Annotated in this window: 29 protein-coding genes; 16 read left to right on the top strand and 13 right to left on the bottom strand. The window is 48.1% G+C overall.

Annotated features, from left to right (window positions below; all coding sequences use genetic code 11):
* The 3 genes from GF401_16115 to GF401_16105 all read left to right on the top strand — a co-directional run.
* Nucleotides 1-1972, top strand: a 1972-nt coding sequence (locus GF401_16115; protein ID MBD3346581.1) for a hypothetical protein, incomplete at its 5' end; no start/stop codon positions are given.
* Nucleotides 1973-2340: 368 nt separating this feature from the next.
* Nucleotides 2341-2781, top strand: a complete 441-nt coding sequence (locus GF401_16110; protein ID MBD3346580.1) for a hypothetical protein — start codon at nt 2341-2343, stop codon at nt 2779-2781.
* A 2-nt stretch (nt 2782-2783) separates the two neighbouring features.
* Nucleotides 2784-2990, top strand: a complete 207-nt coding sequence (locus GF401_16105; GenBank protein MBD3346579.1) for a hypothetical protein — start codon at nt 2784-2786, stop codon at nt 2988-2990.
* A gap of 16 nt (nt 2991-3006) precedes the next feature.
* Here the strand turns inward: GF401_16105 and GF401_16100 are convergent, their stop codons facing one another.
* The 12 genes from GF401_16100 to GF401_16045 all read right to left on the bottom strand — a co-directional run bounded on the left by GF401_16100 (nt 3007) and on the right by GF401_16045 (nt 23273).
* Nucleotides 3007-5442, bottom strand: a complete 2436-nt coding sequence (locus GF401_16100) for a glycosyl transferase (GenBank protein MBD3346578.1) — start codon at nt 5440-5442, stop codon at nt 3007-3009.
* Nucleotides 5443-5766: 324 nt separating this feature from the next.
* Entirely contained in the window at nt 5767-8940 is a 3174-nt protein-coding gene (locus GF401_16095) for a carbohydrate-binding protein (protein ID MBD3346577.1), read from the bottom strand.
* 191 nt (nt 8941-9131) lie between these two features.
* Nucleotides 9132-11093: a hypothetical protein gene (locus GF401_16090; GenBank protein ID MBD3346576.1), complete on the bottom strand. Its 1962-nt coding sequence runs from the start codon at nt 11091-11093 to the stop codon at nt 9132-9134.
* A 23-nt stretch (nt 11094-11116) separates the two neighbouring features.
* Nucleotides 11117-13456, bottom strand: a complete 2340-nt coding sequence (locus GF401_16085) for a hypothetical protein (protein ID MBD3346575.1) — start codon at nt 13454-13456, stop codon at nt 11117-11119.
* Between the two features lie 60 nt (nt 13457-13516).
* A complete protein-coding gene (locus GF401_16080; protein ID MBD3346574.1) occupies nt 13517-14296 on the bottom strand; it encodes an ATP-binding cassette domain-containing protein in 780 nt (259 codons plus the stop codon).
* Complete coding sequence (locus GF401_16075; GenBank protein ID MBD3346573.1) at nt 14286-15257, bottom strand: ATP-binding cassette domain-containing protein; 972 nt, start codon at nt 15255-15257, stop codon at nt 14286-14288. Before GF401_16075 ends, GF401_16080 begins: the two co-directional genes overlap by 11 nt.
* A gap of 4 nt (nt 15258-15261) precedes the next feature.
* Nucleotides 15262-16095 (bottom strand): ABC transporter permease subunit, encoded by an 834-nt coding sequence (locus tag GF401_16070; GenBank protein ID MBD3346572.1) that lies wholly within the window; start codon nt 16093-16095, stop codon nt 15262-15264.
* Nucleotides 16092-17111, bottom strand: coding sequence for an ABC transporter permease subunit (locus tag GF401_16065; GenBank protein ID MBD3346571.1), 1020 nt, complete (start codon nt 17109-17111; stop codon nt 16092-16094). The genes GF401_16070 and GF401_16065 overlap by 4 nt, the downstream gene beginning before the upstream one ends.
* An 8-nt stretch (nt 17112-17119) precedes the next feature.
* Complete coding sequence (locus GF401_16060; protein MBD3346570.1) at nt 17120-18901, bottom strand: ABC transporter substrate-binding protein; 1782 nt, start codon at nt 18899-18901, stop codon at nt 17120-17122.
* 620 nt (nt 18902-19521) lie between these two features.
* Nucleotides 19522-21528: a PEGA domain-containing protein gene (locus GF401_16055; GenBank protein ID MBD3346569.1), complete on the bottom strand. Its 2007-nt coding sequence runs from the start codon at nt 21526-21528 to the stop codon at nt 19522-19524.
* Nucleotides 21528-22094, bottom strand: a complete 567-nt coding sequence (locus tag GF401_16050; protein ID MBD3346568.1) for a sigma-70 family RNA polymerase sigma factor — start codon at nt 22092-22094, stop codon at nt 21528-21530. Before GF401_16050 ends, GF401_16055 begins: the two co-directional genes overlap by 1 nt.
* A 198-nt stretch (nt 22095-22292) precedes the next feature.
* Complete coding sequence (locus tag GF401_16045; GenBank protein ID MBD3346567.1) at nt 22293-23273, bottom strand: PEGA domain-containing protein; 981 nt, start codon at nt 23271-23273, stop codon at nt 22293-22295.
* A 90-nt stretch (nt 23274-23363) separates the two neighbouring features.
* On the opposite strand from GF401_16045, the gene GF401_16040 reads away from it, so the two are divergent.
* The 12 genes from GF401_16040 to GF401_15985 all read left to right on the top strand — a co-directional run bounded on the left by GF401_16040 (nt 23364) and on the right by GF401_15985 (nt 41609).
* Nucleotides 23364-24953, top strand: coding sequence for a hypothetical protein (locus GF401_16040; protein ID MBD3346566.1), 1590 nt, complete (start codon nt 23364-23366; stop codon nt 24951-24953).
* Between the two features lie 128 nt (nt 24954-25081).
* Nucleotides 25082-27565, top strand: a complete 2484-nt coding sequence (locus tag GF401_16035; protein ID MBD3346565.1) for a hypothetical protein — start codon at nt 25082-25084, stop codon at nt 27563-27565.
* Between the two features lie 14 nt (nt 27566-27579).
* Nucleotides 27580-29616 (top strand): hypothetical protein, encoded by a 2037-nt coding sequence (locus GF401_16030; protein MBD3346564.1) that lies wholly within the window; start codon nt 27580-27582, stop codon nt 29614-29616.
* 164 nt (nt 29617-29780) lie between these two features.
* Nucleotides 29781-30464, top strand: a complete 684-nt coding sequence (locus GF401_16025; GenBank protein MBD3346563.1) for a hypothetical protein — start codon at nt 29781-29783, stop codon at nt 30462-30464.
* A 657-nt stretch (nt 30465-31121) separates the two neighbouring features.
* Nucleotides 31122-32099 (top strand): aldo/keto reductase, encoded by a 978-nt coding sequence (locus GF401_16020; protein ID MBD3346562.1) that lies wholly within the window; start codon nt 31122-31124, stop codon nt 32097-32099.
* Between the two features lie 79 nt (nt 32100-32178).
* Nucleotides 32179-32484: a nucleotidyltransferase gene (locus GF401_16015; GenBank protein ID MBD3346561.1), complete on the top strand. Its 306-nt coding sequence runs from the start codon at nt 32179-32181 to the stop codon at nt 32482-32484.
* The gene (locus GF401_16010; protein ID MBD3346560.1) at nt 32474-32809 is read left to right on the top strand and encodes a DUF86 domain-containing protein; all 336 of its coding nucleotides are present in this window, start codon (nt 32474-32476) and stop codon (nt 32807-32809) included. Before GF401_16015 ends, GF401_16010 begins: the two co-directional genes overlap by 11 nt.
* A gap of 234 nt (nt 32810-33043) precedes the next feature.
* Nucleotides 33044-33895: a carbohydrate-binding protein gene (locus GF401_16005; protein ID MBD3346559.1), complete on the top strand. Its 852-nt coding sequence runs from the start codon at nt 33044-33046 to the stop codon at nt 33893-33895.
* 110 nt (nt 33896-34005) lie between these two features.
* Nucleotides 34006-34245 carry a hypothetical protein gene (locus GF401_16000; GenBank protein ID MBD3346558.1) on the top strand — a complete coding sequence of 80 codons (240 nt, stop codon included), beginning with the start codon at nt 34006-34008 and terminating at the stop codon, nt 34243-34245.
* Nucleotides 34246-34706: 461 nt separating this feature from the next.
* Nucleotides 34707-40373, top strand: coding sequence for a T9SS type A sorting domain-containing protein (locus GF401_15995; protein MBD3346557.1), 5667 nt, complete (start codon nt 34707-34709; stop codon nt 40371-40373).
* Between the two features lie 174 nt (nt 40374-40547).
* Nucleotides 40548-41081, top strand: a complete 534-nt coding sequence (locus GF401_15990) for a DUF4143 domain-containing protein (protein ID MBD3346556.1) — start codon at nt 40548-40550, stop codon at nt 41079-41081.
* 6 nt (nt 41082-41087) lie between these two features.
* Nucleotides 41088-41609 carry a hypothetical protein gene (locus GF401_15985; GenBank protein MBD3346555.1) on the top strand — a complete coding sequence of 174 codons (522 nt, stop codon included), beginning with the start codon at nt 41088-41090 and terminating at the stop codon, nt 41607-41609.
* 362 nt (nt 41610-41971) lie between these two features.
* Here the strand turns inward: GF401_15985 and GF401_15980 are convergent, their stop codons facing one another.
* Nucleotides 41972-42439 carry a hypothetical protein gene (locus tag GF401_15980; GenBank protein ID MBD3346554.1) on the bottom strand — a complete coding sequence of 156 codons (468 nt, stop codon included), beginning with the start codon at nt 42437-42439 and terminating at the stop codon, nt 41972-41974.
* A gap of 337 nt (nt 42440-42776) precedes the next feature.
* Between GF401_15980 and GF401_15975 the strand changes: the two genes are divergently transcribed.
* Complete coding sequence (locus GF401_15975; protein ID MBD3346553.1) at nt 42777-43358, top strand: hypothetical protein; 582 nt, start codon at nt 42777-42779, stop codon at nt 43356-43358.
* Nucleotides 43359-43972: the final 614 nt, after the last annotated feature.

Below are 43972 nucleotides of genomic sequence, written 5' to 3'. Positions count from 1 at the left end.
TTATGATATCGGCTCGGGCGATACTCACGAGGTGGGCGATGTTGCTTTCTGGAAAAGGAGCGGTCAGGATGTCGGCTGGTATAACCTTACCCGCTCCGATGTCTGGAATGCCGATATTGCAGATTTTTCAACGTCCGGAACCTACCGTCTTGCGGTTGAGGGTATCGGATGCAGCCCGGATTTCGAAATCCGCCCCGATATCTATTTCGAACCTTTTCGTGTTTCGGTACTCGGTTTTTTCTACATGCGTATCGGGCAGGACAGTACCGGCGGCATCAGCCCGGTGCCCCGTCGCCCCCTGTACATTCCCGGGACCGATCCGACCAATACAAAAGTTTACCTGACAACAATGCACCCGTGGCACAATGAATGGAGCAGCTTTTCGAGCGGCGATGTCTGGGATAGGCCTGATGACTGGAAACGGTTCCGCAAAACAGGGGAGCCCACCAATCCTGATGCCTGGGGCGGTCACTCCGATGCCCTCGACTGGGACCGTCATTTGGGACATATCAGCATTATCTATGATATGCTGCTGCCATTTATTCTGACCGATGGCGCTCTCGATAACGATGACCTGGGTATTGCCGAGAGCGGCAATGGTGTCCCCGATATTTTAGATGAAGCCCGTAATGAGGTCGATTTCTGGTTGCGGTTGCGTGATGGTCAGGGATATTCTCACGGCTTGACCAACCCCAACAATCAAAACGAGCTGTTTCAGGCGGCGCCAACAGCAATCGCGGCCTGGGCAAATGCGACCAATGCAGCCATGCTTGCCGACTGCTTTAAACGAGCAGGACTCCAGGAACTTATGGAGCAGTACCGGGACAGCGCTGTTGCGGCATACAACCATGCAAACAATCTTTCCGATCCGATGCTCGATCAGAAGCAGAATACCGGTGAATCACAGGTCCGGGGCCGGGATCTCAAAATGACCGCTGCCGCGTATCTGTACAATGTTACCGGCGATTCGCACTACGAACAGGTTGTCAATGAAGAAAGTGTCTGTACCGGACCGCAGGCGGTGCTGGATGACTACGGCTCCGGGAAAACCCGCAATCAGGTATGGGCCACTGCTGGCTATCTCACAACTCCGCAAACGGTCAATTTCCCCGACCTTGCCGCGAACATGAAAGCATCGATACTATACCAGGCAATACAAAAGGAAGCCGGATTGATCAATGAGCGGCCGAGCCGGCGGGCCACCGATTTCAGCAGCGGCTATTTCCGGACAACCCAGAATGTACACCGGACACTTATCGCCCATGCGGTAACCGGTGATGCCGCCGAAAAGGAGCTGTTCCGAAAGGCAATGGTTATGGAGGCCGACTATGGTCTTGGACGGAACCCGCTCAACATGATTCAGATGACTACCGCGACCACAGCCCTTGCCGATAAACGAAGCGTTCAGGGAGCATATACATCGGGACGCAACGACGGCTCTCCCGGGCTTCACCCTGGACACACGCCCTATATGAATCTCGATGACTGGAGTTGCGCCATGACCATGGGGTGTCCTTCACGGCTCCACGACAAAAGCTATCCGTTGGGTTTTAAAACTACCTGGCCGATTGGTGAAGGCTATTTCAATACCCGGTATGTGTGGGCCCATGTGGAATTCACCCCCCAGCAGACCATGCGGGGGAAGATGGCGTTGTATGGCTATCTGTACGGTATCGGTGAAAAGAGTTCGAGCGGTCCGCTTAAAGCAATTAAAAAAGGAGACGCCTGTCGTGAGGCGAAAAATCGGATACGCTTGAACGGACGGCGCATCTCGGTGCCCACTGAAGGCAGATATGAAATCAAAATCATGGACCTTGCAGGCCGTCTTCTTTGGACCCAAAAGCTGCAAATCGGAGCCGAGGGATTTGTGCTGAGGCCTTCTATGCAATCGATGGGGAATTCTTCACTTGCTCTTGTTCAAATAAAAGGGCAGGGAATAGAGGTGGCTTTTCGGGTTTTGCACATGGATTAAAATTCATTTGTCCGTTTCCCATGCCACTCGCCGCTTCAGAACCCATTTCCATTCCAGAATATTTCTATAATGGAAATATAATGAAGTGAAAAAATTGCAAATATATCGATGTAATCGTATTATTTTATGAGAATAGTAATCGATGCATTACGACAAACACTTTTATAAAAGTGATATTTAAATTGCAGGAAGTTCGATACCAAAATGCTTAAGGATACTAAATATCTTAATGAAAATGAAAAGGCTGCTTTCAATGAAATAAAGCAACGTGTTTCGACTTTATTTGATATCAGAACGTAATTTCCGAAGGAATACCCTTGTGACCGAACAATGTCGGCAATAATCTATATTTCTATTAAGAGTGGATAATGGTATTACCGGAATTTAATGAAAACGGCGATTTACCACAGGGGATTTATTGCGCAACAATAAAAGAAATCGTAGATAGATTTGGGCATTTTCCTTCTGGAAGAAAAGCATTAGCAATTCGTTTGAAGAGAATCTATAAAATTGCTGCTGAAACAGATCATCTCTTAAGATTTATTATTTTTGGTTCGTTTGTGACCAGTAAAATGTATCCAAATGATATTGATGTTTTTCTTTTAATGGATGATGAATTTGCTTACAGCAAAGTGACAGAAGAAGAAAAATTGCTTTTTGATCATAATTTAGCTCAATCTCATTTTGGCTGCAGCGTTTTTTGGATCAGAAAATGTGCGGCCTTCGAAGGAGTGGAAAAAACTATTGGCTATTGGCAAATAAAAAGAGATGGAGATTTCAGAGGTATCATCGAAGTTACAGGAGAATAACCATGATTAAAAATGATAAGGAATTGCAAGCAACTCTTGCACGTATTGAGCATTTCCAGAAGCAAGTAGCACATCTTCGGCATGCTGAAAAGAATCCTGAGAATTATCACGCTTCTGCCTCAGGCTTTATAGCTGAAATAGATCGAATGCAGCTTGAAGTAAGAGAATATTTATGCTTGCATCCAGATGAACTTAAGAGTGCAGCTTAATTTATCTCTATATTTTTCATCCCATCTCAACATCCACCCGATGCCGGGTTCCGGGCTCATAGCAGGGGAGCAGGTTCCGCTCTATCGGTTTGCCGTCGACAGTAATTCGTTTCACCCCTTTTGAAACGTGCTCTGGATTTGTAATCCGGATCTCGTACCAGGCATCCCTGAACTTCCGGGTTACCGAAAAATTGTCCCAGCCGGCAGGTATACACGGATCGACAAGTAAGCCATCGTAGGCAGGACGGATCCCCAGGATCCATTGACTGATTGTAGCAAAGGTCCAGGCTGCGGTGCCGGTGAGCCACGAATTTTTGGCTTCACCATGCCGCCCGGCATCCTTGCCCGCGATCATCTGGGAATAGACATAAGGTTCCATCCGGTAATGATCGCTGGTTTCTTCGTGAAAAGACGGGGTGATTTTTTGATAATATTCCACTGCACGGTCACCTCGTCCGAGCGTTGTTTCGGCAATAATGATCCAGGGGTTGTTGTGACAGAAAATTCCGGCGTTTTCCTTGTATCCGGGCGGATAGGTGGATATTTCGCCGAGGTTCAAATGATATGAGCGATAGGGGGGATTATGAAGGACTATTCCATGGTCGGTATCGAGATGTTTTTTGACAGAATCGAGCGCCTTGCGGGGCATCTCTTTATCATTACCGATACCCGCCATGGAGCAGAAGCCCTGGGACTCGATAAAAATTTTGCCTTCCCTGTTTTTCCTGCTTCCGATCGCTGTTCCGCTGTCATCATATGCACGCAGAAACCATTCACCATCCCACCCGTGCTCCTTGACAGCCTCGATCATGGCATTGATATGTGATTGAGCATCATGAGCATCTTCCTGATGACCCTGTCGCCGGCAGATTTCCATATATTCCCGTCCGATAAACACAAACATGCCGCCGATAAACACCGATTCGGCGGTCCGTCCGTTTTTATTTTCACAGGTCTGGAAAGATTCATCGGGATTAGTTGAAAAGCAGTTCAGGTTAAGGCAATCGTTCCAGTCGGCCCTGCCGATAAGAGGGAGGCCGTGGGGGCCGAGGTTGTTGACAACATGGTTAAACGACCGTTTGAGATGCTCAAACAACGAAGCACTTCGTGACAAATCGTTGTCAAAAGGGACTTCTTCATCGAGAATGCTCCAATCCCCGGTCTCTTTCAGATAGGCCGACACGGCAAGAATCAGCCACAGGGGATCATCGTTGAAATTACCCCCAAGTTCGTGGTTGCCCTGTTTGGTAAGGGGCTGGTACTGATGATACGCACCGCCGTCTTCGAATTGTGTGGCGGCAATATCCAGTATCCGCTGTCGTGCTTTGTCCGGAAGCATGTGGACATAACCTAATATATCCTGGCTCGAATCCCTGAATCCCATGCCCCGTCCGATTCCGGATTCAAAATAGGAGGCACTTCGAGACATATTGTACGTTGCCATACATTGATAGGGATTCCATATGTTGGCCATGGCATTCAGTGGTTCGAGATGAGTCGCAGCGGTAAACCGGCATAGAAGGTCATCCCAGTATTCCCGTAAATTGTTAAACGAATCCATAACCGCTCTGTCGTTTGAGAAGCGCTTGATAATCGCCCGCGCCGGTTTTGTATTCACTTTTCCGGGTGCTTCCCATTTTTCTTCAAGGGGATTTTCGGTATAGCCGAGGATAAAGATCAGGCTCCGTTCTTCTCCCGGTTTGAGCGTTACCGGAATACAGTGCGATCCCACCGGCGCCCAGCCGTCGGCGACCGAGTTTCGGGACTTTGCAGAAAAAACCGCTTCCGGTTCATGGAACCCGTTAGAGGGGCCTAAAAAGGATTCCCGGTCGGTGTCATATCCCGCAACAGGAGTATTGACAGAAAAATAGGCAAAATGGTTTCGCCGCTCCCGGTATTCGGTGGTATGGTAAATTGTCGAGCCGTCAATCATGACTTCACCGCACGATAAATTCCGCTGGAAATTGGTCATGTCGGCAAGAGCATCCCACAAACAGAATTCCACAAAGGAAAACAGCTTTATGTTTCGGGGGCTTTTGGTTGTATTCCGAAGAGTTATACGGTGAATTTCCGCATCGATTCCCGGTGGTACGAAAAAGAGAGTTTCCGCCTGAAGTCCTTTGCGTTCTCCGGCAATTTTCGTGTAGCCCATGCCGTGGCGGCATTCGTAGTTGTCGAGATCTGCTTTCACCGGCATCCATCCGGGATTCCACACATCGCCGCCATCGTTGATATAATAATACCGTCCACCACAATCGAGGGGAACATTGTTATAGCGGTAGCGGGTAATTCTCCTCAACCGGGCATCGCGATAGAAACAATAACCACCTGCCGTATTGGAGATAAGCCCGAAAAATTGCTCACTTCCCAGATAATTGATCCAGGGGAACGGTGTTTTAGGTGAAGTGATTACATATTCACGATTTTCATTGTCGAAATGACCGAAACGCAAGGTATATGCTCCTTTTAGTGAAAGGGCATGCACTGAAGCGTGCATGCCACACGGGATTTAATTCTTCTTTTGCATGTTCATCCTGGCCGTTCTTCGACATGCTCAGGAACCGTCCCTACGGGACGAAAGATGTATTTCTGTTTTTCCCAACGCCAGGGATTGTATCCCCGGCTACTGATATGTTGTCCCTCCGGGACAGGGTTAATCGATTTCAGGATTTCTATTTTCCATCGTGCGCTCGTAACTTCGTTCTTTCCTCTTCACTCGTCGCGTCTCCGCGTCGCCCCATCGTCGCGTCGTTTCACCACTAGCGACCCCTGGTGATTATTTCAGCGTTATTGATGTCAGCGAATAGGGCGGAAGACGCAGCGTCTGGTTCTTTGCTATTTCGATACTCTGCTGCACAATGCCTTTGTCGACCTTTTCTTTTGTCAGTTGGTTCATCGAACCCGCTCCGGTAAATCCGGGGATATTCAATGATATCTCTGCCGTGGTTTCGGGCATTTTATTTACAATCATGACTGTTGTGCCGCCATCGTGTTCGGTCAGGTAGCAGGTGACATTATCATTGTCGCTTGTGCATGATACAAGTTTGCCCCTGAGTGCATTACTTGCCAGTTTGAATGCCCAGTACGATGGCCGCGGGACATTGTCGCCGTCGGGTGCGCCGGTACGGGAAAGGTAGCCATAATCGCCGCCCTCTGGAGTGATGTCATTGTGGATATCCCAGTATGAGGCCTGCTCGATATTATGTTTTGCCAGCACGCCAAGGTAATCGGCCACAAAGAGTGCGTTGACAATTGTCAAAGTTTGCGGTCCGGGTTTGAAATCGACCGAATTCCACTCGGTCAACCATATTTCATACTCTTTTTCAGCATTGCCATATTCATTAACCTGCCGTCTCACCGAAGGAATTATGTCATCGAGGCTCTGCGGCGCAACCAGCAGCGCAAAATCGTTTTCTTCACCGGCATGCTGCGGGTAATGATGAACGATAACGGCATCGGCAAGATCTTTTGTGTACTCGAATACTACTTTATTCCATTCGCCTTCAAGTACCCAGACTACACCGACCAGTATTGAAGGATCCACTGCTTTCATGGCTTTGATAAACTCTGCAGCCCGTTTGCCGTATTCTTCGGCAGTGCAGTGATTTGCATGCCAGTCTCCGTAGAGTTCATTGCCGATTTCCCAGAGCTTTACCTTATCTTTGCTGTCGACATTGATATGCTTCACCCATGCCGCAGCTTCTTCGGGGGTACCCCGTCCGAAATTGACCGTAATCATGGCCTCATTGTCGGTTGTTGCACAAAATTCCATGAATTCATCGGTATCGACCATCCAGTCTTTCCGCTGGAGCACTTCCTGCCAGTGGTCTTCATCAGCACGCAATCCGCCGGGATAGCGGACGACATTATGATCCACAGCTTTGACATGTTTTGCCGTAGCCGGCTTGAGCAGATCGCCGTCCCACAGCGCTGCATTGATACCAAAGAGACCTGGATTGATATTCCCGGTAACGGTTGAATCGAAATCGCCGCTGATCGTCAGGGCGATTTTTTCAGGGGCTTTGGGCTGTTGGATTTCACGGGTATTGGTCAGTTTGACATTATCGATCCCAAAAGAGCCGACCGTTCCTTCGCCAGAGGGTTTGAAATCGAGACGGTGCATCCCAATAAGATCGAGCCGTCCATTCTGCTCGGCATCTTCGGGCTGATAGTAGGGAAATTTATTGAAATCCTTGAACGGCACGAGCACTTCACTCCACCCGCTTCGACCGCCTACATTCGATACGAATACTTCATTGCCGCCATCCTGTATCTGGACAGTAATCGACTGATAGGGTTTGGTGGCATAGAAAGAGAACCGAAGTCCCCAGTGCTGTGACCAGTCGTTTTTTACCGAAGAAGAATCTCCGGTGAGATAATCGTAATAGGCATCGCAATAGTCCCCGAGTTTAAAAGAGATTTCCATAGCCTTGCTGCCGTATTTTTCTTTGTTTTCCGGCTCGATAAAGGAGCAGGAGATCTCAGATTTCGGCCCTGATGCGCTTTCCCATTTCCGGCCTTCTTCGCTTTCAAAGTCGTGGAGAAGAACATCGGGCTCATCGGATTCAAAGGCTGCCCAGTATTCATCAGGATCGACATACCCGGGGATATCTTCGATAATCTGCATGTCATCGATATATATAACCGCGGGTTCGCCGTCATCGACACGGTTTTCGTAGCGGTTGATCGAAAAACGAAATTCATTGATTGCGCTCCAGTCGACATCAGCACCGATTTCCGCCTGATTCGTGGCATCCCAGTACGATCCCTGAGCCATAAACTGCTTGATCGGAATCATGAAATATTTCCAGGTTGTGTCGAGTGTTCCGAAATCGGAGAGGGCGACTTTTGTCTGCACCTTTTTGCCGTCCGATTCATCATCTAAAATACCCACATAAGCTTTGGTGACCTTAGGAGAGGCTTTTGCAAAGAAAGCCAGGCCGGCATGAGTGGTCCGTTCTTTGGTTAAATTGATATTCTTGCCTTTGCCCAGAGCGTATGTTACCCCCGAATAGTCTTCATTGTCCTGATACATGACTAACACGCCCTTGTTTTCATCCGATGTTGTGGGATGGACGTTATGGGCGGTTTTGCCGCCATAGACATAGGCAAATGCGCCCGCAGGAAGTGCATCGATGAAAATGGTATGCACAGGCGTTACGTTGGGTTTTTCTGCGGCTGGCGGGGGAGTGATCGTTTCTTCGCGTTCATCCCAGTACTCCTGATCGAGCGGTGCCGGAGAGGATTCAACAACATCCCGCAGAACAAAGATATCATCGACCCAGATACGGAATTTTTTATTTTCACCCTTTTTGATTTCAATACGAAATTCGGCAACTTTGTCCCAGTCGAACCGCTCGGGAATTTCAATACTCTTTTTAGGATCCCAGAAAACACCTCGACCGCCGAATTTTACGAGTGGGATAGTGACCCTGGTCCATTCATCAGTGATCGAGCCGTACTCATTGAGCGGAACACGAACGACCGTCTTTTTACCGTCGCTGTTTTCATCATCCACAAGCGCCACCCAGGCGAGTTCGCCTCCCTGAGCACCTTTAACCCAGAATTGAAGCGCACCGTCGGCATAGTAGGGACTCATGTCGTATAAAAGATTATATAAACAGACCGATCCCCCGGAATACTCATCGGCAATAAGATCGAATTGAAGCGAAACTTCACCATTTTTCCCCGATTCTTCAGGAATAAACACTTTCGACTGATCCGGATACCAGTATGCATACCCGCCCGAAACATAGGCCTCATCGAAAAACCGGTACACCAGTTTCTGAGTGCCCGAAGTTTTAGTTGAGGCACTTTCCTGTACACCATAGCCCGGAAGCGGCTTAATCTGAATTTTCTGGAAACATCCGGGAATAAGGATTGCTGTAAGAAGGATCGGCATAATCCGTGCTGTCAGATAATTGCTGAATTTTAACACTTTACTATTCATGGTCCTGCTTTTCCACTTTCTTAATTTTCTGCCTCAACGTAACCCCTCCCTGACGGTCGGGGTGCGGCACATTTGTTAAGCAAACTTTCCTCTTATTTTCTTTTCCGTTAATCTCTTTGTTCTTGAGACAATGATAATTTGCAAACCCCTCGTGCGCTCGTGACTTCGTGCGCTCGTTTGTAACCCTTCACTCAAAAAACAACATCCAACGACACATCCACCAGGAACTGCTCAAAATCCATTGCCCCGGCATCCACATCAGGATCATCATTGGTATTCGTCACCGCTATCTGCCCGAGGCTGAACACGACATCGGCACCGGGGGAGACCGTCCACTGAAAACCGCCGGCAAAATGGAGCTGTTTTTGTCCCCAAATTGAGTCGCCTTGAGTAAAGTCGAGCTTATTGATCTGCACTCCGCCCAGAAGTGCGGTTCGTTTCCAGAATTTGTAGTAGAGTCCCAGGTTGGTAAAATCGGAAGTGATACCATAATTATTGCCCGAAAATGCTTCGGGACCATCGTTGTCGGCCTGAGCGCGCACAAAGCTTCCCGAAAGCCGCAGGGGGAACGGAAGCACTTTTGCGAGGGCCGAGAGATCGAATGATCCGCCGCCGCCGAACCTGCTGAATGCTGTGGCAGGGAAATCGACCAGCGAATCGGTTGTTGCATCGATCATAACCGACCCTTGCATGCCGTCAATTTCATCGAAGCTGTCGAACAGTCCCTTAACTTCGATACCATAGTCACTGAATCCGACCCCGATTTTTCCGGTAATACCATTGCGGTTGGGGGTGGCCGGGCCGAAAGGCATGACCAGTTGCAGTGAGGGGTCCATTTCAGCGCGGAGCCTGTTGAGCTCATCCCTGGTAAATATCGAATGGGTATAGGAATTTTTCATGAACGGCGCCTTGTGCCATCGGTTGGTTCCCTGGCTGGGAGTGAATTTAAAAACCGTGTGATACATGGCATCGTAACTCGAATAGAATTGCGGAATAAATGTGCCGCCCACTACCGAATCATTTTCAATATTCATGATCCGTTCACCAACAAACGTTGGTGACTGGGCCAGCTCATTCCTGAAATCCGGTTCGTTACGGACCAGCCCCGCGGTAACATCAAAATAAAACCTTTCTTTCATGCTATAGCCGATCGACCCTTTAATGTCAAGCGCCGTACCGGAGATAGTATTTTCCGTAAAGCCCGACACCGTGTCGAAACGTGTCGAGTCATCGGAAGACATGGCGATTTCTGCGGAAACACCGAGGTTCCACCGGTCGAGCTCCAGAAGCGGAGCGACATCGATCCCGGCCCGTCCTGCAGCAATGCCGGTCCGCTGCGCAGTGGTATCGACTGTGGTATCGGAACCCTCCATGCTCCCTTTGTGATCGAAAATATAGATATACGTTCCACCAAGGGTTATTGATTTCAGAAACCGGGTATCGAGATTTGCGCCTGTTGCGATTTTTTCGACAGGTGAAAATTCGATGACATTGGCGACTTTGCTTCCGTTCTGGATACTGGTTTCCACATTCCTGAGCCGCGTTCCGAGAAGAGCGAAATGAAACTCATCGAACAGAGGATAGATTTCTGCATCGAACCCGAAATTAAGTCCCTGAAGTATCCGGTTGTTATTTCCCAAAAAGAGTTCATCCATGGCGATGTTTCGTTGACGGGAGAATATTTCAGGCTCGTAGAGCATATCGATTTGCGGTGCGTAGAGAGTCAAGGGGCTGAATTTTGCCTTGAAATCACCGGCATTGAACCGGATAACATCCCACCCCGTAGCATCGATACTGATCCACCGGCTAAAAACAGGATTGCTGATATCGGAGAAGAAATTTTGCCAGTTCTGATGCATTCGTAAAATAAGCCGTCCTTCAACATTCGAGACCGGCCGGGCGGTTATATCAAAATCGACTGAAGTGAACTCATTGGTTTCAATGGTCCGTTTGGACGTATCGGCTGCTTCACCGCCAAGATGGGATAAAAAGTACTGAGATCTGAATTCTCCGCCGAATGATATACCCGCCTTCGCCATCGCAGCATTGACCTTTTCCTCCAGTTGCTTGAGGCGTTTTTCGGTGGTGTCTTTACTGTAAACTGCCATAAGCAGCAGCGTTATCATCAATCCTGTTCGCGAAAACTTTTGCATTTATATTACTCCTTAAATATGCACTAAAACCACATCTTTATTTCTGTTGATAGTATCGGTGTTTCCCAGTTATTATCAGGAAAATTGACATCGTCGTGTTTCATCCATTTAGCCCGTCCGTGAAGTCCTACACGGGAAAAGATATCCCAGTCAAATCCGAGACCAAAGGCCATATCCATAAAATCGATCGGTTTATGAACTGCCACTCCGCTGGTATCCTGCATGTATGCCTTTTGTGAACGCCAGTTCTCGAATCCGGCAAGCCCCAGGAGGTAGAAACTCTTTGTCAATGCAATGGCAGGCTCGAATCGGAAATAGGTTCCCCACAGGAGCATATCGTCACTTTCATCATTGAAAGCAAGGGGCTTGAATGCTGTCGATACGCCATTGAGCGCAAAATAGCCACTGATAAAGAGGTCTTTATCATAACCTATGTAGCTGCCGATATCATATGCAGCATCTAATTCGAAATTGAATGTGTATTTTTTGTGTTGAGGCACAAAGGGTGAACGGGTGAAAATTGTCGATATGTCATTGAGGTTTGAATCGGCTTCTGCTGCACTTTGATAGGGCACGAACCCCTCATAGATATTCAAATAATCGCTGCGCATCCCACCGCCGGCAAAACCGACCGGAGAACCGTATTCCTTGGTATGGTAGCTCTCATCACCCAAACGTTTGCTGTATTCTCCGTTCATGGAGTGGTCGACAAGATTATTTCCCCATCGATTATAGGAAGAGTGGAACAGGTTGAACAGGTCCTGCCCGTTAAGCCGGTAGGGAAAATAGAGAAGGTCGCGGGCTTTTTCAAGCTGAAAATGCTGGCCATAGGTAAATCTGAGATGACCGTAACCCTTGAGTTTCGGCACAACCGACACATTGATACCTGCCATATTCTGCACATAGGGAGATCCTTCGCCTCGCGCCACAAACTTCCCGGGTCCTACAAGGTTGGAACCGAAGGGAAAGAATGCATCCATCGGTGGAGCAAATGACAGAGGAGAATAAAAACCTTTGGGAACGACGGCGATATCGGCCTGGATGGGGATACCGTAATCGCTCTTTATTTGTGAGTAGAATGCTATTCTGGGAACGGATTTACGGTTTTCATCGGTCCGGGTAACAATGTTTTTTTGTGTTTCAGTATCGAAGCCGGTCGAGTCGTAGCTGAAAAACGATGTGTCGATGACTGAGCTGGCGATATCAAGATGGAATCCCAGTTTTTCGAGTAACTTCCCTCGCAGGTCTGCGGAAAATACCGAAGGCTCTTTGAAGAAAGCCCGGTTACCTGCTCGCTGCGTACCAAAAACCTTGAGGAACGGGCTGAGATTAATCAAATCTTTCCGGTAAACCATTGTAAGGTAATTCAATCCCGGGGTAAGGTTGAGGAACGCATTGTCCTTTGCGACCCGGCCATGAATGATATGGCGGTAGGTATCGCCAATTCCCCGTCCCTTAGCTTCAGTGAGTTCCCCGGCATAAGCCAGGTCGTTACTGAAATCGATATACTCCCGTTCGAAATTGTCGTATCGCTCGAAGGTGCCATAGAGGAAATTGAAATAAAGATCTGCGGGCAGGTTGATACTTTCAAGATTTATTCCCTGGAATGCCTTTTTATTCCATGCCGCCCGGCCGGTTTTTTCACCCTTTGCAATGTTGTATTCGTAATACCGTGCAATCGGCTGTTCGATTTCGTAGGGGAGATAGTCCCAGGCAAACGTTCGCGGTTGCGATTTCCAAATCGTAAAGGGGGACGCTTCGATCCAGTGGACAGCGCCCATTTTCAGCCAGAACGATGCCGGTACGGTACGAAGTGCAATTCCGGCGCACATGTCTTCGTGAATACTTGCCTGGTTATCGCCTTTGTCATGACGATACTGTGCGAGAGTATCGCCGGTGTATTCATTTGTCCAGACACCGGGAAGCGTATGCTGGAATCCCAGCTTGGCCCACAGCACCGTGTTACGATTAGCCCTGACCACCATGCCCAGGCGAACCAGTGATTCGTTACCTTCCCAGTTTGCCTGAAGCCACGAGCGGTCATCCCGCATGAATTCCGGATATTTTTCAAAATGATGATATTGTAGCTTCAGGCGGGCCTCACCGGAGAAAGAAACCGGTGAAGACCCGCCAAAAAGCAATGTGGAAAGGACACTTTTCTCTAAATTGTCAATTTTATTTTCAAGCGAATCGAGCCGCTCTTCTTTGCTTTCTCCGGCAGCGGACAATGCTGCAGTCGAAAACAAAATTCCTGCCAATGCTATCGCCTGTATAAGATTATGGTGTATACTAAACAACCGTAAAATCTCCTTTGTATAGAAACTATTCTTCACTTTCGTGCGCTCATGACCTCGTGGGTTCATTCTCTGCCGCCTGCTACCCATTTAGTGCCTAAACATTGCCCCACCGTTCACAGGAATTATTTATATCCATTCCCGATTCAGTACCGGTATATCTTTCAGAAGCTTTTTCGTATACTCGTGCTGCGGATTCAAAATCACGTTGTCAGGCACGCCCTGCTCCACAATCGCACCCCGTCGCATAACAAATATTCGATCGCTGACATGATAGGCGAGACCGATATCATGGGTAATAAAAATGATACTCATGGCAAGCTCGCGCTTGAGATCCAAAAGAAGCTCAAGGATCGTTGCTCTGCTGCACGCGTCGATCATCGATGTCGGTTCATCGGCAATGCAAATGCTCGGACGAATAAGAAATATCCGGGCAAGGAGCAGGCGCTGCATTTGACCCCCCGAAAGCTCGAAAGGAAATTTACCTTTTATTTCACCGGGGTCGAGGTTTACCATACGAAACGCTTTATCGATACGATCCTGTTTCTCTTGTTCCGGAATGGTCGTATCCAGCAGCTTGAAACAGCTTTTCATCTGGCTCCGAACAGTAAAGAATTGATTGAACGAGCTGAAGGGATCCTGAAATACGGCCTGCACCCAACGCCAGTAATTACCGTGTTCGGTTACCGGGGTACTTTTAAAATGCAGGTCGCCGCTGGTAATCGGGTAAAGCCGCAGCATGAGACGGGCAAGTGATGTTTTACCGCTGCCTGATTCTCCCACAATCGAAACGATTTCATCACTGCTGATATGAAAAGAAACATTGTCGACTGCAGCGACTGCATTTTTCCCATGGCCGAATATACAGCTCACATCACGAGCAGTCATCAAATGGTTGCTATTTTGCATATTCGCACCTCACAAGGCGATCGGCCACTGTTTTCATTTCCTGACGGTTCATCGGGCAGGTTGCTTTGTTTGCCACAGGGCACCGGGGAGCGAAACGGCATCCCTCCATTTTTTTCTTGAGATTGGGCGGCGCACCGGGGAGCGCTGTCGGCTTTTTCTCCCGTGACCCTTCCTCGGCCAAGAGCATCGAATCCATCAGTGCACGAGTGTAGGGGTGGCGGGGATCGTGGATTATCTGGTCACGCGTACCGGTTTCCACAAATTCTCCGGCATACATTATCGCGATATCATTGGCGATATGATAGAGCAACGGAAGCTCATGGGTGATAAATATCATGCTGCCGATAATATCCTGTCGCATAAGGTCGAGAAGAAGGGTGATTACCGCTTTTTGTGTGGAAACATCAAGTGCCGACGATGGTTCATCGGCAATCACCACCCGGGGATTCATGATTGTGGATATACCGATCACAACCCGCTGTTTCATCCCGCCCGACAGCTCCAGGGGATAGGCGTCCAAAACCCGTTTGTCCAGCCCGATCGCTTCGAACCGTTCGGTCAAGCGTTTGATTATTGACGGTTTGTCCAGGTCCGGTTCATGGCACCGCATGACATCACAGGCAAAATTCTTTATTTTACGGGTGGCATTAAGAGAATTCAGTGCACCCTGAGGGATTATCGAAATGCGTTTGCCAAGAATATCTTTTCGAAGGCGCTCAGGCTCCATCCCGATAATGTTGATACCATCGATGGAAACCGCTCCCGATGAATAATAGAGCGGAGGAAGGAACAGTCCCATAATACCGTTCACCAGAGTCGATTTCCCGCACCCCGATTCGCCGGCTACACCCAGGACCCGTCCGGAATCAAGGGCAAATGAAACACCATCAACCGCATGAACCTTCTCGCCGATACGGGTTTTGTAATGAAGCGAAAGTTTGTCTGTTTCGAGTAACGGCATAGTGCTATTTCCTCAACCGCGGATTGAAAATGCCTTCCATGGCGGTGTTTACAAGATAGAGCGAGAATGCGATGACCGTTACCATGATTGTGGCGGGAAGGAATGCCCACCAGTTTCCGTTGATCAAAGCTTCGGTTCGTTGTGCATAATGAAGAATCTGGCCAAGCGTCACTGTATCATAGGGGCCAAGCCCGAGCATACTGATCGCAGCTTCACTGAGTATCCCGGTAGCCATCTGCATGACAAATGCCATAAACACGTAGGAAAGCATATAGGGAAGAATCTGCAGGATAAGGATCGACAGGGTGCCTGCACCGTTAAGCTTTGCAAGATGGACATGTTCGCGGTTTTTGAGGCTTGCCGCCTGAGCACGGACCGCACGGGCGGTCCAGGTCCAGGTCGTGGCGCCGATAATCAGCGCAACGAGCACCAGGGATCGTTTTTCGATACTGGTGGTGATAAGAATAAGAATAATAAGCGAGGGGATCACCAGGAGCAGATTCGTTGCCATTGTCAGTATATTGTCAAGAAGTCCTCCGCTGTAACCACCGGTGATGCCGATAAGCGTTCCAAGTATCGTTGCAATCAAACCGGCTGTAATGCCGACGAACATCGAAGCTCTCAGACCGAACAAAATCTGTGCCAGCATATCCTGGCCTTCGGCATTGGTGCCAAGCCAGTATTTCAATGATGGCTGCTCGAAAGGATATCCAACCCGGGCAAAGGGGTCGGTTGACGTTATCAAAGGATAGGCAATGGAAAGAAACAGGCATAGGACAAAAAGGCTCGTACCGATAAGAAAAGCGGGGGATGTAAGGAGTGCTTTGAACTGTTTCATGCGTTACCCGCCTCCTGTGCCGCTTTGATTCGCGGGTCTAAAATGCCGATGAGAATATCTATCCCGAAATTCGCCGCCAGAACACACAGTGTCAAAAGAAGCGTACACCCCTGAATCACCGGGTAATCGCTCTCTCTTATAGCAGTAAAAAGGGTTAGTCCGATACCCGGATAGGAAAACACAATTTCCGTGATGAGCGCACCACCTACCATCATACCCAGCGACAGCGCCAGACCGGTAAGCTGGGGGAGCATGGCATTGCGAAAAACATAGCGGACAATAGTCCCTTCGCCGATACCCAGCATCTTTGCATATCCCACATAATCGGTGCCCAGTTCGTAAATCGCCATCGACCGCATACCGATCGCCTGTCCGCCTACAAGAATAAGGAACAGCGAAAGAAAGGGAAGCGTGTAATGAGTGAGAACACTTCCGAAGAAAGCAAAGGAGAAGCTCGGGAGCATATCATTGCCATAGGCGCCCATGGCAGGGAACCATTGAAGCTGAATTGCAAAAACAAAAACCAGAACGATCGCAAAACAGAAATAGGGGATCGAGCTGAAAAACAGCGCAAGCGGGTAGAGCCCCTTGTCAAAAAGGCCCCGTTTATAGGCTGCAAGTGCTCCCAGAACATTCCCGACAATCCACCCCAGAAGCAAGGCTGGAATTTGAAGTGCAAGGGTCCAGGGAAGAGCATTGACGATAATCTCGTTTACTCTGAGCGGGTACTTGGTAAAGGATACTCCCAGATCGCCTTTGAGAAATTTTCCAACATAGGTGAAAAACTGCATGGAAATCGGCTTGTCAAGGCTGAATTCCTGCACATATGATTTGTAAATCCGTAGATATGCCTGCGAATCCATTCCGGGACTGCTCAGTTTGGTCATGATCGTGTCAATCGGATTGGCAGGCCCGAGCCGTGGAAGCATGAAATTGAGAAACAGTGCCACGAACAGGGTCAGAGAGTACCATCCGACACGACGGAACATATAGCGAGAACGGGGTGATAATGTCATACCGGTATTCACTTTTGCGGATCCAGTTGCCAGAGTGCTTTCACACCCGCACCAACCATCAGACATTGCGGCGGTGCATAGGGGTCATCGCTGGTAGGAAAATTTTCCCAGTGTTTCGTGCTGAACTGATAAAAATGCCACGGACGGTACATCAGGGGAATAGCCGGCATCTCCTGCATGAAAAGCCGGTTCAATTCATGATAAGCTTCTTTAATAGCGGCATCATCGCTCAACTCCGGAAGTGCTAAAAGAAGCGAATCCGCGGCGGCGTTTTTATAGCGGCCCTCATTTTCGTACATAACCTGACCCACCGGAGCCCAGTGCCTGGATGACATCACTTTTTCAAAACGTATCCATGGGCACGAAGGCGACAGTTCCGGGTGCGGGGTCCGCATGGTAAAATCGAACAGCCCGTTTTTGAGGTTTTTATCCCAGATCGGATATTCCAAAAATCTCTCGCGAACATCGACACCGATATCCCGGAGCCCGGTTACCGCTATTTTAACGGTGGTCTCCCAGTCTGTCCAGCCGCTGGGACAGGTAGCATTGAGCGTGCGGATTTTGTTGCCCGAAGGATCGATTAAAAGACTGTCCTCGCCCCAGGAATACCCCGCCTCTTTCAGAATTTCCCGAGCCTTTTGGGTATTGAAAGCAGCACCGTATTTTTCTGCATCTTCGGTTGAATAATACGGTTTTTCGGCGCCGAAAGGAAGAATGAATCCGGGCTGAAGGTCGGGTGAGTAGCCATACATGGCAACAATTTTAATTTTTTCATAGTCGATCGCATGAGCACAGGCCCTGCGAAAAGCAACATCATCAAAAGGAGCCTTGGTCATGCCCATAAGAAGGCAGGGAATTATTGCCGGAACATAGTATGGCTGTTCGGGATACCATGTTTTGACGCCCTTGTTGAATTTGTTCCATATTTGCGGGCAGAATGTCTGCGAAATGTCGAGATCGCCCTGCTGGAGCGCAAGGTTGAATTTGTCGTTGTCGGTGAATGAGAGATGAATTATATAGGTCGGCGCCGCTTGTCTGGCTTCGTAAAGCACATTGCCCCAGTAACTATCGACCCGCTTAAGAACAATTTTCCGGTCCGAATAGGCATAGAGCGTATAGGGCCCGGATCCCAGAGGAAGGCTGTCGTTTCTGAATTTCCTGATTTTTGTAAGGATCTGATCGCTGCTCATGTCCTCGGTACCTTTGGTCTCCAGGGGCTCAAAAACCTTTTTAGGTATGATCGGTGTCACCGAAATGATATCGAGGACAATAAACCGGTTGTAGTTTTCTTTACTGAGGATAAATTCGATTTCGTTGTCACCGGTTTTTCGTATACCATCGAGATATTTCCAGTGTGAATGAAGGTGGGTGTTGTAATTTTTATGAATTTGGAATGTGTAGATAACATCATCGACAGTAAGCGGAGTGCCGTCCTGCCATGCTGCATTTTCATTCAAGGTTACGTATAGTGAGGTGTCTTCCAGACGATATTCTTTACCGATGATACCTTCCAGTTGCCCGGTGAGCTGATTGTAGCCAAAGAGTGTTTCGTAGACAAGGTTCATATTGCCGGTCATGGGCCATGCTGGAATCCCGTCCAGGGGATTGAACGTTGTGGGCGGGCCCCACTGAAAACCACCGACATACAGTGTCTGGTTACGCGGGAACCGGGTGACATCCTGGTCACCTGAGGAACATCCGGCCATAAAAAGCGCACAGGCCGTTACAAGAATAGTGACCAGAGAAACAATCCGGCTGGATGTATCATTCTCCTTGAAAAGGGGGTGCATACACTGCTCCTTATCGTTAATACAATTTGGGTGTAAGTAATATTAGTGGTACTATTTCAGGAATGGTTCGAAATGAATGGAAAATGGAGGGGATTAATAGATAGTTTGGAGCACTATTAATAGCATGTGGAAAGGGATTCCATCCCTTTGGATCCCTTCTATGGAAAATGCTTGATTATATCTATGCGCCGGAGCGCATAGGGGGAATTTTAAAACAGACTGTATTGAGGGGGGATAGTATGTTTGCAAATGAATCGTTGAACCTGTTAAAGCGTTTAAAAAGACCATTTGGCGCATGGTTATTTTCTTAAAACCCACTAAATGGGGGGCAAAACAGGGCTCTAAGGAATGCTTAAGCGATTAGAAAATGGCGAAAGTGGCGATTGGAGGGAGGAAATGCGGTTTTGCGTGGTCCGACCCGCATTTTGACCCGCATTTTCCGTAATGTAATGTATGGTTTTGTACGTTCTTGTGACCCCCAAGTATGGGGGGGCGGGCAGAGCCCGGGGGGTTGGGCTATCAGGAAAAGCATTTTCATAGCTGGGTTTTAAGGGGCGCCCAGCCCCTTCCGGAATCATAAATCTGTCGACCTTCGACTTCTGACCTTCAGCTCACTCTCCCTACTCCGCCTTACTCAAGTGCTGCTCCCTGATAAACTCAGCTCCGGCCATGTCACCGCTTTCTTTGAGGGCGCGGTAGAGGTTGGCATAGATACTTTTCACCAGCTCTTTATTGGTGTAGACCACATTTGTCAGGGCCTGATTGAACATATCGATCGCAGATTCGTACCGGTCCTGCTGAAGGTAGATAAGACCCACACGGTACTGTATTTCTGCTATCCGATGGTGATGAGGGAATTTCTGAAAATATTTATGATAATACTCCAGCGCCTTTTCTTTGTCAATTTCAAATTCGAGTTCGGCAAGACGGAGCCACGATTCTCCCACAAAGTAGCCATCGGAGTACAAGGCAAGGTAGGAGAGGAACGCTTCTCTGGCAGCGGCAAAATCTTTTGCATGGTCTGCATAGATTTTTGCAATCGAGAAAAGGGCATCTTCTTTACGAAGGCGTGATACTTCCGGCATTTCGGCAACCATCCGGTAATGCTCGATCGCTCGTTTCCAGTTGTTTCGTCGAAGCGCCTGCTTGGCATTTTTATAAATCTGATCGCTTTTGCTGTTGCTCGTTACCACCGATTTCCCGGGTGAAGATGTTTGTGATGAAACAGTGCTCTTTGCTTGTATCGGAGCCTGCAATCTGGATTTTTTGTCCGGAGCCTGGGCCAAAGGACGTTTCATGATTGCGGCATCGACAGCGAGAATACCCGATTCTTTCGTGCAATTGACCGTGGTATCCATTGTCAGGTAATCATCATGACTCAGCCTGATTGTATGGGTTCCCAGGGGTTGGAGCACAACAAGAGGTGTGGTCCCGTAATACCGGCCATCGATACGAACCTCGGCATCGATACCCCTGCTTCGGATATCGATTGTTGCAAAATTATCGAGTATTTCTGCTGCCGGCGTGTTTTGTATGTCATAGCGGGGAATAATCGTTCCGCCATCCTTGACAACATACTTTCCGCTCCTGTGATTATAAATAAGACTCTGCCCGGCACCGAGCGACTTTTCTCCAAAGACATCGGAGTGAATGGTGAGGCTTCCCTCATACACATGGGTCGTAACGCGGCCTTCGATACCGGGTTCGACACTGAAATAAGTGCCTGTTACTTCGATCGAATAATCGCTGGTGGCGACCAGAAAACGGTTCCGTTCCTCTGATTTGTTTACGAAAAAACGGGCTTTCCCGCCACTGGTAATGCCGTCGATTGATTCCGAAAGATTTACTTCATAGTGTGCCTTGCGGCGGGATGTCTGAACAATATTTACTCCGGAACCGTTATACAGCTCGATAAACCCGTGCATGTTCGTAAGGCCGATCATGCCATCGGTATGGGACGTAAGCCTGGTTTGATCCACACGTCCGGTCTCGTAATTATTGGCTGATGTGCCCTGTGCCTGATAGACATAGGTTGTGACAGGCGAATTGCTGTTATTGTACCAGAGCATGCCCAGGGCAATTGCACCGGCCAGGACAAACGTTGCTATTCCTGCACCAATTTTTCCGGTAAGGTGCATAAAGGGAAGTATAACATGCCAGAAAGGCTGTGCAGCGAGTTCTTGTATTCTTTCTTCACGTTGAATCCGGGTAAAAAGCCGGTCTTCGATTACTTCCCATTTTCCCTGGGTAAGGATAATGTCTGCTTTAAGCGCCTGCTCCCAGTCGGGAAGCTGTGAAAGAGGCTGCAGTGTTTCATCGAGTTTCTCTTCGATTCGTTCCCATCGGGCAGGTGACGGTGCATTTTCGGTATTTATGCATTCATCGACAGGTTCTTCGTACTCCCGGTGCTCCTGGATACGTTTGAATAACTTTTCCTCAACCCGGTCGAATAGTTCATCGGATGGCTCCTCATGAAGCTTCAGCGAGGCCAGTTCACCAAGAGAGTCGGTCTTGGCGAGCCGTTCCGCTAATTTGCGCTCAATTGCATCATAGTCGATATGGGAATCATCCACATCGCTGCGCAACTGAGACTCGAACCATGAAAGTTTTCCGTTTTTGTCGTTCATTACGTTTCCAGTTTATCTAAATAGTCCCTTATCTTTTTTCGAGCAGAGAACAGGCGGGATTTTACCGTTCCTTCGGGTATCCCCATAATTGCGCCGATCTCCGCAAGATCCATTTCAGAGTATACACTTAATATAAGCGGAATACGAAGTTTATGATCAAGTTGATCGAGTGAACGATCGATAAGATCTTTCAATTCCATCTGTTTTTCGAAATGCGGCTCCTTTGAAGTCAGCAGGAATTCAACATCCTCCATGGCAACCGTATCTTTGGCGGAAATCCTCTTTTCAGCTTTCTGGTACCGCCACTGCCGCGTACACACATGGATAATCAGGCGGTGAAACCAGGTTTTAAAGGATGAATCCCCATTAAAGGTTTTCAGCGACACATACGTCTGAAAAAAAGTTTCCTGCAAAAGGTCTTCGTGATCCCCTTTGTTTCCGGTTATTTTGTAGATCAAGTTATACGCATACGACTTGAACATATGAAATAACTCTTTGAACGCCAATTGATTACCGGCCCTGCATTCCTGCAGGAGCTCTTCAGCCGGCTCAAGCACTGCTTTCATAGTACAACTGCCTCTGCTAAAGTTTCCCGACTCCAGTTTACCCCACAAATAAAATTAGTGGTAATAAATGGAAAAAGGTTCAGGGAAGAGTGGAGGAATGGAGTGAGCGTACGAACTCACGAAGTCACGAGCGCACGATTCGTAAACACATGACGCTTCGATAAACTCAGTGCGTCGCTCCATCACTCCATTTCTTCCCTATCTTATGAAAAATGAAATACTTAATGACATTGCTGCAAACCCCAGGCCTATCTGTGCCGCCTTTTCCGCTGTTTCAGCTCTATGGTATGTCTGCTCGAATAGATCAGGATTCGATTCCCGATCCGGCCTTCCGAGAGCCTGGTATTTTTCACGATATTGATACTGACTGTAGGCAAATGCTGCCAGTGATGCCGTGCCGAGTGCAAGGGATGAGTAGAAAAAGGGAGAGCGAAAGAATGGCGGCTTTTTCATCTGCAGAACATAGGTGTGGTTGCCCGGATGGCTTAATTGTATGTTTTTTGTAAGTGGTGCGTACTTTTCTTTTGTGGCATGTATTGTAATTTCACCAACAGGTACCACCCATTCCAGCGGTGTTGTTGCCGAAAGTCCCGATCGCGCGCCGACCTGTGCGCCCGAAGGCTCCGATTCGATATGAAGATGGCAGAGGTACTGAGTACGAAGATTCTCGACAATTTTCTGTGCCAGTACTTCATAAAATGTGCTGGAATCAGAGGAAACAAAGGGCATTCTCACCAGTGGACGATCACGGGCCTGCTCAAAAGCCTGATCGGAGCGCTCTCCTTTGCCAAGCAATCCGGCATTGATTGCGCAATTGCGCCTGGATGATGAATCGTGATCATCAAAATTTTCGGTGCAGGCTGCGGTTAAGTATAAAAGGAAATCGTCGCTGTATGCCGAATCGGGTTCTGTCAGCAAATCGGGTGCCTGTTTTATGCAATATTCTATTTCCTGAAGCGGCGCACGAAGCTCTTCAAGGAGCTTAATGCCGAAATGAACATCAATATTCTGTTCAACCGATGAGTCGACATTCAAAAATAGCAGGCGTTTGTCTTTTTCACACTCCCCGGCATTAACAGCTTCGGGGCAAGCAAAAAGGAATCCCCCTGCAATAACAGGGAACAGAAAAGAATTAAAGAAAGGAAGAAAAATTTTGCCTTGAGTGTACATGTTTGTCATATATTATACTAAAATATACGCTGACATGCCGGAAAAACTTTTTTTGATGCCGACAGGGACAGCGTGTTATTTTGGTATATTTGGTATATAATGAAAATCAGTTTCAATAAATATAAGAAATCCCGGTCCACTCGATGGAAACGATGGGTCCTTGTCTGTCTTCTCTCCACGCTCTTTTGCGTGGAAAGGGACAATCCATGGGATCCTGCAAACGGCTGCCCCAAAGAGCTTCTTCAGGAAATCAGGGAAAGTACCCGTCCGGCAATCGATTCGACCCTGAATACACTCAGCGCAATTGCCGGAGATGCTCTCCAGATCGACAGTACACTGGCAGCCGTCACGTCTGCCAATGATTCAATTAGCGCGATAAATGATGGAATCAGGATTCAAAACGATTCCATTGCAGCAGTCAACGACAGTTTTAAAAATATCAATTCGTCGCTGAGCGGATGCGATCCGCTGTTTTCTCTCCATACACTGGACAGCCTGAAATCTCTTGTATTGTTTGATGCTGATTCCCAGGCAAAAGCACTTCAATCCCGGGCAAGCCTGGAATCGCTGCGGGTAGTATCGTTGTTTGCCGCGGCAGGTGATGAATGCCCGACGGATAAAGTTTTTGCCGCTTCATATAAAGATTCCATCGCTACAGTACTCGATTCAACATCCTCAGCGCTTTCTTTGCGATTCGAGAATGCCCTGCGCTATTCGGATACACCGGTGGCAATCAATCAGGACTCCATCAAGCCCTATAACGAGTGGATGTATCTGCACAATGCCGATGTCGGAAAATATAATCTGCAGCTTCTTGACAGGTCGACAGTATGCGATTGCACCGTTATCGACAATGCCGATACGCTGCTCGATCGAATAATAAATATCCAGCCGGGACAGGTTGTGGTCTTATCCCCGGATACCTTTTCAACCGAATTTACAATCAACACCTCCGGCACTGAAGGGAATACGATTGTATTGCGAGCAGCGGAACCGGGAAAAACCATCTTTAAAACATCAACAATTACTGTCAGTGATGCCGATTATATTAAAATTGACGGATTCGTTTTTACCGGAAGCGACAAAAGCAGTTTGCGGATCAGCAGTAACTGCAAAGCGATCATTATCACTCGATGCATTTTTACGCACGGTGCACAGCATGGGATCGATATTGTCGACAGCGATGCCGAAATACGGGATTGCCGGATTTATCATAACGGCGGTCATGGGGTAAATGTCTCATCCGGTGATGGATCCAATCGTGTGCGGTTCCATAATTCGTTGATCGTGCATAATCGTCTGAACGGTATCCATGGGCTCACCTCCGAGCTCGATATCGCTTTCTGCACAATTTCTCACAATGGCCAGAACGGGATCTATCTTGACGAACCGCGGAGGCCGGTCAGGATCGCTAATTCGCTTGTTACCTGGCATGAAAACGGGTGGGGTATCTATCGGGAAACCACGGCTTTTTCCGGAGAATTGTTTGCGATTTTGAATTCCAACCTGTATGGAAACAAACAGGGCATTTTTGCCGATTCGACATACCTTCAATTCCCGGTACTCGCGCATGATCCCCTGTATGTGGATCATGCAAATGATAACTATTCCCTTGAGGATGCCGGTGAAATCATGCGGCTTCAGCGGGATGAGGGGATTGTTGTCGGGTATCGGGAATATTTGCCTTAAATCATGTCGACAGCATCAAAAAGACCCCTTAATACTACTTCTCAAATCTTCATTTCGAACTCACGTCCTTAAAACCGATACTAAATATCTATATGAAACATTCCCCATGATCGGTACAAGGACAGTGAATGAAATTTCGCACTCTCAAACTAGTACTGCCGGCTGCGTGTGCTCTTGCAATTCCCTTTCAGTCAAATGCCCTTCATTACAATCACCTCGGCTATGAATCGATCGGCCCTAAATCCTTTGTGGTCGAAAGTTCATCGCCGATTACCCGGACATCGTTTGATATAGTCGATACCCACGGCAACAGTGCCTATTCGGGCACGCTGGAAAACAATGTTTCGGTTGATGAGTGGCCGGGACGCTATTTCAGAAAAGGCATATTTTCAGATCTTTGCGAACCCGGAATCTATCATATTGAATGCGGGGGAGAGCAGTCAGCCGAATTTCGTATCCGGGATAACGTACTGTTTGAAACAACCGCCCAGGCAAATGTCGATTTTTTCAGAGGCATGCGAAATACTTTTGACGATAGAAGCGTTCCTTTTTTTAATGATAATGCTTCACCCAGGGATGTTCACGGCGGATGGAACGACGCCACCGGGGATATGGGTAAATATCTTTCCCATCTGGCATTCTCAAATTACATGACTCCTCAGCAGATTCCCATGGTCGTATGGTCTCTGCTTCGGTCGTGGGAACTCAACAAAAATGATTTCGATAATTCCATTCTTTCCGAAGCGGCCTATGGCGCCGATTATCTTCTCAGGATATTGGACCCCGACGGTTACTTTTATATGATCATTTTCGACCGGTGGGGATGGGACATCAACCGGGAAATATGCACCTGGAAATACAACCCGGACCCTTCGATACCCGAATACAACTGGTCGGGATTCAAGACAAATGATTGGCATGCTGCTTTTCGTGAAGGCGGGGGAATGGCGATTGCAGCGCTTGCTAAAGCCGCGGCATTGGAAATCGACGGTGAATATTCTTCCGATGACTACCTTGTCGGTGCGGAAAAGGCTTATGCTCATTTAAAAGACAATAATCTCAGCTACTGTGATAATGGTGAAGAAAACATAATCGATGATTACTGCGCGCTTATGGCTGCGACTGAATTGTACAAGGCTACCGGAGATGGTTCATATAAGATTGATGCCCGCGGGCGTGCCGACAATCTTGTCGCTCGACTGAGTGATGAAGGCTGGTTCCGGTCCGATTCTCAGGGGCGGCGTCCCTATTATCATGCGGCGGAAGAAGGCCTTCCGGTGATCGCACTGATTGAGTTCCTGACAATCGACACATCGAAGAAAGATGCAATTCATGCGCTCCTGCAAAAAAGTATCGACTGGTATTTAAAAATAACCCACGAAAGTGCCAATCCGTTCAATTATGTCAAGCTGCAGTATGCTCATTACAACGGAAGCACGGGCAGCGGCAACAATCTCGCTGCCGGAAAGCCCTCGGAAGCCTCTTCGAGCCAGTTGCCGAATCTTCCGCAGAATGCTTTTGATTCCGATGCGGTGAACTCCCGGTGGTCAAGCGGGGAGCCGTTCGATTCCCCGGATTACAGCGCGTGGCTGCAGGTCGATCTTGAGAGTGCCTGTGAAATCCAAACCGTTATTCTCCGATGGGAAGCCGCGTATGGCACTGAGTATCGTGTGCAATTGTCCACCGACGGCACAACATGGGACGATACTTACCATGAGACCGCAGGAGACGGCGGTGTCGATATCATCACGATCGATCCGCCACGGCAGGCACGGTATGTACGGATGTATGGCCGGCAGAAATCCTATCTGTGGGGAGGTTATTCGCTCTACGAATTTGAGGTCTACGGTGAATTCACCGGCGCGGTTGAATTCACCACGTCGTTTTTTCAACCCCATGTCAATGAAACCGGCTACTGGTGGCAGGGCGAAAATGCACGGATAGCATCGCTGTCCGCAGCCTTTATGTCTTCGGCACGAGCACTCGATTCATCATTTCAGATATCGATAACCGATTCAGTCTCGGACCTTGCGCTTTCTCAATTCAACTGGATATTAGGCGGCAATCCCTTTGATGTCTGCATGATGTATGGTTTCGGTAATAATAATTATCCCCATTATGCCGGCAAACCGGGATATGCCATTTCGAATGTAGAGGGCGGTATCTGTAACGGCATAACCTCCGATACCATGGGAGGCGGCGATATTGCCTGGATGCCCTGGGAAGAAAGTAATTCCGAGAACTGGCGATGGGTCGAACAGTGGCTTCCGCACAATGCGTGGTATCTTCTGGCCGTTTCCACCCTGAACCACATTCTCAATACAGCACCCCTGGCGGCACAGCACGGTAAGCCGGTCGCATTTTTCGGCTCCGGCATGGCAATTCATTCGAATGATAACGGCCATCTGGTACTCGATCCGGCCGGAGACCATATCAGGCAAAACGGCACCATTACTGTCCACGATACAAGGGGGCGGTTGGTTCTGCGGCAGACTGCAGACGGTGAAAAAACATCATTGTCCTTAGCAGGTCATTCCAAAGGATTATATGTTATCTCGTACACGGCATCCAAACAGAAAACGATCAGGAAAACATATAACTACAATCATTAAATTCCGGAGTTCTCATGAAATTGCACACTCCAGCAGCATTGCTGCTTGCGGCATTTATAGCAGTCTGTATTGGCCGGACGATCATCAGCAACGGTGATTTTTCATCGGGCGATACGCAGTGGACGTTTGGTGATTATCGGAATGTCGCTGACGGCCGGGTTGTCGATGGCGAATACCGGATCGATATCAGCACAGCTCAGCAGGAAGAGTGGGCGGTGCAGCTCATGCAGAGCGGCATTACATTGAGTGACGGCAAAAACTATGAATTGACCTTTGATGCTTATGCGGATACCGATAAAACGATTGTCGTTTCAATCGGGCCCGGGGTTTCAGGCGATATCAGTGTGCCGATAACCCCCTCAAAGATGACCTGTTCCGTTGCATTTTCTACGCAGAACGGTAACGCCCATTCCTGCCGCTTAGATTTTAATATGGGAAAGATATCCGGTATGGTTGCTTTAGACAATGTTGTTATTAAAGAATTTGTACCCGAACCCGATACAACAGGCCTTCCCGAAAAGGACTGCAGTTTTCCAACCGCATCCCGATATCCTTTCGGAATCAAACCCTCGAATTTCACTCAGTCACAGATGAACCGTCATTGCATGGATTGGTTCAGGATGTGGAAAGAGAAATATCTTACGCAGCAAGGGTGCCGGTCAGGTGAATACCGGGTCCAGCGTATCGAAACAGGGGACAGCAATACACACGATACGGTGAGTGAAGGCATCGCCTACGGCATGATAATCATGGTGTATATGCACAACGATTCCAACGATACGCAGGGCTATTTCGATGGTTTATGGAACTACTACTGCCGGTATAAAAACGAGAACAACCTGATGACCTGGCGGATTTACAGCGATGGGACTATGCATTTTCCGGGCGGTGCTGCTACCGATGCCGATATCGATGCCGCTCATGCGCTTTTTGCCGCACACCGTCAGTGGGGAAGCAGCGGCTCTATTAATTATTTCGATCAAGCCACCGGTTTGACTTCCAGTGTTTTGCAGCATGAAATCAGCGACAACAACGATGTCCGCCCCGGTGACAGTTGGGATATCGGCAATCCCAGCTATTTTGCTCCGGCCGTATTCAAGCAGTTCGAAACCCTGACCGGCCTCTCCCGATGGGGTGATATCGCAGGGCATACCTACAGCACGATTGTCGATTACTATTTCAACAGCGATGAAACCTACAACAGTGAATTCGATATGCATACAGGGCTGCTTCCCAACTGGTGCAGCTACGAAGGCGGCGAGCAGAGTCCCGGCGAATGGGCAATGGATTACAACAGTTTCTGGTGGGACGCCTGCCGGTTTCCCTGGCGCCTGGGCTATGATTATCTCCTTCACGGGACAACAAACAGCGACTACGCGCAAACAAATACCGCCCGTATCTCCCGGTTTTTCAAAGAAAAATGCAACGGCGATCCGTCAAAAATCTGCTCCCATTACACGCTCGATGGACGCGAAACATCATGGAACGGCTCACCTAATCCGCATTTAGGCACAGAAGACACAATGAATCTGGCAGGATTTGTCGGCTCGATTGCTGTCGCCGCTATGGTCGATGAAGACCGGCAGTGGCTGGATACATTATACGCCCGGCTTGTGGAGCTTCCGATGTGCGAAACCGGTGTGAATTGGGGAACCGATTATTTCTGCGACATACTCAAGATGCTGTATCTCCTTGTATTAACAGGAAATATGCCGGACTTCTATAGCAGTTTCGAGGTTGATGATGATGTTGGTATTGATAAAAAATCTACGATTTTGCCGCCGGATGAAAAATTTACTCAGCCAATAATGCACCGGGCCGGCAATAGAATTACGATGATAATGAATGTGCATGGAATACAGCAGCACAGTGGCGCGTGGCTTTTTGATCTGGAAGGAAAGAGCATCGCAACGCCATTCCCTCCAACAGTCAGACAGGCGGGCAGATATTGTGCAACTGTTGACGGCTCAGAGCTTTCTTCGGGCATGTATTTCGCACATATTCATATTGGCGATCGCTCATACAGGCAGAGCTTTTCTTTTCTGAATTAAATCATAATCCTCAACGCCCACTTTAACCTGTTGCAGAATTGTCAGCCTGTCTGAAAGTGAACGCATTTATCACCAACTACCACTAAAATAAGATAGGCCCATAAAATCTTGCGTCACCGTCTGCACGAAAAGATTGTTTCACATGTCGAAAAAGGAGAGGATTTATGCGATATACCGCAGCAGCAGTTGCCATTGCGCTTTTATTAACTTATCAATCGAAGGCGCAAACAACCATTCAGGCATCCCGCCCCACACACTACTTTTACACTCCAGCGCCCTATGTGAACGAACCGTATCATCTGGTGATCGGCCTGCACGAAATCTCTTTTGCGCTTCCGGCCAACCTTCAACTGCAGGCATCCCTGCTTGATAATATCGGCCGCATTAACCTTGGCGCCAAATACGGCATCATGGATAATATGAGTGTAGGGGCAGGGCTGGCTCATTCGCTGGTGCACCTCGGGAGGGGCAATCATGGTATTCCCAATTATGCCTCACCTCGGCTTGGTGTTTTCTTTGTTTACGGATTCCTGATGCGTGAAAAACTCGAGTCTGCGTTTACTTTGCACACGCAGATCGGCGAGCGGGTATCCGCCGGAATCGATTTTGGCCTGTTGGCCCGGGTGCACGAAGTCTGGTCGCTCATCTGGGAAATCGGATCATCGGTTGATTTCGAAGATGAACTACTCTATCTTAACACCGACGGTGGTGTGCGAATAAATCCGCCCTCGATACCGTTCCTCTTTTTTGATTTCGGGATCGACCTTGAAGAATTCCCCGTAGCAGAAGGCGCCTCGCCAACCGTCACCGCGTATATCGATGTGCTCTTTACGATGCAGGTGCGATGATAGAGTCGGCTGATATTGAGGCATAGAATCCCGTAATTGCCATATGCCTCGCTGAATTAGCATTTTCCGGGCACTATGGAAGGGGTTTCCACCCCTTAAACCCCATGAGGAAAATGCTTTTTGGTAGTCTATGCCGATTAAAATCGGCATAGGAAGAATCCCTGCCCGAAAGTCTATTGCCTGTAAAGCAGCAGCGGTCCCGTATCCCGCGTAACTACCGGCACGATTAGAGAAATTCATGCTTTTCAGCCTCGGAGAGGTTGGATTATTGTAAAACGGGATGAAACTAAATAAATCAGGCATACAACAGCCGCCTTCCCTTCGGCTCCGGTATTTCTTCACCTTTTTCTATGGATGAGTACGATCGCTGGGTCGATGAAATGCAACGAGATGTGACCTCCGATGAAATTCGCATGCAGGCCCTGAATCGCATGCCTGCCCCGGAGCCTTTCCGAATTTACGATTGATACGGCTTGAATTGCTGAGCCGGCAAACACAAGAGCAATACTCCTGTTTTGTGGGACTGGTCTGCAAATAATTGACAGTTGAATATATGAAATAATTGCATTCGGGGCATTTTATATTTTAATTCCCGATACTATTTAAACAGAATCCTTGTTCTCGTACTATTATTTTTCGGCGAATAGGGGGAATCACATGAAAACCGGAAAACTCGGCACCCACGGTCCAAAAATAACCGAATGCGGCCTCGGCTGTTGGCAGTTGGGCGGCGGATGGGGCAACCCGTGGGACAATGCTGTTGCGCAGGAAATTCTGACGGCATCCTATGATTCGGGAGTGCGGTTTTTCGATACCGCCGATGTTTACGGCAATGGAGAGAGCGAGCGGTCGGTCGGCATGTTCCGCAAAAGTCACCCGGATATCATCGTGGCGACCAAGCTTGGCCGGGCCGGGATATTTCCCGACGGCTACAGCCGCTCCTCGCTCCGTGAAGCAACCGAAAAGTCGCTGAAACGCCTCGGAGTCGGGAAAATCGATGTAACGCAGCTCCATTGTGTTCCGATGGAAATTCTCCGTGAGGGAGCAGTGTTCGACTGGCTTCGGGAGCAGCAGGATGATGGTCTTATCGAGCGGTTCGGTGCGAGCGTTGAGACGGTCGAAGAAGGCCTTATCTGTTTAGAGCAGGAAGGACTCACGTCACTACAGGTAATCTTCAACATTTTCAGGCAGAAACCCCTCAAAGAACTCTTTGTCAAGGCGCAGGAAAAAGGTGTCGGCATTATCGTGCGACTTCCACTGGCCAGCGGGCTTCTGTCCGGCAAAATGACAAAGGAGACCTCGTTCAGGGAAGGCGATCACAGGAATTTCAACCGTGACGGCCAGTCATTCAATGTGGGGGAGACTTTCGCCGGGATCAAATACGAAAAAGGCGTGGAGCTTGCAGATCAGCTCAAAGCAATGGTTCCCGAAAATATGACCATGGTTCAGATGGCATTGCGGTGGATTTTAGATTATGATGCCGTATCGACAGTCATTCCGGGTGCAAGCAGACCATCGCAGGCACGGGAAAATGCCCGTATTTCAGATATGCCGCCGCTTTCTGCGGAATTGCATGAGCGATTGTCAATTTTTTATGAGAAGGAAGTTCATGAGCATGTGCGGGGGCCGTATTGAAATTTTTAAACCTGCAAATGATGCTGATAAATGCATTTTTATTATTGCCAATGCATATTTTATAATGTAAGGTAAATGTATGATATATAAGCTCGAACAAAAAATTGACCGACGGCATCTTGAACAATTTTGTCACAAGAACCATATACGGAAATTATCGCTGTTTGGATCAGCACTCCATGGCGAATTGCGACCGGAAAGCGATATTGATATTCTTGTGGAATTCGATAAGGGGCATGTTCCCGGCCTGATCACGCTTGCAGGGATGGAGAATGCATTGACGGAGATGCTCGGCCGAAAGGTGGATTTGAGAACCCCTCGCGATTTAAGCCGCCATTTTCGTGAAGATGTTCTTCGAGAAGCGGATGTGCAGTATGAAACTTGATGATAGAGTCCGTTTAACTCATATGCTTGAAGCTTCACGTGATGCAATTTCTTTTTCCGGCTCCATGACCGAGGATGAGCTTTCCGAAAACCGAATGGTTCTCCAGGCAATTGTACGCTCAATAGAGATAATTGGTGAAGCCGCTTCGCAGGTATCGCAAGCTTATCGGGCAAAACATCCTGAAATCCCCTGGAAAGATATTGTTGGAATGCGCAACAGATTGATTCATGCATATTTCGAAATCGATCCGGAACTGGTCTACAGTACAGTTCAGCATGATCTTCCAATTCTTGTTGGACAATTGGAAAAACTTTCGCCGGAATGACGAGGCTGCCCCACTTTCCAATAATCCCTCCATTAAATTCCATTTAAAGCCACATATTTTGTATATTGTATTTAGTGAATGCAGTGCGGCTCCAATATGATTCACTTCAAGTGGTTCGATGAAAAAGGGATCGATGTGACCAAAGGCTATCGCTCGTGTAAAGCCGACACCGATATTCCCGGCGGCACCACCGACAAACATGCTGAATATTATGGTGGAAAGTGAGGGTATTAAATGAAAAATGTGTGGGGACATATTCACTGTCTGGTACTGATTGCTGCCGGACATTTCGCAGTTTCGACCGCGCTGTTTGCGGCTGTCAATCCCGCCGACACCGTCTTCTGCACCTGGTATGATTCATCGCAGAGCACATGGGTCTGCACCTGTGATTCCACCAATGACGGCAAGTATTGCTCGAGCCGGGGGATCGGCAGTTTTCATATCGATGACTGGGTGATGTACAAGGATGTCGATTTCGGGAGCGGGTATGCGTTCATGTATGTATTCTACTCCTGCGGCGACAAGTGCGGGTGCCTTTTTGATTTTCGAATCGATAATGTCGATAATGGAACATTGATCCTGACCAACGAAGAAGAGCGGCTGAGAACGTATCCAACCGGCGGATGGCGCGGCGGAGTAATTCACCGCCTTTCCATGGATGAAACGCTCACCGGTGTTCACGATCTGTTTATCAAAGGCGCACTGTGCGGAGAGCCGGGCGGCACCGGCATTATCGATCTGAAATGGTTTCTGTTTTCCAATAACGGCCATGCGTATACCTTCTATGATGCAACCCCCGAGCCCTATATCTCGATTCCGCAGGTTACCCCGGCAAAGCCGCACGAATTTTCTGAAAATTCACCATCGATCATAACGGATCGGCATTCAATTGTTGTCAATCTGAAAAACAGGGGAGAACACACAATCAGCTTTCTGAGGCCTGATGGAACGATGCTTGTATCCGAATCGACAGCCGGGCGCAGCAGCTACCTGATGTCAACCATAAAGCTTGTTCCGGGACTCTATATCCTCCAGATAACAGGCGCTGACATGGCGCCGATGCGGTATCGCTATTTAAAGCAGTAGGAATATACAATGGTTCTTTATCCGGCGCTTTTCATGTCTGCCGCTATTTACTGACCGCTGACTGCTGAAGCACCGACTGCTTTACCGGAAAAGGCAATGAAGTCTGGTCGATCGGCGAAAAAGTATACGAAATACTCAAAAAATATCTCCTCCTCCGGGAAAAACTCCGCCCCTATATCATGCGCCGGATGGAACTCACCCATCTAAAAGGAATTCCTCTCATGAGACCGCTGTTTTTCGATTTCCCGCACGATCCCATTGCATGGGAAATCGAAGACCAGTTCATGTTCGGGCCGGATATTGTTGTGGCGCCGGTGCTCGAGAAATCGGCGGTGAAGCGAAAGGTGTAGCTGCCTTCAGGATCAAAATGGCGTGCTCTTGATGGTGATAATGTCTATGAAGGCGGGAGTGAGTATGTGATCGATGCGCCGATAGATAGTATTCCTGCGTTTTATAAAGAAGGCTCCAATCCCTTGTAATTGTTCGGCACATTTGCGGTTTAGCTGATCGTTGTTGCTATACTTCCTTATAAATCAATTTTTTAACGACTTCCTGCTTTTTCTCTAACATTTTCATTTAAAATCCTGAAACTTTATTGATCCTTCAGCTTATAATCAGCGACTGTATAATTGATATTTATATCTATATAATTTTACTTAATTAATTTAAAAAACTGTTGAAAAGTATTTAAATTGAATGTTATGATTAAGTTAGAATTTTCAGGTCATGTTGTGCAGGTGGAGCTATAAATTTTTATCTTCATTTATTAAAGCGCTTAATTGGCGTAAGAAATCATAGTTAGCAAGAAGGTATGCTGAAAGGAAATCCTGTGCTAAAAAGATTTTTGAGATTAGCATTATTCGTTTTTTGTACTTTTATAATTGTAGGTTTCCATAAGGCAGATGCAGCAATTACGTTTGATACTTCTTCAGCAGGCTCGATTGCTCTGGATAATGCTTGTGAATGGAATCACCAGATCGGTGGAGGGAGTAACCGCATTTTAATTGTAAGCGTTGCAGGGTTCGATCCTGGTAATCCATGTCCTACTGCGGGGAATCATGCTGTGGCAAGCATTACCTACAATTTTAAAAATTTAACAAAAATTACTCATGCAAGTGATTGTGGTTGGAATGGTGATGTGCGTGCAGAGATGTGGTATTTGCTCGATGCGGATTTGCCTCCGACCGGCAATTATGAAATCACTGTTAACTTTACCGGCCAGGTAAGTACGGCCCAATGCGGCGCTATAAGCCTGGCAGGAGTCGACCAGACGGGTACCGTGCCTGAAGTAGCGGATACTGCATTCAGACATACAGGGGGATTTACCACCTTTTCCAAATCCCTGACGACTCTGACAGACGGCGCCTGGATTGTCGACGCATCATTTCCGAAAATTGGAACCGGTTCATACGTTGCACAAACCCCGAATCAGGTCAACCAGATAGAGAGAATTGAATTACAAAATAGTAATTCAGGTATTGGCATTAGTACACGTGAAATTGTTAATGCAGGATCTGCAGCAATGGGATGGAATACTACGGTATCTGCAAATCAGCTTGCGTATGTTCTTGCCGCTTTTGCTCCATATAACGCACCTGTTCCTCCCTCAAATGTTTCAATCGCTCCATCCGACACAAGTGTCGCTGTTGGAGGCACTGTCACATTTCGCTCAACTATAGGAACCGGCACGCAGCCTTTTTCCTATCAATGGAAACGCGGAACGACTGTTGTCGGTTCGAACCAGTCGACACTGCAAATAAGCAGTGCGGCATTAGCTGATTCCGGTTCATATACAGTCACGGTTTCCAATGATTCCGGCAGTGTAACCTCGCCTGTAGCAAACCTTACAGTCCTCCAAGGCGCAACAATAACTTCCGGCCCGACCCCGGTCAGCGATACCCTTGAAAACGGCGCAGGCGCAAACGTATCGTTTACAATCACCGCAACCGGGGACAATCTCACCTACCAGTGGCGCAAGAACGGGTCTCCGGTATCCGGTACAAACATTTCGGGCCAGGCTACGGCAACCTTGACAATTTCAAATGTCACCTATGCGGATTCGGGCAATTATTCCTGCAGGGTCTACAATGCAGTGAGCGCAGATACATCGGGAAACGCAACATTGAATGTCACCGCGCTGATCGTGGCGCCGTCAATAAGAACCTCGCCGCAGGACCAGATAGTCGAGGAGTTCCAGTCGATAATATTCACGGTCGAAGCCGACGGATCTGCACCAAGCTACCAGTGGTATCATAACGATTCGCTGCTCAGTGGCGCAACAGGTATCGGGTATCAGATCGGGATTGTGGATTTTGGCGATTCTGGGTATTATTCGGTGAAAGTCTGGAACTCCAAAGGCTCGGATTCAGCAGCAGCGTACCTCACGGTTAAGGCCAAGCCACCGCTTGTTAATTTGCAGCCTGCCGACACCACCGTTGCCGAATCGGCCTCGGCTAGTTTTTCCTGTGGAGCAACGGGATCCGAACTGCGCACCTTTACATGGTACAAAGAAGGGCAAACTCAATCGATTGGCTCAGGAACAGGATTGACGACCATTCAACTGAATACGATCCCGATATCCTCCAATAACACCCGCTACCGATGCATTGTCACCAATGCCGGCGGTGCGGACACGAGCAATTATGCAACCCTTCATGTTACCGAAAAGGTGCGTGCGAGCTTCACCGCTTCGCCGTTGAGTGGTGCAGATTCAGTCCAGGTCGTGTTTACAAATACCTCCACCGGCTATATCGAGTCCTTTGTCTGGCACTGGGGAGACGGTGATTCGCTTTCCTATGTGGCGTCATCACCGCCCACGCAGATTGCCCATACCTATCGGGACACCGGAACTTTTACCCCATACCTTGCTGCGATCGGTAATGCGCTTTCTGGAAGAGACACGGCGTATCTGGCCGATGAGGTTGAAGTATACGATGTCGGTGACAACAAGCTGTATATCGATACGATCCGCTACATTTCTTCAACGCAGATCGAATTGACAATCGCAGGTCTGGATTCTCTTCCGCAGGGACCGATACCGCCGCCGCCTTCACAGATGGGCTTGTGGTACAGTCAGAACGGCAGGGCCGGGATCGATACGGCCCTGGCGAACAGATACGCGACCTATGAAATCTCCGCGCTTGAAACCAATCCGGTAATTATCGTTTCTGTCGAGCCGCCGTCAGGGCCTGCCGATACGGTATACGGAGTCTGGATTTCGCCGCTTTGGGAAAACGGCCCAAGCTTTTACAATACATTCAATACAGCACGTATAAAAATGACCCCGCCGAACAATTTCACCATCGCAGGATCATTTCGCGGCAATACCGGCACACTCTCCGATGTCCAGTTGAATGTTGCCGATTCGCTCGATATGGCGAAAGTTACGGTTGGCAAGGCAAGCTCGGAACTTGATACAAATACTGTCGAGAAGGTAATCATTCAATACACCAACAATAAAAACCAGGTGAAAGCCACCGATACGATACCCATCGGTGATTTTCGTTCGGCAATATCGGGCGACAGCTATATCTGGATGATTACGGATCCTGATTTTTATGATGCCTCCACCGGTCGAAGCGATACGCAGACGGTGACGGTTTCGGTGTGGCAGGTGAGCTATAACGGGCTTGTAAGCGACAAGAAGACAACGACCTTTTTTGCTGGCTGGCTCCCGCCGGTAAACAGCTCCAAATTGACGGTCGATTCGACCAAGGCGACCAAGATATGGCTCCGATGGGATGCTGTAAGCGACATAGACAGCATGCGAATACTCCTTGCCGGTCCGCCCGATTCAATCACCACCGGTCGTCCGACCGGCGGCGAATTGAGCAGATACGATATCTATTATCCGGCATCGGTCTCAGATAACAGCATGACAATCAGCGGACTTTCCAAAGAAACGAAGTACTATGTTGCCATGCAGGTGCAGAAAGACCTTCTGTGGTCCGAAATCACCAGTCTCAATCTCGATATTGCGGAAACAGGAAAAATCGATCCCACCGATATTGTGCAGAATACCTCAGTGCTCGATTCGGTGAAATTCAATTCCACCACCAATGAGATCGATGTTTACTGGACGGTTGAACTCAACCCTGAAGTCCAGTTGGATCTCGGGGTCACCTGGAGCCTTGATGCCGCTCTGGCTATCACGGCTAATCCTGATGATAATGATAATAAAGTGACGGAATCGCTGTTGCAATCATCCGGTACAAAATCAGGCGTTTTCAACCTGGACCTCGGCGACAGTCTGATATTCGATACGACATATCATATCGGCGTATGGCTCCGGAGCTCGCAGGGCCCCTGGGCCGAACCTGCCGACAACGGTATCGGACAGGTGAAAATACCCTCGTTTACCTGGCAGTCGGTTTCCTATTTCACCTCTGATACAATCACGGCGTTCAATGGGAATATCGCCCTGATCAAGGGTTCCTATTCAATCGATGCCCCCATTCAGGATAGTGTGCGTTTTTATTCTCCCGTCTCTGTTCCCGAGGGTCTTGTGCCGGTGAGTGTGGGATTTTCATTGACAAAAGATGCATTCCAGCCGTTTGTTATCGGCATTTATTTCGATTCGATACCATCGGGATATTCGGTTGATGACCTCGCGCTTTACCGTGACAGTGCGGGCGTACTCATTGTACAGCATGGTTTTCAGGTCGATAGACCGAACGGGTTCGTTTATGTTGTCACCGAAAAATTTGTCGATGATGCCGGTAATCCCATGCCCTTTATCGTTATGGTTGACGGCGCCGCGCCGGTTGTTACGTTTGGAAGTGATACGAGTGCTGCCGTTGATGCCGGTAATCCACTCGGTGACAAAATATCGATTGCCGACAATACCGCTAATGTCAAGTGGGAGATTTTTTATGCCAAAGACAACAGTGATTTTCATCAGGGTAACTCAATAAGCGGGTTCAGTACCGGGAAAGCATCCGATACAGTCATGTCCGAGATACCGGCAAGCTTTATCACCGAAGAAACCGGGGTGCGGGCAATTCTGATTGTCTCCGATGGCGTTCATATCGACACGATCAATATCTCGCGCCGTGCCTTGCGGAGCAATTCCGATGTTATCGCAACCGAGTCGATGGCATGGGTTCCCTTGTCGGTTACCGCAGACCTGAATGACTCATCCGCGGCATCGTCACTGAGAAATCTTCTCCCTGATGAAGACTGGTCTTATAATCCCGGAAATTTCCGCCTGTTCCGATGGGTCCAGCATAGCAGCAATCAGGGCAATGAAAAAAAATGGGTCGAGTACAGCGACGGTGTTTCCGGGCTTTTCAACTTTATTCCCGGACGGCTTATCTGGATAAAAACCCGTGAGGCCATGCCGCTGGGATTCGGTGCAGGGAAATCGGTGTCCCTGAAAGACACATTTGAAATGGTCCTTCCGCCCGAAGAATGGACCGATTTTGCACTTCCCTTTAAATTCAATATTGCTGTAGGGGATATCATTGCATCGACCGGTTCCCATGGCGATTCGCTGCAATTTTACAGTTGGGAGAAAGAGGTGATCAGCGATTTCAACACCCGGACCGAGCGTTATTATTCCGAAGCCATATATATTCCCATAATCGAAGGGCTCAACGATCAGACAACAGAGATTATGTCACAGGCGCTGGTCGGTCATACAGTATACAACAACTCGGGCCAGGAAATTATTCTTCGTATCCCCCCGGTGCCGTCAACGATGTCCCGGTATGCATCGGCCGAGTTGACAAAGAAGCGTGAATCGCCGAATGGATGGAACATCTGTGTCAGAGCGACATCATCGAGCGGATGGCCCATGAGTCCTGTGTACTGCGGATACAGTGATGGACAGGGGAGTGTGAGTCGGGGCAAACGACCGCCCTCATTCTCAAAAACCTGGATCGGCATTTCCGATACCACGGACTCACGGATCTACGGCCACGCTATCATGCACCGGAACCGTGATGATGTCTTCACGTACCGTCTGGCATTCTCCAACGATGGCGACCGGAAAGAGGTCCTGAGCTGCACGCTCGAAAGAAACGGCGCTTTCCCGGAATCCTATGAGACGCGCATACTGAATCCATCGACAAAAACCTGGGAAACCACCGAAAATCTTGCCGTGGAGCTCGAAAGCGGAGCCCGGGAATATCGGATCCTGGCCGCAGGCACCGCAGAAGCTCTCGAAAAGTATCGCACCAGTATGCCCTCACTGCAACTGAGCTTTGTCGGCTGCTATCCCAACCCCTTTGTAAAAGCCGTGCGCATTCTTTACACGCTTCCATACTCGGGAATCGGTGCTATGAAATTTGAGATCTACGACATGCGCGGACGGATTGTCTGGCGCAACGACCTTGCCCGGCTCACCCCCGGAACCGGCTCGATCACCTGGGTTCCACAAAATCTCGCCGGCGGTATCTATGTACTCAAAATCCAGGCGTTCGACCCCAAAGGAAAACAGGCCGGAGTATTCAAAACCCGGCTTAATTATCTGAAGTAAGAAATGGGGGGAATGGAGTACTGGAAACCCAACACTCCAATACTCCAATACTCCAATACTCCAATACTCCAGCTCTTCCCTCATGATACGCCTTGTTTTTTCGCGACTTGGTTTGACAATACGCCCCTGAAAAAGTATACTTATTGTAGTAATACGCCTTGATTTTTACAGGGTTTGGTCTATGAATCGATGGAATTGCTCTGCATGGCAGGACTGGTCACTAAAGTACATCACACTGCGGCTCAGGGGATACCCCTGGGCGCGCAGATCAATCCTAAACGATTCAAGGCAGTTCCCATGGATCTTGGTTTACATCAAAGGATGCTCGGGCTCAATCTCTCCGAGCTTGTAACCGCATCGCCGGCAGACCTGATCAATAAAGGCTGCATTGCCGAAGTCTTTGCCGGTCTGGAGATTCTTTCGAATCAGTCCCCACATACAAAAGCCCGGCTTTTCTATTGGCATCGGGAAGCCGGGTCGAGTAATGCCGAGGTCGATTATGTTATTCAGAAAGGCTCAAAAATCATACCGGTCGAAGTCAAATCCGGAAAACGCGGGGCGATGCAAAGCCTGAATCTGTTCATGAATTCTCATGCCTGCGAAACAGCCGTTCGTTTGTCATTGGAGAATGTAAACCATTACAAGTCTGTCACTATTCTGCCGGTGTATCTCGTCGGGAGGCTCGTGCAGGAATATTTTTCTTTGTGATGTCTGATGGGCCGCATTACCGAAAAAACGGGGATTGTCGATGGCGCCATGCATGTCTTCACGTACAGCTACAGCACCGCCGGCTACCTCATTGATGTCACCCGTGATGGCGTCTCGGTTGGTCATTATGAATACGATTCCAATGGAAACCGCCTCAGCTACGAGGGGCAACTCGGCTCGCAAACCGGCATGTACGATGACCAGGACCGCATGCTCTCATACGGCGGAGCGACGTATACCTATACCGAGAACGGGGAGCTGCTGACCAAAACCGATGCTTCGGGTACCACGCAGTATGTTTACGATGTTCTCGGCAATCTCCGCTCTGTCACTCTTCCTGACGGCAAGCTCATAGAATACGTTATCGACGGCCGGAACCGCCGCATCGGCAAAAAGGTCAACGGTGTTATGGTCAAGGGCTGGATTTACGAAGATCAGCTCCGCCCCGCCGCAGAACTTGACGGCATGGGGAACATAACGGCAAGATATGTATATGGGACGAAAATTAGTGTCCCTCTCCGAGGTTGAAGGAAAATATCCCTGTCCTGTGTAGCAGAGGCTATTTACAAGCAAAAACATGCGGTCATAATTTCTTCCTATGCCGGTCTGCCGGCATAGCATATAATCAAGCATTTTCCTACCAGGGTTTAAGGGCATGGAATGCCCTTCCATATGCTCCTATCGGTATTGCTAAAGCGCTTAAAAGTCTAGTTTTGCGCGTGTTTTATTCTCTTAGAAGCCGAAAATGACGGGGCATATCGAGCTCTAAGAAGTGCTTAACCGGTTAGAAAATCGGAAAATTGGCGATTGCGGGGTGGAAATGCAGTTTTTCCTGGTCCGACCCGACCCGAAGCTCCCGACCCGAAGCTCATTAAATACCTTGTCGACTGTTATAACCGCCGCATCATGATCATTAAATCCCCGGAAATCGAATCGCCCAGAATATCTGCAATCATCCGGATATCATTGCGCCACTCTGTCAAGTCAAGTTCGGTATAACCCAGGCAGAGCATACCTTTCAGATACAGATAGAGCGCTTTTTGATAGTATTGAATGATAGAGGCGGAATCTTTCCCGGATAATTTGAGAATATCCGCTTTTTCTTTCAGCAGTCGACCGGCGATAAGGCATTTCATGCTTCCGGTTGAAGGGTCGATTGAAATGCCCAGGAGTTCGGCAATAGCGGGTGAAGAGAGCGTATCAAAAAGGCTGAAATCGATACCGAGGATTTCACCGGAGGCTTTTTCGATATCCAGTGTGGCTTCTTCGTGTTTTTGCGCATTCCTTTTCAGCAGCACACGGGCAAAAACTTTACCGAGTTGTTCGATCATTCTGAGGATGTAGTCTTTTTGGATCATAGAAATTGAAAATATACTTTAGCAGGTCGAAAAACCATGCACAAAGAATTCGAGCCGGTTTATGGAATGATAAAGACAGTAATATTTCTTTATGACAATGGCCCGAATGCCTGTGCTTGGGTACGATTAGCCGGCTATCCCATTTTTTACTGCAAAAGCGCTCGTTACGAAGAAAAACCAGGAGAATGACGGGAATAATCTATTTATTCCACAATCTTTTTTGGATTTTTATTGTATAATTTATACTGATATTTTACTTCGGAATTGGCCAAAATATTCCGCTGCATGAAAGGCAAAGTATAGAAGAGCCGCGCACAGGAAAAAAAAGGGAGACCAGATGATTTCAAATGATTTACGACAGATTATTTCCAATCTCAAGAAGAAATTACTTTTGCCGTATCTTCAAAGCCTGTTTACAGTTTTCATTTATGTTTTCGTTGCGTATTATCTCGATAAGGATAAAACAAGATCTATAGCGGTACAAAAGGTATTGCTCTATGTTTTTAGTACAATGGCAGCACTGGTGGCAATTGGTTCGGTCGTCGTTCCTCGGTGGTTCTTCAGTTCAAGCAGAATTACTACAATGTTGCAGAAGGAATATGGGCCGGGTGATTGGTGGGACAACAATAGAATTGAACGAATAGTTGGGAAAAATCAAGAATTAATGCGAAATTTGAAGGATGACGAATCAAAAATATGTGCAATGCTCCACTGGACATTTGGATACCATTATATCTTCATGGCACTTCCTGATATGATTGGGATATGGGGTTTGGTTCTCTCCATATTGTCTCAAGATTACAGGTACGCAGTCGTTTTTTGCACAATTTCATTTCCGATAAAGCTGATGTCATATCCACGTTTGGAGAGCATTGCACAAGAATCGGAAATGCAATTTGAAAAACACAGAATCGAATAAAGGATATCGCGAATTCCGGAAGCATTCAATGGGTGAAGGACGACGTACGCTGCAAGGCAGAAGGTAGTGTAAAATAATCTGTGAAAACTTCATTTCAATCAGCAATCAAAACCGCTCAATACTTACCACTCAGCCCACACATGCCGGCATTGCCGGCATGAATATAATAAGCATTTTCAACGCGGGATGTAAAGGGGATGGAATTCCCTTTCCTGCTCATGCATGTACTATCTTTCCTGCTATTCTGCTTGTTTTTAGACTTTACACCGCTAATAAAATAATAATATAATGTAATTAGATACAATATGTACGGTGGTTTCCCTGGGTTGTAACAATATTTGGGGTCAGTCAAGAAAAGTTCAGATTGGGAAGTGGGGGCTTGCATTGTCAAACTTTATTATTCCAGCTAATAAAGTCCGTATCCGGCTTATGCATCACAATATCTTTGATTTTTCCTTAAGCAATCAAAAAGAGAAAGTAAGCAAGAGTTATCTGACTTGCTTTGGAGAGATTACTATTCATCGGAGCTTGTATCAGGCGGACAGGGGCGGAAAAAGTTTCGTGCCGCTTGAAGAACACTGGGGAATGCAGGGGCAGTATGCGACTGTTGATGT

The sequence above is a fragment of the Chitinivibrionales bacterium genome (assembly GCA_014728215.1).
Classification (GTDB): domain Bacteria; phylum Fibrobacterota; class Chitinivibrionia; order Chitinivibrionales; family WJKA01; genus WJKA01.
Note: the sequence above shows the minus strand (reverse complement) of the source record. Positions and strands in the feature narration are given on the sequence as shown.

What these genes read in the sequence shown, in the direction of transcription:
- GF401_16110 (MBD3346580.1), top strand. Translation starts at nt 2,341, where the DNA reads ATGGTATTACCGGAATTTAATGAAAACGGCGATTTACCACAGGGGATT.
- GF401_16105 (MBD3346579.1), top strand. Translation starts at nt 2,784, where the DNA reads ATGATTAAAAATGATAAGGAATTGCAAGCAACTCTTGCACGTATTGAG.
- GF401_16095 (MBD3346577.1), bottom strand. Translation starts at nt 8,940, where the DNA reads ATGAATAGTAAAGTGTTAAAATTCAGCAATTATCTGACAGCACGGATT.
- GF401_16090 (MBD3346576.1), bottom strand. Translation starts at nt 11,093, where the DNA reads ATGCAAAAGTTTTCGCGAACAGGATTGATGATAACGCTGCTGCTTATG.
- GF401_16085 (MBD3346575.1), bottom strand. Translation starts at nt 13,456, where the DNA reads ATGAACCCACGAGGTCATGAGCGCACGAAAGTGAAGAATAGTTTCTAT.
- GF401_16080 (MBD3346574.1), bottom strand. Translation starts at nt 14,296, where the DNA reads ATGCAAAATAGCAACCATTTGATGACTGCTCGTGATGTGAGCTGTATA.
- GF401_16075 (MBD3346573.1), bottom strand. Translation starts at nt 15,257, where the DNA reads ATGCCGTTACTCGAAACAGACAAACTTTCGCTTCATTACAAAACCCGT.
- GF401_16070 (MBD3346572.1), bottom strand. Translation starts at nt 16,095, where the DNA reads ATGAAACAGTTCAAAGCACTCCTTACATCCCCCGCTTTTCTTATCGGT.
- GF401_16065 (MBD3346571.1), bottom strand. Translation starts at nt 17,111, where the DNA reads ATGACATTATCACCCCGTTCTCGCTATATGTTCCGTCGTGTCGGATGG.
- GF401_16060 (MBD3346570.1), bottom strand. Translation starts at nt 18,901, where the DNA reads ATGCACCCCCTTTTCAAGGAGAATGATACATCCAGCCGGATTGTTTCT.
- GF401_16055 (MBD3346569.1), bottom strand. Translation starts at nt 21,528, where the DNA reads ATGAACGACAAAAACGGAAAACTTTCATGGTTCGAGTCTCAGTTGCGC.
- GF401_16050 (MBD3346568.1), bottom strand. Translation starts at nt 22,094, where the DNA reads ATGAAAGCAGTGCTTGAGCCGGCTGAAGAGCTCCTGCAGGAATGCAGG.
- GF401_16045 (MBD3346567.1), bottom strand. Translation starts at nt 23,273, where the DNA reads ATGACAAACATGTACACTCAAGGCAAAATTTTTCTTCCTTTCTTTAAT.
- GF401_16040 (MBD3346566.1), top strand. Translation starts at nt 23,364, where the DNA reads ATGAAAATCAGTTTCAATAAATATAAGAAATCCCGGTCCACTCGATGG.
- GF401_16035 (MBD3346565.1), top strand. Translation starts at nt 25,082, where the DNA reads ATGAAATTTCGCACTCTCAAACTAGTACTGCCGGCTGCGTGTGCTCTT.
- GF401_16030 (MBD3346564.1), top strand. Translation starts at nt 27,580, where the DNA reads ATGAAATTGCACACTCCAGCAGCATTGCTGCTTGCGGCATTTATAGCA.
- GF401_16025 (MBD3346563.1), top strand. Translation starts at nt 29,781, where the DNA reads ATGCGATATACCGCAGCAGCAGTTGCCATTGCGCTTTTATTAACTTAT.
- GF401_16020 (MBD3346562.1), top strand. Translation starts at nt 31,122, where the DNA reads ATGAAAACCGGAAAACTCGGCACCCACGGTCCAAAAATAACCGAATGC.
- GF401_16015 (MBD3346561.1), top strand. Translation starts at nt 32,179, where the DNA reads ATGATATATAAGCTCGAACAAAAAATTGACCGACGGCATCTTGAACAA.
- GF401_16010 (MBD3346560.1), top strand. Translation starts at nt 32,474, where the DNA reads ATGAAACTTGATGATAGAGTCCGTTTAACTCATATGCTTGAAGCTTCA.
- GF401_16005 (MBD3346559.1), top strand. Translation starts at nt 33,044, where the DNA reads ATGAAAAATGTGTGGGGACATATTCACTGTCTGGTACTGATTGCTGCC.
- GF401_15995 (MBD3346557.1), top strand. Translation starts at nt 34,707, where the DNA reads ATGCTGAAAGGAAATCCTGTGCTAAAAAGATTTTTGAGATTAGCATTA.
- GF401_15985 (MBD3346555.1), top strand. Translation starts at nt 41,088, where the DNA reads ATGGGCCGCATTACCGAAAAAACGGGGATTGTCGATGGCGCCATGCAT.
- GF401_15980 (MBD3346554.1), bottom strand. Translation starts at nt 42,439, where the DNA reads ATGATCCAAAAAGACTACATCCTCAGAATGATCGAACAACTCGGTAAA.
- GF401_15975 (MBD3346553.1), top strand. Translation starts at nt 42,777, where the DNA reads ATGATTTCAAATGATTTACGACAGATTATTTCCAATCTCAAGAAGAAA.